This is a genomic window from Microbulbifer mixtoriginis (SeqCode), from assembly GCF_052467235.1.
In genome coordinates this window covers 2,797,501-2,854,340 of the sequence record NZ_CP174305.1, presented here as the reverse complement: position 1 = coordinate 2,854,340, position 56,840 = coordinate 2,797,501, and the positions used below count along the sequence as shown (strand labels likewise).

Genomic DNA, 56,840 nt, shown 5'->3' with positions numbered 1-56,840 from the left:
GGCACCACCCGCCATACCAGCAACATGCCGAGTACGGCCAGTACTGCTGTCAGCCAGAAAATGGCCGGCAGTCCGCCAACACCCGCGAGTGCCGGGCCCAGTATTACCGCCAACATAAAGGCCACACCGATCGAGGCCCCGATCACGGCCATGGCAATGCCGCGCTTCTCATCCCGGGTCAAATCAGCCACTAGTGCCATCACTGCGGCAGCGATCGCTCCACATCCCTGTAACACCCGGCCAACAATCAGCCCATATACGGAATCTGTCTGCGCAGCGACGATACTGCCTAGGGCGAATAGCGCCAGGCCGGTATAAATTACGGGTTTTCGGCCCCAGCGATCAGACAGAAGTCCCAGCGGAATCTGCAATAAGGCCTGACTCAAACCGTAGGCACCCATGGCCAACCCCAGCAGCATCGGAGTGCTATCACGATAGCCTTCACCGTACACCGTGAGCACCGGCAGCACCATAAACAGGCCGAGCATGCGAAACACATAAAGGGAAGCCAGCCCACCCAGGGCTCGGCGCTCAATAGAATTCATGCAGCTCCCGGAACAGCGTCAAGTGGGCGCGCATTGTACAGCGAGTGAGCGCCAGGCTGTAGTGGGAGCAGTACAACTTTCGCGGAGATCTAGCCTCGACCATAGTCGTCATCGAAACGGACTATATCGTCCTCGCCCAGGTAGCTGCCGGACTGCACCTCGATCAGCTCCAGAGGGATGGTGCCGGGATTTTCCAACCGGTGCGTAACCCCCAGGGGGATATAGGTGGATTGATTCTCGGTAACCAGCAGCTCTTCATCACCGCGGGTCACCCTTGCGGTGCCACGCACCACAATCCAGTGCTCCGCGCGGTGGTGGTGCATCTGCAGTGAAAGCTGCTGTCCAGGCTTAACCACGATGCGTTTTACCTGAAAACGCGGACCCGCATCGATAGAGTCGTAGTAGCCCCAAGGTCTATACACCTTGCGGTGTCGCTGGGCCTCGCTGCGGCCGGAGCGCTTGAGGCTCCCCACCAGTTTTTTCACCTCCTGAACCCGCTGTTTGTCAGCAATCAGCAGGGCGTCGTCGGTATCCACCACCACCAGGTCCTCTACACCGAGTAAACTGACCAAGCGACTCTCCGCACGCACCAGGCAACCGCTGCTGCCTTCCTGCAACACATCTCCTTGCAGCAGGTTGTCGTCGTCATCCCGCTCGGCCAGCTCCCACAAACCCAGCCAGGAGCCCACATCGCTCCAGCCAGCATCCATAGGCACTACAGCCGCCGACTCCGTAGGCTCCATAACCGCATAATCCACAGATTCATCGGCACAAGCGGCGAAGGCCTCTCTATCCACCCGGGTAAAGTCGAGATCTCGAGCGGCCTGCTCGTAGGCTGTGCGACAGGCACCGAGAATATCCTCTCGATGCTGGCCCAGTTCCTCCAGATAACGGGAAGCGCGGAATAGGAACATACCGCTATTCCAGGAATAACCGCCATCGGCCAGATAGGACTCAGCTGTCTCGGCATCAGGCTTTTCAACAAATTCTGCGACTGCCCAGGCACCAGCAGAAAGCCCTTCTCCGCGGCGGATATAACCGTAACCGGTCTCAGCTCTTGTCGGAACAATACCAAAAGTCACCAAATGTCCCTGCTCAGCCAAGGCCCGGGCAGGCTTGAGTGCCTCCTGAAAGGCCGCCACATCGGCCACCGCGTGGTCCGCCGGCAGTATCAGTAGCAGGGGGTCTTTACCAGATTCAAGCGCAGCTAGGGCCGCCAGAGCGATAGCGGGTGCCGTATTGCGCGCACAGGGCTCTAGCAAAATAGATTGGGCACCGTGACCAATCTCGCGCAACTGCTCCGCTGCAGCAAAGCGATGCTCCTCATTGCACACTAAAATCGGAGCCTGTAGCTGTGCCACGCCTTCCAACCGCCTCGCGGTGGCCTGCAACATGGTTTCTTCACCTGTTAGCGGCAAAAATTGCTTTGGGTAGGTTTCCCGGGACAGTGGCCACAGGCGCGAGCCAGTGCCGCCACAAAGAATTACAGGGATCATCAGCGCTTTCTGTTCATCGGTTGGTTTTTTGCGGTAGACGATTTTGGCACATTGGGTCGCGAGTTTATACTCGGCTGTTTTCCCGGCACCGCAGTTGTGATCGCCCCGTGCGGAGCAAGTCCGTGGCCCGGCCCAGTATTAGCAGCAATATAGGTAGAGCGTGGACACGATTTATGTGAGGGGTGCTCGCACCCACAACCTGAAAAATATCGATCTGGACATCCCCCGCGACAAGCTGATCGTGATAACCGGACTGTCTGGCTCCGGTAAATCCTCCCTGGCCTTTGACACCCTTTACGCTGAAGGCCAGCGCCGCTATGTGGAATCCCTGTCCACCTATGCACGGCAATTCCTATCGATGATGGAAAAGCCGGATGTGGATACTGTTGAGGGACTGTCGCCGGCCATCTCCATTGAGCAGAAGTCCACCTCCCACAACCCGCGCTCCACCGTAGGCACCATTACTGAGATTTACGACTACCTCAGACTGTTGTTCGCCCGTGTCGGCGAACCCCGCTGCCCGGAACACGACGAACCGCTACAGGCCCAGACCGTGAGCCAGATGGTGGATCAGGTACTGACCCTGTCGGAGGGCACTAAGCTGATGCTACTGGCACCCGTAGTACGCGACCGCAAGGGCGAGCACCAGCATGTATTTGAACAGCTGCGTCGTGACGGCTTCGTTCGAGCACGTATCGATGGCGTTATCTGTGATCTGGACGACACGCCCAAGCTGGACAAGCGACGCAAGCACACCGTAGAGGTTGTGGTAGACCGCTTTAAGGTGCGCGATGACCTGCAGTTACGCCTGGCGGAGTCCTTCGAAACTGCTTTGAATCTCACCGATGGCATCGCTTCCATCAGCTTTATGGATGGTGACCAGGAAGACCGACTTTTTTCCGCACGCCACGCCTGCCCTGTCTGTGACTATTCACTGGACGAACTGGAACCTCGCCTGTTTTCCTTCAACAACCCGGCCGGCGCCTGCCCCAGTTGCGACGGCCTGGGGGTTAAGCAGTTCTTTGACGAGGATAAGGTGATTCTCGACCCAGAGAGCAGCATCTCCGAAGGTGCTATTCGCGGTTGGGACAGACGCAACATCTACTACTATCACATGCTCGACTCTCTCGCCGAGCACTACGGCTTCGATCTGGACAAACCCTGGAAGAAACTACGCAAGGGGCACCGCAAGATCATTTTACAGGGCAGTGGCGATGAGGAAATCGACTTCAGCTATGTAAATGATCGCGGTGATGTTACCGTGCGGCAGCACACTTTCGAGGGCATTATTCCCAACTTCCAACGCCGTTATCGGGACACCGAATCCCAATCTGTACGCGAAGAACTGGCCAAATACCTGAGCACACAAAAATGCCCTGAGTGCCATGGCACCCGACTGCGTCGAGAGGCCCGTCATGTCTTTGTGGACAATCGTACCCTGGCACAGATTACCGAGCTGCCCGTCGGCGATGCTTTCAACTATTTTGATCACGAGCTGACCTTCAGAGGTGCCCAAAAAGAAATTGCCGATAAAATTCTTAAAGAGCTGCGCGATCGCTTTCGCTTCCTGGTAGATGTGGGGCTCAACTACCTAACTCTGAGTCGCAGCGCAGAAACTCTATCTGGCGGTGAGGCACAGCGGATTCGCCTGGCCAGCCAGATCGGGGCCGGCCTGGTGGGCGTAATGTATATCCTCGACGAGCCTTCTATTGGCTTACACCAACGGGACAACGAACGCCTACTTAACACTCTTACCCATCTACGCGATATCGGTAACACAGTCATTGTCGTTGAGCACGATGAGGACGCTATCCGCAGTGCCGACTTTATTGTCGATATAGGCCCCGGTGCCGGTGTTCACGGTGGCGAAGTCGTCGCGGCTGGTACCGCGGATAAAATCACCAAGTGTAAAAAATCTCTCACCGGACAGTACCTGTCCGGAAAAAAGAAAATTGCTGTACCGGAAGAGCGCTACATCCCCAACGAGGACTATATGCTGCGCCTCGAAGGTGCCAGCGGCAACAATTTGCAAAACGTAGACCTGGAAATCCCCGTAGGCCTCTTTACCTGTGTCACTGGTGTCTCGGGCTCTGGTAAATCTACCCTAATCAATACCACCCTCTACCCTCTTGCAGCCACAGCACTCAATAAAGCCACCACCTTGAAGGCCTCCCCATATGAGTCCGTTCATGGGTTAGAGCATTTCGATAAATGTGTGGATATCGATCAGAGCCCTATAGGCCGCACCCCAAGGTCTAATCCGGCCACCTACACAGGTATTTTTACCCCGATTCGAGAGCTATTTGCCGGTACCCAGGAAGCGCGCTCACGTGGCTACAAGCCAGGCCGTTTCAGCTTTAATGTAAAAGGCGGTCGCTGTGAGGCTTGTCAGGGCGACGGTGTGATCAAAGTCGAAATGCATTTTCTACCGGATATCTATGTGCCCTGCGACACCTGCCATGGTAAACGGTACAACCGCGAAACCCTGGAAGTACATTACAAAGGCAAAAATATCCACGAGGTATTGGAAATGACAGTGGAAGATGCGCGAGAGTTTTTTGACCCCGTGCCCGCAATTGCCAAGAAATTACAAACCTTGATGGATGTCGGTCTCTCCTATATCAAACTTGGCCAGGCGGCCACCACACTTTCCGGTGGCGAAGCGCAGCGAGTAAAACTCTCTCGTGAACTGTCCAAGCGCGACACCGGCCAAACCTTGTATATCCTTGACGAACCCACCACTGGCCTGCATTTTGCCGACATCCAATTATTACTGGATGTCTTACATCGCCTGCGCGATCACGGCAATACCATCGTGGTTATCGAACACAATCTGGACGTCATTAAAACTGCCGACTGGATTGTGGACCTGGGCCCGGAAGGCGGCTCCGGTGGAGGACAGATTATTGCAGCAGGGACTCCAGAGGATGTGGCAGAAATGAAAGTTTCCCATACCGGCCGCTTCCTAAAGCCGATGCTTGGGTAATCAATAGTACGGAGCTGGATCGCAATCTGGCTCCTATATCAATAAAACCACCGAATACATGCCGCGACGGAACGTGGGAAATGATAAAAAAATTGGATCAAGAAAAGTTAAACTTAATTATTGCACTATGCGCAATGATGGTTTCCCTTGCCTCCTTCTATGCAACTTATCTGCAGGCCGAAGCAGCAAATAAACAAGTCAAAATAATGACCATGCCTGTAATTCAATTTTCACAGAGCAATTACGACCTTGAGGATAACAAACCATCAATTTACTTTGAACTTCACAATGTGGGGGCAAGCCCAGCTCTGTTGAAGAGTTTCAGCATCAACTATGAGCAAACTACCTATCATACCGCCAGGGAATTTCTGAATGCTTGCTGCCAACAGGAATATCAGGAATTCACAAAAAAATTGACAGGTGATGACGACACCACCAGCCTAGATAAAGGAAATATACTCACCTCAACTTTATCCAACAGCTTAATCCCAGCGAACTCCAAGCGCCGAATATTTGCATTATTTTATGGTGAGCGATCTTACAACCTTTGGGAAAAGCTAGACAAAGAAAGAGGGAAAATATCAGTCGACTTCTGCTTCTGCTCACCCTTGGGTGGATGCTATCGTTCAGAGGACGAGGGAACCTCTATGGAGGTTGAAGCATGTACAACAAACCGCACTTAGTCAATTTTCATTAGATAGAATTCTAACAGAGTTTTCCCTAATCGTGAGCTGCGACGAATGAAAATCGATATCAACTGCGATCTAGGTGAAGGTAGCGATCTAAAAAGCTGTATTAGAGACACGCAAATCATGCCCTTTATTTCCCGCTGCAATATCGCCTGTGGCGCTCACGCAGGAAATCGGGACATTATGCGCCTTTCCATTTTCAACGCACAAAAACATCATTTAAAAATTGGAGCACACCCCGGCTACCCAGATCGGGAAAATTTTGGAAGAAAGTCTATCAAACTCCCAATAAATCTATTACTTGACTCATTGTTTCAACAGATCGAGCAGCTGCAATTCCTGACTACTGAAGCAGGTGTACTGCTGGATCACGTTAAACTACATGGCGCTTTATATAACGATGCCGAAGCAGATAGGTTACTCGCTAAAGAAATTATCTCACTCTTCGCCAAAGAGTATCCCTCTCTGAAAATTATCGGTTTAGCCAACGGTGCGATGGAGTCTGTAGCAATAGAGAAGCAGTGCACCTTTTATCGGGAGGGTTTTATAGATAGGCACTACTTAAACAAAGACAAATTAGCCCCACGTAATCTACCTGGCTCAGTGCTAAACAATATTGAAAACTGCCTAGAACGAGCTGTCGCATTGGCAAAGGGTACAGACTTCACAAGCTATTATGGCACACCGCTGAAATTCTCTGTGGATACGATTTGTTTACATGGTGACAATCCTGCCGCTCTAAAAATCGCAAAAGCACTAGTCAAGCACCTACAACATCATGGCCTGAACATACAATCGTGACATCCTCCAAACAAAGAAATCACTCGACTATGCTCGATTTTAGTGTTTACCCAAATGGAGATAGTGCGTTAGATATCCGTTTCAACTCAGAGCCAAGTGAAAACCTTAGCCGTTATATTATTGGGCTTAAAGAATATCTCCTTAATAAAAACCCCAATAACTTTATTGAATTAATTCCTGCCTATCAATGTCTGACTCTGATTTTTAACCCTGCTTTATTTGATAGCGAGATGCTCTCACAGAAAGTTCAACAATCAATTCAAGACTTCCTTAAAGCCCACAAAAACATCTCACGAAAACCCCGTACTATTCGCATTCCTGTGTGCTATGAATCAATTTTTGCTCCAGATATTTCAATATTGAGCAAACACACTGGCTTATCCAGCAAAGAAATTATTAAGCTGCATACAGCACCCTCTTATCTCGTACATATGTTGGGCTTTACTCCCGGATTTTTGTATCTCGGCGGTCTCAACCCTAGACTGGAATGTCCTCGCAAAAAAAATCCACGGGTGCGCATTCCTGCAGGAGCTGTTGGCATCGGCGGCAGCCAGACAGGAGTTTACCCACAGGCCACACCAGGAGGGTGGCAAATTATCGGCCAGACTCCCATTCAATTATTCCAACCCTACAGCAGCCATCCATTTATTGCAGATCCATTAGATATCATTAAGTTCTATTCGATCAATCAAGCAGAATTTGACGATATTCATCAGTCTATAATGTGAAACTGATCTAACTATGAGTATCTATTTTATTCGTCCAGGACTACAAACAAGCATTCAAGACTTTGGACGCCCAGGTCTAATGCACTGTGGAATTCCCCAGGGGGGCGCAGCCGACATCCTGTCCATGCAACTTGCCAATCTGCTATTGGGTAACTGCCTTAACAACCCTGTATTGGAATTAACGTTAACTGGTCCAGTTATTAGGTTCGAATGTGATATCTCAATAGCTATCACAGGAGCACAATTCAATGTTCTGTTAAATAAAATAACTGTAGAAAATTACAAGGTCATCAAAGTTAAGCGGGGAGATATTTTAGAGTTTGGTCGACTACTAAGTGGCACCAGAGCATATATTGGCTTATCCGCCAAAATTTCTACCCCCCAGGCTTTCAACAGCGTATCAACACACTTAATCAGTCACTTTGGAGGCAACAAAGGAAAGGCTATCAGTTACGAAGAACGCTTTAATTTGAAAAATATTCGCATCGCAAAATCCGCTCACATAGATCGAAGCCTACAACCCTGCTATCAATCTCGACCACTTTTGAGAGTCATCTACGGACCAGAAAAAAAGCGATTTACAGAGTTAACATTAAATAATTTTTTTAGAAAAACCTTTCAAGTATCCGCCCAGAGCAATCGTATGGGGATTCGCCTATCCCCATCAATCATTGTAGACTCTAAAGCTATTACGGACAGTTCGGATGAAATGATTTCCTCCGGACTTTACCCAGGCAGTATTCAGATACCTAACAATGGCGAACCCATTATTTCTTTTATTGAGGGGCAAACTATCGGCGGATATCCTCGTATTGCCCATATCATTCGAGCCGACCTGCATAGATTAGGACAACTCAAGGCTCAGGATAAAATTAATTTTCAACTAGTCAATCAAGCACAGGCAAGAGAGATACTATTAAAAAAAATGAAGTATCTTGAGAACCTTAAAAATTATCTAGCACCAGAAAATAATGAGTCTTTCATCCTCTAAAGCAAGGCTTAGGTTAACGTTTTTCACTTTATGTAAGAAAAACAATTAAACTACGAAAGTCGCCCCCTTATGTAGCAGCCTGGTCACACATTGTGACTAAGCAATATTTATCCAAACCAACCAACGCGCACTCCAAAAACCATCGACACTCCCAACTTAATAAAATATTTTTCACGAAATCTGTCAGACCAATTGGTCCAGCATGACTTAGTAGTTTTAATTAGTCTTTAGCTAGACCAAAAGTCCATTATTAACTAGTCTTCTTGGGTTTTACCTAAAGCGCGATTTGGACGAGTGTCCTACTTAGCTAACTGCAAGCGTTGAAGTGACGTTATTTTCTACAACTTGTGTTCGCGATGCGGCCTGGTCCAGAGAGAAAACACCAATTACCGGAAGGGGATTAATAATGATAAAAATTCTCCGTGGTTTAACTATGGCATTTATTGCCAGCTCACTCCTTATCACCTCATATGCACAAGCAGAACCAGGTGATTACAATTTTTGGAAAACCCTCAAACACCTCTTTGACCCTCCCAACGCTGATGCACCGGTCTCTACCCAGCAAGCTCAGGGGATGTATCCTCTGACCATGCACGACCCAAGCTTTAACGATGACTTCGAGCCTAAAGATTTTAATACTTGGCAAAAAGTAGATGTTCCTGCCAGTACCGGCGCCATGTGTGGCAATGGCTCCCCCTATAAATTTTTTGTTTATCGGGTGCCCGATACCAGCAATACCATTTTTTATTTTGAAGGTGGCGGTGCCTGTTGGGACTACGAAAGCTGCTCCGGCCAGGCTGGTATTCGCGGGGCACGCAACCCTAATGGCATCCCTGATGACTATCTCAGTAATGTACACCTCCTAGATTTCACAAATTTCGATAATCTCACTACCGCAGGTGTTTCACCCCTTATTTATACTCACCATCCTTACAACCAGTATAAAACTGGCGAGTGGAACATGGTTTACGTTCCATACTGTACTGGTGATATTTATGTTGGTGATAAGACAGAGATATATAAGGATAAGACTGGACAGAATTCGGATCTAATTTGGCATCATAATGGCCTGCGCAATGTGCAGGCAGTAACCTCATGGGTAAAGAATAATTTGCAGAAACCCAAGCAAATGCTTGCCGCTGGTTGCAGTGCAGGCAGCGTAGGGGCTCTGTTAAATTACACGAAGCTTCGTGAGGATATGGATGTCGAATACGGCTATCTGATAGATGATTCCGGCCCGCTTTACAAAGCGCCTCTGGACAGTGAAAACAACACTCAATACCCATCCTTACCGTTACACAACGAAGTGCTTCATTCCTGGACTACTTATACAACTGATGGGGATCCCAATGAAGAGAACCCTATTAATGCGATAAAATCTTTTACTCCAGGATTTGACAGCAATCAGTTGGCTTCGATATACCGCGCACTGTCAGATAAATTCCCTACAGATCGCCTGGGTATCACGCACTTCCTGGCGGATGGTAACTTTTCTTCATACTCCTATGAGCGCTTCTACGAAGATATTTACAACGACCCAGATGCCAACTCTCGTTTAGATAAACTACGCCAGCGCTGGCAAAAGGACACCCATGAAAATCTAATACCACTCTTGGATCAAACCAGTAATTGGGGCTACTACTTCCCAATGTTTCGCAACCTAAATGAGAGCCACTGCACCACTATTATTGACCTCAAGTACGGTGAAATTGCTGAGCATGGATTGGAGTTAGAGGACTTCCTAAACAACATCGTGAACCACAACGGTGGTGGAATGATTCGCGCCTATGAGACAGATAAAGTATCTGACTTTGATAACAACAGTAATTGGTTCTATGACTTGATTGGCTTATTTATGTAAGAGAGCTAAGCGGAAGACAGTGCTGCTGACTAACAGCAGCACTGTTATTTGATTAGCTACCGTACACTGTTTCCCGAGCTTCCTGTAAGCGTTGTCGCAAATATTCTTGCTTATTCATTCCATTGGGAAAAGATGTCATTTGCTGAACCTCTTCAACAATAGAGCGCTCTAGATCTTTATAGGTAGAGAAGCCTGGCACTTGAGTATGTGGGTCATAGCGGCTAATCACTGACTGAGCCTTTTCTCGATAAATATTAAAAAGTTCTTCGGCGCGCTGCTTGAAATCGGCTTCGTTAAGGCTATTTTTTTCTAACCAGGCTAGTTTCATCGACAGTGCTTCATAACCCGTTACTCGTTTCTCACTCTCCACCTGCTCAATTGCGTCCCAGGCCTCAGCACTGGATAAGTTCCCAAGGTCGGCAAAGTAATCTTTTAACTCCTGCTTTAACTTCTCACGATCGAGATAGGCCTTCACCCTAGGATGGTCCAGTAGTTCCACCATCTCCGTTGTATCCAGCTCTGACCAAGGTATTTTTTCAGAGATATCCTGTGCCAACCCATTATTTTCCTTTAATGGCTGCACAAACTGTTGCACTCTCGCCACACTTTCTTTGACATTAATATCGTAATGATCAATGCCGACAACAGCTAGGCTTACTGCACCGGCAAGCAATATCAGTTTTTTCATATCCAATTACCGAGCAAATTTAAATTTATATTTCGTTATGTCGGTAACTATATAAGCAGAGAAAAGCGGGGGGATGAATGGGAAGGGCGTCCCAGCTGAAGAGATATGCGCCAATATCTATTAAACAGCTGGAAAGTAAGTAAATCAGCTAAAGCGACTTATACCCAGCTCAAAGGTTGTTCATCACCTTTTTTAGCAGAACAGGGGTCTTTGGAGGTCTTTGGTGCGACATAGCCTAGCTGCTGCTCTTTAGGCAGATTTTGGGCCTCCCAGCTGGCAACCGCCTCTGCACAGAGAATACGTTGCTCTGCAGTAATCACAACACCACTGGGCCATTTGCCCAACTCAATTGCTCGCCGCAGGCTGGCAACAATTTGCGGGTTCAAATTATTTAACAACTGCTCAAAAGACATACAAAATTCTCCTGTATATACAAAAAAGGCCGGTCTATGACCGGCCTTCCGTAGCAAAATTGCTAGTGCAACTTATGCTTCAGCAGCTTCGTCTTCAACTTGTGGACGATCCACCAGTTCTACGTAAGCCATCGGTGCTTTGTCACCAGCGCGGAAACCACACTTCAGGATACGGATATATCCACCTGGACGGGCTTCGTAACGAGGACCCAGCTCATCGAACAACTTGCGCACAGCATCCTTATCACGGATACGAGCGAAAGCCAGACGACGGTTGGCAACACTGTCTTTCTTAGCCAGGGTAATCAGCGGCTCGGCGACGCGACGCAGCTCCTTGGCTTTTGGCAGTGTAGTTTTGATCAGTTCGTGCTCTACCAGAGAAGCGGTCATGTTCTTGAACATGGCCTTGCGGTGAGCGCTGGTACGGCTGAATTTACGGCCACTATAGCGATGACGCATGACTCAATTCCTTACGACCACAGTTGCTGTCTCAGCAGGTCGTTCTGGAGCGGTGTCGCGCTAAGCTGTGGCACCGCTCGGGTTCTTTCTACTAGTCGCGACATCGCCGCGACTACCAAATGCTTACAGGGGGCTTAATTTGCTATCGCCTTTAAGGCTGGCCGGTGGCCAGTTTTCCAGACGCATACCCAGTGACAAACCACGGGAAGCCAGTACATCCTTGATTTCAGTCAGAGACTTCTTGCCAAGGTTCGGAGTCTTCAGCAGCTCTACTTCAGTGCGCTGAATCAGGTCACCGATGTAGTAGATGTTTTCCGCTTTCAGACAGTTAGCCGAACGTACGGTGAGTTCCAGGTCGTCAACCGGGCGCAGCAATACTGGGTCAACTTCGGGCTCTTCCGCCTTCGGTTGCGCATCTTTCTCGCCTTCCAGGTCCACAAATACTGCCAGCTGTTGCTGCAGAATAGTGGCTGCACGACGAATAGCTTCTTCTGGGTCCAGGGTACCATTGGTCTCCAGGTCCAAAACCAGCTTATCCAGATCGGTACGCTGCTCTACACGCGCGCTTTCCACGCTGTAAGATACACGGCGAACCGGGCTGTAAGATGCGTCCAGTTGCAGACGGCCAATCGCGCGGCTTTCCTCTTCCTCATCACGGCGAGCGTCGGCGGGCTGATAACCACGCCCACGCGCAACAGTGAGTCGCAGGTTGAGTTCTACATCACCTGTGATATTGGCAATCACGTGTTCAGGATTCACAATCTCGATATCGTGATCTACCTGGATATCTCCAGCGGTCACTGCACCCGGGCCCTTCTTGCTCAGGCTTAATACCGCCTGATCTTTGCCGTGCATAACAACCGCGATTTCTTTCAGGTTGAGCAAGATTTCAATAACATCTTCTTGCACACCTTCAATCGCGCTGTACTCGTGCTCGACACCGTCGATTTCTACTTCGGTGACGGCGCAGCCCGGCATGGAGGACAGCAGGATGCGACGCAGCGCATTGCCAAGAGTGTGGCCGAAACCACGCTCCAGGGGCTCCAGAACCACTTTGGCGTGATTCGGATTGTACTCGGTGACGTCAATACGACGCGGTGTCAAAAACTCGTTGACAGCAGTCTGCATAGCCATACCTGTTTACAGTTGCATTCCTTAAAGTGGACTAATTGTTACTTGGAGTACAGTTCCACAATAAGGTTTTCGTTGATCTCTGCCGGCAGATCGACACGATCCGGAGTGCGCTTAAAAGTGCCTTCCAGTTTGCTCGCGTTTACGTCTACCCACTCGACATCGCCACGCTGGGCAGCGAGGGAAACGGAATTCTGGATACGCAGCTGCTTCTTGGCTTTCTCACGTACAGCGATAACGTCGCCTTCTTTAACTTGGAAAGAAGGAATGTTAACGGTAGTGCCGTTTACAAGAATTGCTTTGTGGGAAACCAGCTGACGCGCTTCAGAGCGAGTTGAGCCGAAGCCCATGCGGTAAACCACGTTGTCCAGACGCTGCTCGAGAAGTTGCAGCAGGTTTTCACCTGTAGCGCCCTTCAGACGTGCTGCTTCCTTATAGTAGTTACGGAACTGCTTTTCCAGTACGCCGTAGATACGACGAACTTTTTGCTTTTCACGCAGCTGGATGCCGTAGTCGGACAGACGGCCGCGACCAGCGCCATGCTGGCCGGGCTTAGATTCTGCGCGACACTTGGAGTCGTGCGGACGTACACCACTCTTCAGCTGCAGGTCAGTCCCTTCACGACGGGACAGTTTACATTTTGGTCCAATATAACGTGCCATTCTATCAGCCCCCTCTTACACGCGACGTTTCTTGGGCGGACGACATCCGTTATGCGGGATAGGCGTCACGTCGGTGATGTTGGTGATTTTGTAGCCGCAGTTGTTCAGTGCGCGAACAGCGGATTCGCGACCGGGGCCAGGGCCCTTCACTTCTACGTCGAGGTTTTTCAGGCCGTATTCCTGAGCTGCAGTACCTGCGCGCTCAGCGGCAACCTGGGCTGCAAACGGGGTGCTCTTACGTGAGCCACGGAAGCCAGATCCACCTGCGGTGGCCCAGCTGAGGGTATTACCCTGGCGATCAGTGATCGTCACGATCGTGTTGTTGAACGATGCGTGGATGTGGGCAATACCGTCGACAACGGTCTTTTTGACCTTTTTGCGAACAGTAGTTTTTGGCTTAGCCATACCAGTATCCTAAATCCTGTATCAAATCCCCGCGGCGATTAGCCGGCCGGGGCATCTTGAACCGCGATTTCGCGCCTTAGTTAAGGCTTACTTGCGAATCGGCTTGCGCGGACCCTTACGGGTACGAGCATTGGTCTTGGTGCGCTGACCACGCAGCGGCAAGCTGCGACGGTGACGCAGACCGCGATAGCAACCCAGGTCCATCAAACGCTTGATGTTCATGGATACTTCACGGCGCAGGTCGCCTTCTACGGTAAGCTTTGCAACTTCACCGCGGATGGTTTCGATCTGCTCTTCAGACAGGTCGCGGATTTTGGTGGATTCAGCGATACCAACCGCTGCCAAAATAGACTTAGCCGTAGTAAGACCTACCCCATAAATGTGGGTCAGGGAGATCACGGCGTGCTTGTGGTCTGGTACATTGACACCAGCAATACGTGCCATAGAGGCGTACTCCACGTATTGGGAGCCACTGCTTTATATTAAGTATGTGACTCTACTTTGATTTCGGCGCTGACAGCGACTAAAAAACCGACGGCGCCACCAAAAAGGCGCGCAAGAATAGCTTTTCAGACACCAAATTGCAATAGCCCACGGCCACCACGGCCTCCCGCAGCGGATGTGGACGACAGTCAACGCCCCCTAGCGGAGGTCCAACCTTTAGGCTGACCTCCCACCACAAAGAAATTCTTTATGGTGTTGCCATTCATTACGGGGCTGTAACAAATAGCGAATTTTTCCAGCTTTTACAGAGGCGCCCAACGGACGCTCTCTGTAAGGGGCTGGCCCCTATTAGCCTTGACGCTGCTTGTGACGTGGCTCAGCGCTGCAGATTACCCGCAGAACGCCCTTGCGACGCACGATTTTGCAGTTACGGCAGATCTTTTTTACAGAAGCGCGTACTTTCATGACCTTACCTCAATTCAATCAAACTGCGAGCAGGTGACGCACTAGCGACGACCGTAGCCTTGCAGGTTCGCTTTTTTCATCAAGCCCTCGTACTGGTGTGACAACAGATGCGATTGTACCTGTGCCATAAAGTCCATCACTACTACTACAACGATCAGCAGTGAGGTACCCCCCAGATAGAAGGGAACGTTAAACCCAACCACCAGGAACTGCGGCAGCAGGGATACCAGTGCGATATACACAGCACCTACCAGAGTGAGTCGGGTCAACACACTATCGATATAGCGGGCTGTCTGCTCACCTGGACGAATACCAGGTACATAGGCACCAGACTTTTTCAGGTTATCTGCAACTTCATTCGGGTTGAACATCAACGCCGTATAGAAGAAACAGAAGAAACCAATCAGCAGTGCGAACAGAATAATGTTCAGCGGCTGCCCTGGCCCCAGCTGCAATGCCATCCACTGCAGAATTTGGGCACCGACACCTTCACCACCCTGTCCAAACCACTGTGCCAGCGTCGCTGGGAACAGCAGGATACTGCTGGCGAAGATCACCGGAATAACACCGGCCATATTCACCTTCAGAGGCAGGTGGCTCGCCTGCGCAGCTGGTGCTGCGGAGTAGCGACCGGCTTGTCGCCTAGCGTGGTTGATCGTAATTCGGCGCTGACCGCGCTCCATTACTACAACAAAGAACACCACAGCTAAAGCGATAACACCGATGATAAGCAGCATAAGAATATGCAACTCACCCTGTCGGGCCTGCTCGAACGCCTGTCCGATAGCGCCGGGTAACCCAGCAACGATACCGGCAAAAATCAGCATGGAAATGCCGTTGCCCACACCGCGCTCAGTGATCTGCTCACCGAGCCACATCATGAATACGGCACCGGTCACCAGCGACGTTACCGCCACAAAGTAAAAACCAAACGCAGGCTCAGATGAGTAAGCCAGATTTTGCCCTGCCAACCCAAAGGTCATGCCGATACCCTGAATCAGGGCCAACACCACCGTCAGATAACGGGTGTACTGGTTGATCTTACGCCTTCCGGCCTCCCCTTCTTTCTTCAATGCTTCCAGAGAGGGAGTCACCGCACTCATCAACTGCATAATGATGGATGCGGAGATGTAGGGCATGATGCCCAGAGCCAGAATACTCATCCTTTCCAGGGCGCCGCCTGAAAACATGTTAAACAGACCAAGGATGGTTCCCTGATTCTGATTAAACAGATTTGACAGCTTTTCCGGATCAATGCCGGGCACCGGAATATGTGTTCCCAAGCGATAAACAAGTATCGCTAGAAACAGAAAACGAAGGCGAGCCCAGAGCTCGCCCAATCCCTTGCTGTTGCCCAGGGGATTTCCACCGGATCCTGGTCGTGCCATTGGCGCCTCGATTAGTCTTCTATTTTACCGCCAGCAGCTTCGATAGCCGCCTTTGCACCTTTGGTCACTCCCAGCCCCTTTACGGTTACAGCTTTAGTCAGCTCACCTGAGAGAAACACTTTGGCGCGTTTAATATGGCTGCCGATGATATCGGCATTCTTCAGCGCTGCCAAATCGATTACGTCACTTTCTACCTTGGCCAGCTCTGCCAGACGTACTTCTGCGGTGAAGCGAGAAACACGAGCGGTGAAACCGTACTTAGGCAGACGCTTCTGCAAAGGCATCTGACCGCCTTCGAAGCCCGGACGAACGCTGCCGCCGGAGCGCGCTTTTTGACCTTTGTGGCCGCGGCCACCGGTCTTACCTAAACCACTACCAATACCACGGCCAACGCGCTTGGCGCTGTGCTTGTGGCCTTGTGCGGGAGACAGGTCATTCAAACGCATGTTATTCCCCCTCAACCTTAACCAGGTAGTTTACTTTGTTGATCATGCCGCGCACGGAAGGAGTATCTTCCACTTCCACTGTGTGGCCGATGCGGCGCAGGCCCAGACCCGCAACGCACGCCTGATGACTTTTCAGGCGTCCGTTGATGCTTTTGGTCTGGGTGACTTTAATGGTCTTCTTAGCCATGGTCTTAACCCACCAATAACCTTAAATCTGGGCTGTGATTAGCCCAGAATCTCTTCGACTGATTTACCGCGCTTGGCAGCTACATCTTCCGGGCTCTGCATTTGATCCAGAGCTTTGAAAGTTGCACGTACTACGTTCACCGGATTGGTAGAGCCGTAGCACTTAGCCAGTACGTTGTGTACACCAGCCATTTCCAGTACGGAGCGCATGGCACCGCCGGCAATTACACCGGTACCCTGGGAGGCGGGCTGCATGTAAACCTTGGAACCGCCGTGGCGACCATTGGTAGCGTACTGGATGGTGTCACCATTCAGCTCTACCTGGATCATATTGCGGCGTGCAGCTTCCATCGCTTTCTGGATCGCAACAGGCACTTCACGCGCCTTGCCACGTCCGAAACCGACACGACCATTGCCGTCGCCAACTACGGTCAGTGCGGTAAAGGCGAAGATACGACCACCTTTAACAGTCTTGGCAACGCGGTTGACCTGGACCAGCTTCTCCTGCAGGCCTTCGTCGTTGCTTTTCTCTTTCTCTCTAGCCATAACTCAACCCTTAGAATTTCAGACCGGCTTCGCGGGCAGCGTCAGCCAGAGCCTTTACACGGCCATGGAACTTGAAGCCACTACGATCGAAGGCAACTTCTTCAACACCAGCGGCTTTCGCGCGCTCAGCGATCAGTTTGCCAACCGCGGAAGCGGCGTCGACGTTACCGGTTTTACCTTCGCGCAGGTCCTTGTCCAGGGTAGAGGCGGAAGCCAATACCGCATTGCCTTCGGCAGACAGGATCTGTGCGTAAATGTGACGCGGTGTGCGGTTCACGGTGAGGCGAACGGCGCCCAGCTCACGGATCTTGGCGCGGGCACGACGTGCACGACGCAAGCGAGATGCTTTCTTAACGTTCATATCTATGCCCTATTTACTTCTTCTTGGCCTCTTTGCGATACACGCGTTCATCGGCATAACGGACACCCTTACCTTTGTAGGGCTCCGGCGGACGGAACGCACGGATCTCAGCGGCCACTTGGCCCAGCAGCTGTTTATTGCTGCTCTTAAGTACGATTTCAGTCTGGGATGGCGTTTCCGCAGTCACACCTTCCGGCAACTGATAATCGATCGGATGGGAGAAGCCCAGGGTCAGGTTAACCGCTTTACCGGCGGCTTTCGCACGATAACCAACACCCAGCAACTGCAGCTTCTTCTCGAAGCCCTTGCTTACGCCTATCACCATGTTATTGACCAGAGCACGGGTAGTACCCGCCAGCGCTTTGGCCTGTTTGGAGTTATTGCGCGCGGCAAAAGTCAGCTGGCTTTCAGCCTGGCTTACTTCTACATCACCGTGAATAACCATATCCAGGTTACCGCTACCGCCTTTAACAGCGATGTTCTGACCTTTCAGGTCTACGGTAACACCTGCGGGGAGAACTACCGGACTATTTGCTACTCGAGACATTGCAACCCCCGCTTAGAATACGGTGCAAAGCACTTCGCCACCGACACCAGCCTGGCGTGCAGCGCGATCAGTCATCACACCATTAGAGGTGGAAACGATCGCGATACCCAGGCCACCGCGTACGGTAGGCAGAGCTTTTTTACCAGTGTAAGCGCGCAGGCCCGGACGGGAAACGCGATTCAGCTCGGCAATAACCGGCTTGCCCTGGAAGTATTTCAGAGCAATGGTCAGTTCCGGCTTTGCGCCTTCGCTTACATTTAAATCAGTAACGTAACCTTCGTCTTTCAGGACTTTGGCCACTGCTACTTTCAGTTTGGATGATGGCAGGGTGACTTCCGCCTTTCCGCGTGCCAGGGCATTGCGGATGCGAGTCAGCATATCTGCCAACGGATCTTGCATACTCATCTTATGAGACTCCTCAAATCTGCCTTAAACCAGCTGGTAATTACCAGCTGGACTTCACGAGGCCAGGAACATCACCACGCATCGCAGCTTCGCGAAGCTTGTTACGGCACAGGCCGAACTTGCGGTATACAGCGTGGGGGCGACCAGTAATACGACAGCGGCGTTGCTGACGTACCGGGCTTGCATCGCGCGGCATTTTCTGCAGCTTGAGTTGAGCCTCCCACTGCTCCTCTTCGGAAGCAGTGGAACTGGCGATGATCGCCTTCAGCTCTTGACGCTTTTCGGCGTACTTAGCTGCGGTTCGAGCGCGCTTGTTTTCGCGCGCAATCATGGATTTCTTCGCCATGGAATCCTCTTAACCCTTAAAAGGGAAGTTGAACGCTTTCAGCAGCGCACGACCTTGATCGTCGTTTGCGGCTGTAGTGGTAATACAAATATCCAGACCGCGGAGCTTGTCTACTTTGTCGTAGTCAATTTCCGGGAAGATGATTTGTTCAGTCACGCCCATAGAGAAGTTACCGCGGCCGTCGAACTGCTTCGGGCTAATGCCACGGAAGTCGCGGATACGCGGAATCGCGATATCAACCAAACGCTCCAGGAACTCATACATGCGCTCACCGCGCAGAGTTACCTTGCAGCCGATCGGCCAACCGTCGCGAATCTTAAAGCCCGCAATAGACTTGCGCGCTTTAGTAACGATGGGCTTTTGACCAGTAATTGCTGTCATATCGTTGACAGCGTGCTCCAGCACCTTCTTATCACCAATCGCTTCACCAACACCCATGTTGATGGTGATCTTGGTGATGCGCGGCACTGCCATCACATTCTCGAGACCAAGCTCTTCTTTTAGCTTGGCCACGAGGTCCTTAGTGTAGAGCTCTTTAAGCTTTGCCATGATCTACCAACCTGCTTTTGCGTCAAGAGCCTTAGATGGCTTCGCCGCTGGATTTGAAGACGCGAATCTTAGTGCCGTCTTCCAGTACTTTAAAGCCCACCCGGTCAGCCTTCTGGGTGTTAGGGTTGAAGATGGCTACGTTGGAAGCTTGGATAGCAGCTTCTTTCTCAACGATGCCACCAGCAATACCCATCTGTGGGTTTGGCTTTTGGTGCTTTTTGATCATCTGTATGCCGGAGACAATCAGGCGGCCGTCGTTCAGTACTTTACGTACTGAACCACGTTTGCCCTTGTCACGACCGGCGATAACGATCACTTCGTCGTCACGCTTGATCTTGCGCATAACTCTTCTCCGCTCGAGGCCTAGATAACTTCGGGAGCGAGGGAGATGATCTTCATGAACTTCTCACCGCGCAATTCGCGAGTTACCGGACCAAAAATACGGGTGCCAACCGGCGCCAGTTGCTGGTTCAGCAGCACCGCTGCGTTATCGTCAAATTTAATCAGGGAACCGTCCGCGCGACGCACACCTTTTTTGGTGCGAACCACAACGGCGTTCATTACCTGACCTTTCTTCACTTTACCGCGGGGAATGGCTTCCTTAACGGTTACCTTAATAATGTCGCCCACGCCGGCATAACGACGATGGGAGCCGCCCAGCACCTTGATGCACATGACGCGGCGAGCCCCACTGTTGTCAGCTACTTCTAAGTAGGATTCCGCTTGAATCATTGTCTCTCTCCGAAACCTTTCAATTCGGCAGTCAATGCGCTAGGGGTTATACCTTCGCCGCACGCTCTACAATTTTCTGCAAAGCCCAAGATTTGCTCTTGGACAGCGGACGAGATTCCTCGATGGTTACAACATCGCCGATGCTGCAATCATTGTTCTCGTCATGTGCCTTAAGCTTTGTGGACTTGTTTACAATTTTGCCGTAGATCGGGTGCTTAACACGGCGCTCGATCAAAACGGTGATGGTTTTATCCATCTTGTCACTCACGACCTTACCGGTCAGAGTACGCTTCAGTTTTGCTTCAGCCATGATTAGTTACCTGCCTTCTCGGTCAACACAGTCTTTATGCGAGCAATGTCGCGACGAGTCTGCTTCAGCAGATGAGTCTGAGCCAGCTGACCGGTGGACTTTTGCATACGAAGCTTGAATTGAGCTTCGAGCTGGTTCAGCAGTTCCTGGTTCAGCTCTTCAACTGACTTTTCGCGTAGATCTGCAGTCTTCATTACATCACCGAACGCTTAACGAAAGTTGTTTTTACAGGCAGCTTGGCCGCAGCAAGTGCGAAAGCCTCACGAGCCAGCTCTTCGGACACACCCTCCATCTCATAGAGGACTTTGCCCGGCTGGATCTGAGCTACCCAGTATTCAACGCCACCTTTACCTTTACCCATACGGACTTCGAGGGGCTTATTGGTAATTGGCTTGTCCGGAAACACGCGAATCCAGATTTTGCCGCCACGTTTAACGTGACGAGTCATTGCGCGACGAGCCGCTTCGATCTGGCGCGCAGTAATGCGACCGCGACCGATGGCCTTGAGGCCAAACTCGCCAAAGCTCACTTTAGAGCCGCGCTGAGAAAGACCGCGGTTGCGACCCTTCTGTACCTTGCGAAATTTTGTACGCTTTGGTTGCAGCATCTGCGTACCCCTTATTTAGCAGCTTTCTTGCGGGTCTTAGCCGGCTTCTCATCGGGCATTTCGTCACCGATGACTTCGCCTTTAAAGATCCACACCTTGATACCGATGATGCCGTAGGTAGTCATCGCTTCAGCAGTGGCGTAGTCGATGTTGGCACGCAGGGTGTGCAGAGGCACACGACCTTCGCGGTACCATTCGGTACGTGCGATTTCCGCACCACCGAGACGACCACTTACCTGAATTTTGATACCTTCAGCGCCCTGACGCATAGCGTTCTGTACGGCACGCTTCATCGCGCGACGGAACATTACGCGGCGTTCCAGCTGCTGGGCAACGTTCTGGCCAACCAGAGCGGCGTCCATATCAGGCTTGCGCACTTCTTCGATGTCGATGTGCACAGGTACGCCCATCTGCGCACTTACGTCGTTGCGCAGACGTTCTACGTCTTCACCTTTTTTACCGATCACGATACCCGGACGCGCAGTGTGAATAGTCACACGAGCGGTGTTCGCCGGACGTTCGATCTCGATACGGCTCACAGAAGCGTGGGCCAGTTTTTTGCGAATAAATTCGCGAACTTTCAGATCCGTGTACAGCTTGTCTGCGTACTCGTCGCTGCCGGCATACCAAACAGAGGTATGCTTTTTAACGATACCCAGACGAATGCCGGTAGGATGTACTTTTTGTCCCATGGTTTTCTCGCCTGCTCTCTTATTTCTCGGCCACTTTCACAGTGATGTGACAAGTACGCTTAAGAATGCGATCTGCACGACCTTTCGCACGCGGTTTAATGCGCTTCATGGTCATACCTTCGTCCACAAAAATTGTGGAAACCTTCAGCTCGTCAACGTCAGCACCTTCGTTGTGCTCAGCGTTGGCAATGGCCGATTCCAGTACTTTCTTGACGATCGCCGCACCCTTTTTATTGCTAAATGCAAGAATATCCAGGGCTTCTTCAACGCCTTTGCCGCGAACCTGATCAGCTACCAGTCGCGCCTTTTGCGCCGATAGACGTGCGCCGCGTAATTTTGCTGCTACTTCCATCTTTTTAACCTCGGCTTAGCGCTTCTTCGCTTTCTTGTCCGCAGCGTGACCGCGGTAAGTGCGGGTAGCAGCGAACTCGCCCAGTTTATGGCCAACCATTTCTTCGTTAACCAAAACGGGCACGTGTTGACGACCGTTGTGAACGGCAATCGTCAGTCCAACCATTTCCGGCATAATCATGGAACGGCGGGACCAGGTTTTAATCGGTCGACGATCGTTTGCTTCAATCGCCGCCTCCACCTTCTTGATCAAGTGCAGATCAATAAAGGGACCTTTTTTTAATGAGCGTGGCACTGTCGATTCCTCTCTAGCTGCTCAGACATCGCGCGGCTTACTTGCCGCGACGACGTACAATCATCTTATCGGTGCGCTTGTTCTTGCGCGTTTTCTTACCCTTGGTCGGAACGCCCCACGGAGTAACAGGGTGACGGCCACCAGAGGTACGACCTTCACCACCACCGTGCGGGTGATCTACCGGGTTCATCGCCACACCGCGAACGGTAGGACGAACACCACGCCAGCGTGCAGCACCAGCTTTACCCAGCTTGCGCAGGCTGTGCTCGGAGTTGCTCACTTCACCCAGGGTTGCGCGGCACTCAGCGAGAACCTTGCGCATTTCGCCGGAACGCAGACGAATAGTCGCGTACTGGCCTTCACGGGCTACCAGCTGTACAGAAGCACCCGCAGAACGGGCCAACTGAGCGCCTTTACCAGGCTTCAGCTCGATACCGTGAATTACAGAACCCACCGGAACGTTGCGCAGAGGCAGGGTGTTGCCCACAGCAATCGGTGCGGCATCGCCGGACTGAATGGTGGCGCCAGCCTTGAGGCCTTTCGGTGCGATAATGTAACGACGCTCACCATCCGCGTAACAAACCAGAGCGATATGTGCGCTGCGGTTGGGATCGTACTCCAGACGCTCAACTTTAGCCGGGATACCGTCTTTGTTGCGCTTGAAGTCGATTACGCGGTAGTGCTGCTTGTGACCACCGCCGATATGACGAGTGGTGATACGACCGTTGTTGTTACGGCCACCGCTTTTACTCTTGCTCTCTAAAAGAGGAGCGTAAGGAGCACCCTTGTGCAGGTCGGGGTTAACAACCTTAACCAGGTGTCGACGGCCGGCGGAGGTCGGTTTTGTTTTTACAATTGCCATTGTAACAGTCCCCTTTACTCAGCAGCTTCAAAGTTGATGTCGCTGCCTTCGGCCAGGCGAACGTAGGCTTTTTTCCAATCGCTGCGACGGCCCATGCCGTAGCGGGTACGCTTGGTTTTACCTTTAACGTTCACGGTGCGAACCTGCTCAACAGAAACGTTAAACAGCTTTTCAACCGCGGCCTTGATCTCAGCTTTTTCGGCATCGGTGGAAACCTTGAAAACTACCTGGTTGGCGCTATCGGCCAGCACAGCAGCTTTTTCGGAAATTACCGGGCCCAGCAGTACTTTGTAGAGTCGCTCTTGGTTCATCCCAGCACCTCTTCAATTTTCTTGAGCGCAGAAACGGTAACCACGACCTTATCAAAGCGAATCAGGCTTACTGGATCGATCGCCTGCACATCACGAACATCGATTTTGTGCAAGTTGCGAGCGGCCAGGTACAGGTTTTCGCTAACCTCTTCAGTCACGATCAGCGCATCGGACAGGTCAAACTGAGCCAGTTTGCTAACCAGTTGCTTGGTCTTGGGCGCGTCCACATCGAAGGACTCAACCACTATCAAGCGCTCCTGACGAGCCAGCTCAGACAGGATGCAGCGCAGTGCAGCGCGGTACATCTTTTTGTTCAGCTTAACGCTGTGATCACGCGGGTCAGCGGCGAAAGTTACACCACCGGAGCGCCACAGCGGGCTGCGGATAGTACCGGCACGTGCGCGGCCAGTACCTTTTTGGCGCCAGGGCTTTTTACCACCACCGGAAACATCAGAACGGTTCTTCTGCGCCTTGGTACCCTGACGAGCGCCAGCCATGTAGGCGACAACTGCCTGGTGTACCAGATCTTGGTTGAACTCACGTCCGAAAGTCACTTCAGAGACAGCTACTGTGCCTTTAGCGCCTTCGGGAGTAGCGATATTCAGTTCCATATCTAATTCCCCTCAGACTTAGGCTTTTACTGCCGGACGAACGATAACGTTGCCACCGGGAGCACCGGGAACAGCGCCTTTAACCAGCAGCAGGTTGCGTTCGGCATCGACACGAACTACTTCCAGGTTCTGCACGGTTACACGCTCAGCACCCATGTGTCCGGCCATTTTCTTGCCTTTCCATACGCGGCCAGGAGTCTGGCACTGACCGATAGAACCGGGAGCGCGGTGAGACAGAGAGTTACCGTGGGTTGCGTCCTGAGTACGGAAGTTCCAGCGCTTAACGCCACCCTGGAAGCCTTTACCCTTGGAAGTGCCGGTTACGTCGATCTTCTGGCCAGCTTCAAAGCTGCTTACAGTGATTTCAGAACCGATTTCGAAAGTCTCTTCGGAAGCGTCAGTACGCAGTTCGAAAAGATTAGTGCCAGCCTCTACATTGGCTTTGGCGAAGTGGCCCGCTTCGGGCTTGGAGACACGGGAAGCCTTACGGTTACCCACTGCTACTTGAACAGCGGCATAGCCATCGGTTTCCACAGTTTTCACCTGGGTGACGCGATTCGGAGCAACCTCAACAACGGTTACCGGAATGGATACGCCATCTTCAGTGAAGACGCGAGTCATGCCGCTCTTGCGGCCGACAATACCTATAGTCATCTTATTAACCTCTCAGTGCACGGGGCTTTAACCCACTGCGGCCGCCCAATTTCAGAGCGTTACACTACCCAGACCTTTTTCGCCTGGGGTTCGGTAGTTAGTTAAAAGTGTTTAGCCGAGACTAATTTGGACCTCAACACCGGCCGCCAGATCGAGCTTCATCAGCGCGTCGACGGTTTTCTCGGTAGGCTCAACGATGTCCAGCAAACGCTTGTGAGTACGGATCTCATACTGGTCGCGAGCGTCTTTATTAACGTGCGGGGAAATCAGTACGGTGTACTTCTCTTTGCGAGTCGGCAGCGGGATAGGACCGCGAACTTGTGCGCCAGTGCGCTTAGCCGTCTCTACGATCTCCTGAGTAGACGCGTCGATCAGCTTGTGATCGAAGGCCTTCAGGCGAATTCGGATACGTTGACCCTGCATGGAATCAAACTCCAACTTATGAACTAAAGAACGTCCTTTCTCGCAACCCCGAGGGCGGGCGAAAAGGAGCGCGAATTCTACGGGGCGTACAAGAGGCTGTCAACTGTACAGCATGATCAAATTTCAATCGGCTCAAACTACAATGGAGTACCTTAGGTAAATCGAGGGTAACGACATGACTATTGCTGCGAGATTGAGTCAATACTTGAATGACCAGTCAGTTGACTACCACCTAATACAGCATCCCCACACTCGCACCAGTCGAGAAAGCGCCCACGCTGCTCATGTGCGCGAAGACCAGGTAGCCAAGGCAATCCTGTTGCGCGATAAGGAGGGGTTCGTGATGGCGGTAATACCCGCCAGCAGCAGCCTGGATCTACGCGCAGTGCACACTGAAACTGGCCGCAACGACCTGGAGATGGTCGCAGAAAATGAGCTGGGATCGGTCTTCCCAGACTGCGAGCTGGGCGCCCTACCCCCTGTCGGCCAGGCTTATGGCATTACTACTCTGATAGACAGCGGGCTCAGCCGCTGTGAGACGATCTTTTTTGAGGCGGGTGACCACGAAGAACTGGTAGAAATGAATGGACCACAATTCAATAAACTGTTTGCCGGGTGTCGAAGCGCTGATCTTAGTAAGGACTGGCCATAAGCAACCCTAGAAGCAGAAGGATTTGAAATATCAGCCTGAATAAGGCGCCACAAAGAAATGTAATCCTGTGGTGCTGCTCAAGCCAGAGCCACAGGATTCTGACCAGCAAACACTGCCTTCCACCAACCTATCCAATTAGATAAGCACCCCACCAGCTACCAGGCTAGACCAGCAAATCGCTGGGCACAGGGATATTTGTTTTAACTACCACAAACATCTCTGCAAAACACAAAACAAATACATACCCTGAAGAGGTTTTAGCTTGTAAAGCAGGACACCTACGCTACTTAAAGCCCTGCAGAGCCACAATGAGAACACAGCAAATGCTAACGCTCAAAAAGCTATACACAAGATAAAACAACCCCCAATTTAACTCTCTCCAATACGCTATCGCGAATAAATATCCCTCAAATAAAGCCTTTATAAATCTTTATCAAATTGCACAACTACAGCTACGCTCATCATAAATTACGAGGCTAAACTTGAACCTCTCCGACAACCTTTTTTACGGTTTTTCTTTGCAAGCACTTGCCCACAAAACTCTCCCGAGCAGCCAATTCAAATAAACACTTAACAGGCTGCATTGGCGAGAAAAAACAAAAAAATATCGGCAAAAAAAAACCGCAGCGCGTCCGCTGCGGTTTTTTATTTAGATCAAAAGTAACTATTACTCAATGATCTTGGCAACAACGCCCGCACCTACGGTACGACCACCTTCGCGGATAGCGAAGCGCAGGCCGTCTTCCATGGCGATCGGAGCGATCAGGGTAACAACCATTTGAATGTTGTCGCCCGGCATTACCATTTCAGTGCCTTCCGGCAGCTCAACCGCACCAGTTACGTCGGTAGTACGGAAGTAGAACTGAGGACGGTAGCCTTTAAAGAACGGGGTGTGACGACCACCTTCGTCCTTGGACAGGATGTACACTTCCGCTTCAAACTTGGTGTGCGGAGTGATGGAGCCCGGCTTAGCCAGTACCTGACCACGCTCTACTTCGTCACGCTTGGTGCCACGCAGCAGCGCACCGATGTTCTCACCAGCACGACCTTCGTCGAGCAGCTTGCGGAACATTTCAACACCAGTACAGGTAGTGGTGGTGGTTTCTTTAATACCAACGATCTCAACTTCGTCGCCAGTGTTGATTACACCACGCTCTACACGACCGGTTACTACGGTACCACGACCAGAGATGGAGAATACGTCTTCGATCGGCATCAGGAACGGCTGATCTACTGCACGCTCCGGCTCAGGGATGTACTCGTCCAGAGTTTCTACCAGCTTCTTAACAGCGGTAGTACCCATTTCGTTGTCGTCTTCGCCGTTCAGGGCCATCAGAGCGGAACCAACGATGATCGGAGTGTCGTCACCTGGGAACTCGTACTGGTCCAGAAGTTCGCGAACTTCCATTTCTACCAGCTCGAGCAGCTCTTCGTCGTCTACCATGTCCGCTTTGTTCAGGAATACAACGATGTAAGGTACACCTACCTGACGGGACAGCAGGATGTGCTCACGAGTCTGCGGCATGGGGCCGTCAGCAGCGGAACATACCAGGATAGCGCCGTCCATCTGAGCAGCACCGGTGATCATGTTCTTAACGTAGTCGGCGTGTCCCGGGCAGTCTACGTGCGCGTAGTGGCGAGTCGGGGACTCGTACTCAACGTGAGAAGTAGCGATGGTGATACCGCGCTCACGCTCTTCCGGAGCATTGTCGATACCGTCAAAAGCAACAGCGTCACCGCCCCATACTTCCGCACATACGCGGGTCAGAGCAGCGGTCAGGGTGGTTTTACCGTGGTCAACGTGACCGATGGTGCCCACGTTCACGTGGGGCTTGGAACGTTCAAACTTTTCTTTTGCCATCTTTAGATGTCCTCTAGCTAAAAGTTTGCCAAAGGGGCCCCAGCTGTTGGCCCGGCCCCCTTTGAGCAGAAGTTAATTAGGCTTTGTTCTTGGCGATGATCTCATCGGCAACGTTTTTCGGCGCTTCGGAGTACTTCAGGAATTCCATGGTGTAGGTAGCACGGCCCTGAGTAGCAGAACGCAGGTCGGTTGCGTAACCGAACATCTCTGCCAGAGGCACTTCTGCGTTTACCACCTTACCAGCGGGGTTGTCTTCCATACCCTGGATAAGGCCGCGACGACGGTTGAGGTCGCCAACTACGTCACCCATGTTCTCTTCTGGAGTTACTACTTCCACCTTCATCATCGGCTCAAGCAATACCGCGCCACCCACAGAGGAGAGCTTCTTGGTCGCCATAGAACCGGCGATTTTAAACGCCATTTCACTGGAGTCCACATCGTGGTAGGAACCGTCATACAGAGTCGCTTTCAGGCCTAGCAGCGGGTAGCCAGCCAGAACACCGTTTTGCATCTGCTCTTCGATACCTTTTGATACCGCAGGGATATATTCCTTAGGTACTGCACCGCCCACGATTTCGTTAACGAATTCCAGGCCTTCTGCGGACTCATCCTCAGCGGGCTCGAATTTCACCCAAACGTGTCCGAACTGACCGCGACCACCGGACTGACGAACGAACTTACCTTCGATCTCAGAGGTGTTACGGATCGCTTCGCGGTAGGCCACCTGAGGCTTACCGATGTTCGCTTCAACATTGAACTCGCGACGCATACGGTCGACGATGATGTCCAGGTGCAGCTCACCCATACCAGAGATAATGGTCTGGCCAGTTTCTTCGTCGGTCTTCACGCGGAAAGACGGGTCTTCCTGGGCCAGCTTGCCGAGGGCAATACCCATTTTTTCCTGGTCCGGCTTGGACTTGGGCTCAACCGCTACGGAGATTACCGGCTCTGGGAATTCCATGCGCTCCAGAACAATTTTGTTGCTCTCGGCACACAGGGTGTCACCAGTGGTCACGTCTTTCAGACCAATCGCAGCTGCGATGTCACCCGCCAGTACTTCTTTAATCTCTTTACGATCGTTGGAGTGCATCTGCACCATACGACCAACGCGCTCTTTCTTCATTTTTACGGAGTTGTATACCGCAGTACCGCTCTCCAGCTTACCGGAGTAAACGCGGAAGAAAGTCAGGGTACCAACGAAGGGGTCGGTAGCAATTTTGAACGCCAGAGCGGCGAACGGAGCATCATCGTCGGCTTCGCGAGTCTCAACGGTTTCGCCGTCTTCCAGCGTACCTTCGATCGCCTTTACTTCAGTCGGCGCCGGCAGGTATTCGATAACCGCGTCCAGCATGGCCTGCACGCCCTTGTTCTTGAACGCAGAGCCGCCCAGAACCGGTACGATTTCATTGGCCAGGGTACGCTGACGGATAGCTGCCTTGATCTCTTCTTCGGTCAGCTCACCCTCTTCCAGGTACTTTTCCATCAGTTCTTCGCTGGCTTCAGCGGCCGCTTCTACCAGGTACTCGCGCATTTCGTCGCACTCGTCCTGCAGCTCAGCGGGGATGTCAGCGTAGTCGAAGGTCATGCCCTGATCGGCTTCATTCCACAGAATGGCCTTCATTTTCACCAGGTCAACAACACCCTTAAACTCGTCCTCAGCACCGATGGTCATTTGCAGCGGTACGGCGTTCGCGTTCAAACGATCTTTCAGCTGGTCCACAACGTTGCGGAAGTTCGCACCGGCGCGGTCCATTTTGTTCACGAATACCATACGCGGCACGTGGTATTTGTTGGCCTGGCGCCAAACGGTTTCAGTTTGCGGCTGAACACCAGAGGAACCACACAGTACAACAACCGCGCCGTCGAGTACGCGCAAGGAGCGCTCTACTTCAATGGTAAAGTCAACGTGTCCTGGGGTGTCGATGATGTTTACGCGGTGCTGATCGAACTGCTGCTGCATGCCAGCCCAGAAACAGGTGGTTGCAGCGGAGGTGATAGTAATACCACGCTCCTGCTCCTGCTCCATCCAGTCCATGGTTGCGGCGCCTTCGTGCACCTCACCAATTTTGTGGGACAGACCAGTGTAGAAAAGTACGCGCTCAGTAGTGGTGGTTTTACCGGCGTCTACGTGGGCACAGATACCGATGTTACGGTAGCGTGCGATAGGCGTTTTACGTGCCACAGTTGTATCCTCGATATAACGGCAAAAGGCAGCCTGGAAATTTCCGTGCTGCCTTTCGGTATTAATTTCCGATGTTGGTAATCATCAGACTTAGAAGCGGTAGTGAGAGAACGCCTTGTTGGCTTCCGCCATGCGGTGTACATCTTCACGCTTCTTGACCGCGCCGCCCTTGTTCTGAGCTGCATCGATCATTTCATTGGCCAGGCGCTGAGCCATAGACTTCTCGCCGCGTTTGCGGGAGAACTCTACCAGCCAACGCATTGCCAGAGCCGTACGGCGCGAGGGGCGCACTTCTACAGGCACCTGATAGGTCGCACCACCAACACGGCGGGATTTAACTTCCACCATAGGCGCGATGTTTTCCAAAGACTCTTCAAACACTTCGATCGGGTCTTTGTTCAATTTTTCAGAAATAGTATCAAGGGCACCGTATACAATGCGCTCTGCTACTGATTTCTTGCCGCTGATCATGACGTGGTTCATGAACTTGGCTAGGGTGACGTTCCCGAACTTGGGGTCGGGCAGTACTTCGCGCTTAGCGACTACTCGTCTTCTCGGCATGGGAATTGCCTCTCTTCAGGGTTATTCTGAGACGCCGCCGTAAAACCTTACAATCCGGCGAGCTCAGCCTTACTCCGGTTGGAAACCGAAACGCAAATCGTTAAAGGCGATTAACCTTTAGGACGCTTGGCGCCGTATTTAGAACGGCCCTGCTTGCGATCGTTTACGCCGGCACAGTCAAGTGCACCGCGTACAGTGTGGTAGCGCACACCCGGCAGGTCTTTTACACGACCGCCGCGAATCAGTACCACGCTGTGCTCCTGCAGGTTGTGGCCTTCACCACCGATGTACGAAGTTACTTCGTAACCGTTGGTCAGACGCACACGGCAAACTTTGCGCAGTGCGGAGTTCGGCTTTTTCGGTGTAGTGGTGTACACGCGAGTGCAAACTCCACGACGCTGCGGGCTAGCCTGCAGAGCGGGAACGTCGCTTTTTTCGACTTTGCGTTTTCTCGGCTTACGAACCAACTGGTTGATCGTTGCCATTAAAAATCACTCCAAAAATAAAATGCCCCCACCTCTAAAAGTGAGGGCCTGTCGTCTGTGTGTAGCGCCGACCCAGAGGTCGAACGAAACACCCCACATCAGCGGGGGCCGCATTCTATAAGCGACAACCCGCCTAGTCAATCGGCGACAGAAGTAAGTGCTTACATCACAGACAGTCGCCAATATCAGATTGAGCACCGAAGTGCCCCGACCTACCCCACTCCATCATCGGATGGAGTGGAATACGCCTTATTCGCCAGAGGACTTGAGGGCCTCGGTCAGTGCCGCTTCTACCTCTGCTGCAGAAGGACCTTCGCCGAAGGTTTCTTCCAGCTGCAGGTTGCGCTTGCGCTTGCGTTCTGCGTGGTAGGCCAGACCGGTACCGGCCGGAATCAAGCGGCCCACAACCACGTTCTCTTTCAAACCGCGCAGGCTATCTTCTTTACCGGTTACCGCCGCCTCGGTCAGAACGCGGGTAGTCTCCTGGAACGAAGCCGCAGACAGGAAGGACTCAGTGGCCAGAGACGCTTTGGTAATACCCAGCAACAGGCGCTCGAACTGAGCGGGCTGTTTGCCTTCGGCGCGCAACTGCTCGTTCTCTTCGATCACGCGCTGGTATTCCACCTGGTCGCCCTTAATTAAGCTGGAATCGCCCATCTCGAGGATTTCCACCTTGCGCAGCATCTGGCGCACAATAGTCTCGATGTGCTTATCGTTAATACCTACACCCTGGAGACGGTAAACTTCCTGGATCTCGTTAGTGATGTAGCGCGCTAGTTCTTCAACGCCTTTCAGACGCAGAATATCGTGCGGGTTGGACGGGCCATCAGAGATAACCTCACCCTTTTCTACAGTTTCACCCTCGAACACAGTCAGCTGACGGTGCTTCGGAATCAGAACCTCGTAGTGGTCCTTACCGTTGGCCAGCGGCTTGCCATCACGCGGGGTGATCTGCAGACGCACCTTGCCTTTGGTCTCTTTACCGAAGGAAACGGTACCGGAGATCTCCGCCAGGATGGACGGTTCTTTCGGTTTACGCGCTTCAAACAAGTCGGCAACACGGGGCAGACCACCGGTGATGTCCTTGGTACCGCCAGATTCCTGCGGGATACGTGCGATTACGTCACCCACGTTCACCTTGTCACCATTCTTCAGGCTGAGAATTGCACGTGCCGGCAGTGCGTAGTGCGCGGGGGCATTACTGTTGGCCAGAGTCAGTTCTTCACCGTTCTCATCCAACAGAGTTACCGCTGGACGCAGGTCTTTACCTGCCGCCGGACGCTCGGCTGGATCGATAATTTCGATCGAGGACAGACCGGTAATTTCATCGGTCTGCTTGCGGATGGAGAGACCCTCTTCCATACCGGACAGTTTCACCCAACCGGCAACTTCGGTGATGATCGGGTGGGTGTGCGGATCCCACTTGGCCACAATCTGGCCACCATCAACCTCAGCACCCTCATAGACACTGATTACAGCACCGTAAGGCAGCTTGTAGCGCTCGCGCTCGCGCCCAGCGCTATCGGCAATTGCCAACTCACCGGAGCGGGAAACCGCTACCAAGTTGCCAGCTTCGGTCTTAACGGTCTTCACATTGTGCAGACGGACGGTACCGCCCAGCTTCACCTGGATACTGTCTGCGGCAGAAGCGCGGCTCGCAGCACCACCGATGTGGAAGGTACGCATGGTCAGCTGGGTGCCCGGCTCACCGATGGACTGTGCGGCAACAACGCCCACAGATTCACCCGGGTTGGCGCGGTGGCCTCGGGCCAGGTCGCGGCCGTAACACTGGGCACAGATACCGTGTGCAGTAGTACAGGTGATCGGGGAGCGAACCAGAACCTCATCGATACCCATGGCTTCGATGCGCTCTACCCACTTCTCGTCGATCATGGTGCCGGCGGAAACGGCGATTTCATCGCTGCCGGGCTTCAATACATCGCGAGCCACAACACGACCTAGGATACGGTCACCGAGAGATTCGATAACGTCACCACCCTCGATTACCGGCGCCATGGTCAGGCCGTCGTCAGTGCCACAATCCAGTTCGGTAATTACCACGTCCTGAGCAACGTCCACCAGGCGACGGGTCAGATAACCAGAGTTCGCGGTTTTCAGTGCGGTATCCGCCAGACCTTTACGAGCACCGTGTGTCGAGATGAAGTACTGCTGTACGGTCAGACCTTCACGGAAGTTCGCGGTAATGGCGTTCTCGATAATGGAGCCGTCTGGACGGGCCATCAGACCACGCATACCAGCGAGCTGACGAATCTGTGCTTCGGAGCCCCGTGCACCGGAGTCTGCATACATGAAAACAGAGTTGAAAGAGTCCTGCTGGGTCTCTTTGCCCTCTCGGTCAATCACCCTCTCTTTCTTAATGCCCGCCATCATCGCCTGGGTCACCTTATCGTTGGTACGGGACCAAACATCGATGACCTTGTTGTATTTTTCACCCTGGGTTACCAGACCAGAGGCAAACTGGCTTTCAATTTCCTTCACTTCCGCTTCCGCGGATTCGATCAACTGAGCTTTCTCGGCCGGGATTTCGAAGTCGTTCACACCAATGGAGGAACCGGACTTGGTAGAGAAATCAAAACCGGTGTACATCAGCTGGTCGGCGAAGATAACGGTCGCCTTCAGGCCCACCTTACGGTAGCACTCGTTCAATACACGGGAAATAGACTTCTTCTTCATCGGCTGGTTAACCAGCTCGAAGGGCAGGCCTTCCGGGACAATATTCCACAGCAGCGCGCGGCCTACAGTGGTGTCCTGTACAGAGATGGTTTCGTGTTTCTCACCATCTTCACCCACAATATTTTCGCGGATACGCACTTTAACCTTCGCCTGTAAGCCAACCTGCTTGGCATAAAAGGCACGGCTCACCTCTTTGATATCGGAGAAGGACATACCCTCGCCTTTATCGTTGACGCGCTCGCGGGTCATCCAGTACAGGCCCAGTACCACGTCCTGGGACGGTACGATGATCGGCTCACCATTGGCGGGCGACAGGATGTTGTTGGTGGACATCATCAGCGCGCGGGATTCCAGCTGCGCTTCGATGGTCAAAGGTACGTGTACCGCCATCTGGTCGCCGTCGAAGTCGGCGTTATAGGCAGCACAAACCAGCGGATGTAGCTGGATCGCTTTACCTTCAATCAGTACCGGCTCGAACGCCTGAATACCCAGACGGTGCAGGGTCGGTGCTCGGTTGAGCAGTACCGGGTGCTCGCGGATCACCTCGTCGAGGATATCCCAAACGATGGCCTCTTCGCGCTCCACCATTTTCTTGGCGGCTTTGATGGTAGTGGCCAGACCGCGAGTTTCGAGCTTGCCGAAAATAAACGGTTTGAACAGCTCCAGAGCCATTTTCTTGGGCAGACCACACTGGTGCAGGCGCAGGGTCGGGCCAACCACGATCACGGAACGACCGGAGTAGTCCACACGCTTACCCAGCAGGTTCTGACGGAAGCGGCCCTGTTTACCTTTAATCATGTCAGCCAGGGACTTCAGCGGGCGCTTGTTGGAGCCGGTGATAGCGCGGCCGCGACGGCCGTTATCCAACAGTGCATCGACAGATTCCTGCAACATACGCTTTTCGTTACGCACGATAATATCCGGCGCATTCAACTCGAGCAGACGCTTCAGACGGTTGTTACGGTTGATCACACGACGGTAGAGATCGTTCAGATCGGAGGTCGCAAAGCGGCCACCATCCAGCGGTACCAGCGGACGCAGATCCGGTGGCAGAACCGGCAGAGCCTTCATCACCATCCACTCCGGGTTGTTACCGGATTTGTAGAAGGCTTCCAGCAGCTTCAGGCGCTTGGACAGTTTCTTGATCTTGGTTTCGGAATTGGTCGCTGGGATCTCTTCCCGCAGGCGCTGGATCTCAACCGGCAGCTCAATATCTGCCATCAACTCCTGGATTGCCTCGGCACCCATTTTCGCTTCAAACTCATCGGCGAACTCTTCCATCGCCTCAAAGTACTGCTCATCGTTCAGCAGCTGGCCGCGCTCCAGGGTAGTCATGCCGGGCTCGGTTACCACGTAGGATTCGAAGTACAGCACGCGCTCAATATCGCGCAGGGTCATATCCAGCAACAGGCCGATACGGGACGGCAGGGATTTCAGGAACCAGATGTGCGCAACCGGGCTGGCCAGTTCAATGTGGCCCATACGCTCACGGCGCACCTTGGCTTTGGTGACCTCAACGCCGCACTTCTCACAGATAATACCGCGGTGCTTCATGCGCTTGTACTTACCGCACAAGCACTCGTAGTCTTTTACCGGGCCGAAGATCTTGGCGCAGAACAAGCCTTCACGCTCAGGCTTGAAGGTACGGTAGTTGATGGTCTCCGGCTTCTTCACTTCGCCGTAGGACCAGGAGCGGATCATGTCCGGCGAGGCCAGACCGATACGAATCGCATCAAACTCTTCCAGGTGCTCCTGGGACTTCACCAGATTTAATAAATCTTTCAAGGCCTTTCCTCCACTAGGGGGTAGTCAACCCGGCCGTTACGCCGGGCCGGGCGGGCCGGCAACCCCACTGCTTCCAGGGTGCCGGCGCTTGTCTCAATTCACCTGCGAACAGGCTTTTGCACCAATCGGTCTTACTCGTGCTCGAGCTCGAAGTTCATACCGAGAGAGCGGATTTCCTTAACCAGTACGTTGAAGGACTCCGGCATGCCAGGCTCCATACGGTGGTCGGAATCCACGATGTTTTTGTACATCTTGGTCCGCCCTTCCACGTCGTCTGATTTGACCGTGAGCATTTCCTGCAGGGTGTATGCGGCGCCGTAGGCTTCCAGCGCCCACACTTCCATCTCCCCGAAACGCTGACCACCGAACTGTGCCTTACCACCCAGCGGCTGCTGAGTAACCAGGCTGTAGGAGCCAGTGGAACGCGCGTGCATCTTGTCGTCCACCAGGTGGTTCAGCTTCAGCATGTACATGTAGCCCACGGTAACCGGACGCTCGAAAGCATCACCGGTACGACCGTCGTGCAGAGTGATCTGGCCGGAATCAGGGATATCGGCGAGGCGCAGCAATTGCTTGATCTCGCTCTCATCGGCACCGTCGAATACCGGGGTCGCCATGGGTACACCGCGACGCAGGTTTTGCGCCATGGTCATGACTTCCTGATCGGAGAACTGATCCAGTTCTTCCTTGCGACCGCCTGTGGAGTTGTAGACCTCTTCCAGGAATCCGCGCACCTTGGCGACTTCCTGCTGCTCCTTGATCATCTTGTCGATTTTGACGCCAAGACCTTTAGCAGCCATACCCAGGTGCATTTCCAGAACCTGACCAACGTTCATCCGCGAGGGAACACCCAGTGGGTTCAGAACGATGTCTACCGGCTCACCGTTTTGGTCGTAAGGCATGTCTTCAACGGGCTTGATTACGGAGATCACACCCTTGTTACCGTGGCGACCGGCCATCTTGTCGCCCGGCTGGATGCGGCGTTTGATCGCTAGGTAGACCTTGACGATTTTCAATACGCCCGGAGCCAGGTCATCGCCGGACTCCAGTTTTTTCTTCTTGTCTTCAAAGGCTTCGTCGAGCAGCTTGCGACGCTCTTTCAGCTGTACTTCTGCCTTCTCCAGCTGCTCGTTGAGACCCTCGTCTTCCATGCGCAGCTTGAACCAGTCTTCACGCGGCAGAGTGGCGAGTACTTCAGTAGTGAGCTCCTGGCCCTTGCTGATACCTTTACCACCGGCAGCCTTCTGGCCCAGCAGTGCTTGCTGCAGACGCTCAAAGGTAGCGCCTTCGACAATGCGGTATTCCTCATTCAGGTCCTTGCGAACCTCATCCAGCTGCGCCTTCTCAATATCGATGGAACGCTGATCTTTCTGCAGGCCGTCACGGGTGAACACCTGAACGTCAATCACGGTACCACGGGTGCCACTGGGCGCGCGCAGGGAAGTGTCTTTAACGTCGGAAGCTTTTTCACCGAAGATTGCACGCAGCAGCTTCTCTTCTGGGGTCAGCTGTGCTTCGCCTTTAGGAGTAACCTTACCGACCAGGATATCGCCGGCACCTACTTCCGCACCGATATATACAATGCCGGACTCGTCCAACTTATTCAGCGCAGACTCGCCCACATTGGGGATATCCGCAGTGATCTCCTCACTACCCAGTTTGGTATCTCTGGCAATACAGGTCAGTTCCTGGATGTGAATAGTGGTGAAGCGGTCTTCCTGTACAACGCGCTCACTAATGAGGATGGAGTCCTCAAAGTTGTAACCATTCCAGGGCATAAAGGCGATGCGCATATTCTGGCCTAGAGCCAGCTCACCCAGGTCAACAGAAGGACCATCGGCAAGGATATCGCCGCGGGTTACGCGATCACCAGTGTTAACAATCGGACGCTGATTGATACAGGTATTCTGGTTGGAGCGGATGTATTTGGTCAGGTTATAAATATCTACACCTGCATCACCGGCTTCCACCTCAGCGTCCGCCACGCGGACTACCACACGGCTGGAATCAACACGCTCAATCACACCGCCACGCTTGGCTACCACACATACCCCGGAGTCGCGCGCTACTGTGCGCTCCATACCGGTGCCTACTAGCGGCTTTTCAGCACGCAGGGTCGGTACCGCCTGACGCTGCATGTTCGAGCCCATCAATGCACGGTTGGCGTCATCGTGCTCAAGGAACGGGATCATCGCCGCAGCGACAGAAACCACCTGCTTGGCGGAAACATCCATATACTGGATTTCACCCGGTGCTTTCAGGGTAAATTCGCCATGGTGACGCACGCTGATCAGGTCATCAATGAAGTTGCCGTTGTCATCTACTTCCGCAGACGCCTGGGCAATAATGTAATTTGCTTCATTGATCGCTGACAGGTAAGCGATTTCGTCGGTTACCTTGCCATCAACCACTTTGCGATAAGCACTCTCGAGGAAACCGTAGTGGTTAGCGCGAGCGTAAGTGGCCAGGGAGTTGATCAGACCGATGTTCGGTCCTTCCGGCGTCTCAATCGGACATACGCGGCCGTAGTGCGTCGGGTGCACGTCGCGCACCTCAAAGCCAGCGCGCTCACGGGTCAAACCACCTGGGCCCAGTGCGGAAACACGACGCTTGTGAGTCACTTCCGACAGCGGGTTGTTCTGGTCCATAAACTGGGACAGCTGCGAGGAACCGAAGAATTCCTTCACGGCAGCGGCAACCGGCTTGGCATTGATCAGGTCCTGCGGCATCAGGCCTTCGGACTCCGCCATGGACAGGCGCTCTTTGACCGCGCGCTCCACACGTACCAGACCAACGCGGAACTGGTTCTCGGCCATCTCACCAACGGAGCGCACGCGGCGGTTCCCCAGGTGATCGATATCGTCCACCATGCCCTGACCGTTACGGATATCGATCAAGGTCTTCAGTACATCGACGATATCTTCTTTGCTCAGGGTACCTTCGCCAGTCTCGTCTTCACGGCCCAGGCGACGATTGAACTTCATGCGACCAACGGCGGACAGATCGTAGCGCTCGTCGGTGAAGAACAGGTTTTCAAACAGGGATTCCGCAGATTCCTTGGTGGGCGGCTCGCCTGGGCGCATCATGCGGTAGATCTCTACCAGCGCTTCCAGCTGAGTGCGGGAAGGCTCTGCACGCAGGGTATCGGAGATAAACGGTCCACGGTCTAGATCATTGGTGTACAGCGTTTCGAAAGTCTTAATATTGAGCGTGCGTAACTGGGCGATTACTTCAGCGGTAATCTCAGCATTACACTCAACTGCAATTTCACCAGTAGACTCATCGACAATATCGTGAGCCAGAATACGGCCAAACAGGTATTCCAGTGGCGCGTCCAGCTTTTCTACGCCGGCTTTCTCCAGCTGGCGAATATGACGCGGGGTGATACGACGCCCCTCTTCCACAATCACCTTGCCCTGGCCATCTTTAATATCAAAAGAGGCCACGTCACCGCGCAAGCGGGAGGGAATCAGTTCCAGGCTAACGCGGTCTTCCTGCAGTTCAAACTTGCTGGTCTCGAAGAACATCTCCAGCATTTCCTGGGAGCTATATCCCAGTGCACGCAACAGAATTGTCGCAGGCAGTTTGCGGCGGCGGTCGATACGAACGAATACCAAGTCCTTTGGATCGAATTCGAAGTCCAGCCAGGAGCCACGATAAGGAATTACACGCGCGGCGTACAGCAGCTTACCGGAGGAATGGGTCTTGCCTTTGTCGTGATCGAAAAATACACCTGGGGAACGGTGTAGCTGGGATACGATAACACGCTCAGTACCATTAATTACAAAGGTACCGTTGTCGGTCATGAGCGGGATTTCGCCCATGTAAACTTCCTGCTCTTTGATGTCCTTAATGGACTTATTCGCAGACTCTTTATCGTAAATAATCAGGCGCACACGTACACGCAGCGGACAGGCGTAGGTCACGCCGCGCAGAGTACATTCCTTAACATCGAAAGCGGGCTTACCCAGTGTGTAGCTCACGTACTCCAGAGCGGCATTGCCTGAATAGCTGACAATCGGAAATACGGATTTAAACGCCGCCTGCAGGCCGACATCTAAGCGATCGTCGGGGCGCTTGTCGGCCTGTGTAAAATTGCGATATGAATCCAGCTGTATCGCAAGCAGGAAGGGCACATCCATGACCTTAGGCAGTTTGCCAAAATCCTTGCGGATACGTTTTTTCTCAGTATATGAGTAAGCCATTCAAATTCCCCAGCTTGATCAGTGACAAGACTTCGTGGGACTCCATTCGGGAGCCCCTCCGGGCGAGAAGCCTCTGAACAACACAGATTGCCTGCGCTGTTCAGAAACCTCTCCGCTTGCTTTCGGGCAGCGCAACTGCGCTATGGTTAAATGAGGTTTGCCACGGTTTTATACCGCCGGCACCGCTAAAACCTCAGTACCGCAAACGGCAAAAAGGCCGGCGGACAAAAGTCCACCAGCCTTACCGCTATGTGTCGTTTTAGGCGACCAATAGCGGGAATCGCAACAACCGAATTACTTCAGTTCTACAGTTGCGCCAGCTTCTTCCAGCTCTTTCTTAGCGGCTTCAGCTTCGTCTTTGGTTGCGCCTTCTTTCAGCGGGCTTGGAGCGCCGTCAACCAGTGCCTTGGCTTCTTTCAAGCCCAGGCCGGTGATGCCGCGAACAACCTTGATCACGTTCACTTTCTTGTCGCCTGCAGAAGTCAGAACTACGTCGAAAGAGTCTTTCTCTTCAGCGGCAGCTTCGCCACCAGCCGGGCCGGCTACAACTGCTGCTGCAGCAGTTACACCGAACTTCTCTTCCATTGCTTCGATCAGCTCAACAACGTCTTTAACAGACATTTCGGCAACAGCGTTGATGATATCTTCTTTAGTCAGAGACATGAGTCATTACCTGAATTGGTTTGAGCAGTAGCTGCTCGTATTTCGTTTTGAAACCGCGATTCGCTAAAGCGAATACAATTACGCAGCTTCCTGCTCTTTTTGGTCGCGAACGGCCGCAATAGTGCGGACCAGCTTGCCAGCAGATGCTTCTTTCAACACGCTCATCAGCTTGGCGATCGCCTCGTCGTAAGTCGGCAGGCTTGCCAACAATGCGACGTCGGTGATCGCGCCTTCGAAGGCAGCACCTTTCAGTTCCAGCTTGTCATTGCCCTTGGCGAACTGGCTCAGGATGCGCGCGCCGGCACCTGGGTGTTCGTTAGAGAATGCAATGATGCTAGGACCTACGAATTTGTCAGTCAGACATTCGTAATCGGTTCCTGCCAGAGCGCGACGCGCCAGAGTATTGCGGACGACTTTCAACCAAACGCCGTTCTCGCGAGCCTCTTTGCGCAGGGCAGTCATGTCATTTACGGTAACGCCGCGGGAATCCGCAACTACCGCAGACAGAGCACCCTCAGCAGCTTGCTGGACATCTGCGACAATCGCTTTCTTGTCTTCGAGTCCAATAGCCATAGTGTCACTCCTGGATTTGAAAAAAACCGGGCTCAAAGCCCGATCCGTTCCGGTGCATAAAGCTCAAATCCAGTAAAAATACTGGTTTGGGCGACACCGTCTGCGTAGGCTCAAACCTCTCAACGACCAACCTGGCCGAGATTTGGATTAAGCCGGACACGTTAAACCTCAACGCATCTGGCACCTACGGTCTTTGACGGCCCACATTTCTGCCTAAGCATCAAGTGGACCCCAAAGTTCGATTTACCATACGCCAACAGTGTCAGCGCACAGCTTCAATTAGATGTTCAGGGAAGACTGGTCGATAACCAGACCTGGGCCCATAGTGGTGCTCAGGGTGATCTTCTTCAGGTACACACCTTTTGCAGAAGCCGGCTTGGCCTTCTTCAGGTCTGCTACCAGAGCTTCCAGGTTCTCTTTCAGCAAGTTCGCATCGAAAGCAACTTTGCCGATACCACCGTGGATGATGCCGCCTTTGTCAGCGCGGAAACGCACCTGACCAGCTTTGGCATTTTTAACTGCGGTAGCAACGTCTGGAGTTACAGTGCCAGTCTTCGGGTTCGGCATCAGGCCGCGCGGGCCGAGGATTTGACCCAGCTGACCTACAACGCGCATCGCATCGGGAGAAGCGATTACTACGTCGAAGTCCATCTTGCCCGCTTTAACGTCGGCAGCCAGCTCGTCCATACCGATCAGGTCAGCGCCCGCTTCTTTAGCGGCATCAGCGTTTGCACCCTGGGTGAAAACAGCTACGCGAACTTCTTTACCAGTACCGTGCGGCAGAGTGGTCGCACCGCGAACAGCCTGGTCGGATTTACGCGGATCGATACCCAGGTTTACAGAAGCGTCTACAGTCTCTGCAAACTTAACGTTGGACAGCTCTTTCAGCAGAGCTACGGCTTCTTCGATGCCGTATGCTTTACCAGCTTCAACTTTCTCAGCGATTACGCGCTGACGCTTGCTCAATTTAGCCACTTAGAGACCCTCCACTTCGATACCGGCACTGCGTGCGGAACCGGCGATGGTGCGCACGGCCGCGTCCATATCGGATGCAGTCAGGTCAGCCTTTTTCATTTCTACGATCTCTTCGATCTGAGCGCGGGTAACCTTACCGACCTTGTCGGTATTCGGGCGACCGGAACCACTCTTGATCTTGGCGGCCTTGCGCAGCAGTACTGCGGCGGGCGGAGATTTCATGATGAAGGTGAAGGAGCGATCGCTGTATACAGAGATCACAACCGGCACCGGCAGACCCGGCTCAAGGCTTTGAGTCTGGGCGTTGAACGCCTTACAGAATTCCATGATGTTCACGCCGTGCTGACCCAGTGCAGGACCAACGGGCGGACTTGGGTTGGCCTGACCGGCCTTAACTTGCAGCTTGATATAAGCTTCTACTTTCTTAGCCATTACAGCTCTCCTCTAGATGGGTGGTAACGCCAGCCACAACTTACCTCTCGGCAGAGAGCTGGCTCCCCGCCCCAAAAAACAAAATATATTTTCCGGGGACGCGAAAACCCCCTTCCACCTTGCGGCGAAAGAGGGCAAAAAATTTACACTGGAATCAGGTCTTTTCTACCTGACTAAACTCCAGTTCAACGGGGGTGGAGCGCCCGAAGATCAATACGGCCACGCGCAGGCGGCTCTTCTCGTAGTTGACCTCTTCGACCACACCGTTGAAATCATTAAACGGACCATCGATAACCCGAACCATTTCACCTGGCTCAAATAGGGTCTTGGGCTTGGGCTTATCGGCGGAATCGTCGATTCGATTCAGGATAGCCTGCGCTTCGCGGTCAGTGATCGGGGCCGGCCTATCCGCCTTGCCTCCGATAAAACCGAGCACTCGAGGAGTTTCTTTTACCAAGTGCCAAGTATCGTCATTCAGTTCCATTTCCACCAGGACATAACCGGGGAAGAACTTGCGCTCACTCTTGCGCTTTTGCCCTGCTCGCATCTCCACCACTTCTTCGGTGGGAACCAGCACTTCACCAAACAGGTGATCCATTTCGTGCAGCTCAATTCGCTCCTTGAGAGAGCTAGCTACACGCTTCTCATAGCCCGAGTAAGCCTGGACCACATACCAATGCTTTGACATGTATCAACCTTTAGCCGATGAGTTTGGATGCCGCCCAACCTAAAGCGGAGTCCAGCGCCCAGAGAATTAGCGCCATAATCAACACAAAAACCACCACAATCACAGTCGTCTGGGTGGCCTCTTGACGAGTCGGCCAAACCACGCGCCTGACTTCCGTTTGCGCTTCGCGCAACAGTTGCCAGAGTGCATTACCCTTCGCAGTATTCACCGCGACAACCAGGGCAGCCAGGCAGATTGCAGTCACTGCCAGCACGCGGTAAATCAGGGGGAATTCGGCATAATAAGAATTGCCCGCTACAGCACCACCAACCAGCAGTACTATTAGCAGCCATTTCAGGCCGTCAAGACGAAAGGTTTTCGCTTCTGCTTTAGCATTCATATATGAAGCCCTTAGCGCACTACAGATAAGCCCTTAGTGCTCAAAAACACAAAAGCCCCACTGACAAGTAGGGTCTTGCGACACCCCTAAACTTATTTCAAGTGGAGTGTTTAAAATGGCAGGCCAGGAGGGACTCGAACCCCCAACACCCGGTTTTGGAGACCGGTGCTCTACCAATTGAACTACTGGCCTGTACAGCTTGGATGCCTTAGCACCCGAAGATAAAGAGGGCTACAGACCACCCTCTCATCTACTGCGCCACCAGGGAACCCTGGCGACACGAAGATCAAAGATTACTCAATGATCTTAGCAACAACGCCCGCACCTACGGTACGACCACCTTCGCGGATAGCGAAGCGCAGGCCGTCTTCCATGGCGATCGGAGCGATCAGGGTAACAACCATTTGAATGTTGTCGCCCGGCATTACCATTTCAGTGCCTTCCGGCAGCTCAACCGCACCAGTTACGTCGGTAGTACGGAAGTAGAACTGAGGACGGTAGCCTTTAAAGAACGGGGTGTGACGACCACCTTCGTCCTTGGACAGGATGTACACTTCCGCTTCGAACTTGGTGTGCGGAGTGATGGAGCCCGGCTTAGCCAGTACCTGACCACGCTCTACTTCGTCACGCTTGGTGCCACGCAGCAGCGCGCCAATGTTCTCACCAGCACGACCTTCGTCGAGCAGCTTGCGGAACATTTCAACACCAGTACAGGTAGTGGTGGTGGTTTCTTTAATACCAACGATCTCAACTTCGTCGCCAGTGTTGATTACACCACGCTCTACACGACCGGTTACTACGGTACCACGACCAGAGATGGAGAATACGTCTTCGATCGGCATCAGGAACGGCTGATCTACTGCACGCTCCGGCTCAGGGATGTACTCGTCCAGAGTTTCTACCAGCTTCTTAACAGCGGTAGTACCCATTTCGTTGTCGTCTTCGCCGTTCAGGGCCATCAGAGCGGAACCAACGATGATCGGAGTGTCGTCACCTGGGAACTCGTACTGGTCCAGAAGTTCGCGAACTTCCATTTCTACCAGCTCGAGCAGCTCTTCGTCGTCTACCATGTCCGCCTTGTTCAGGAATACAACGATGTAAGGTACACCTACCTGACGGGACAGCAGGATGTGCTCACGAGTCTGCGGCATGGGGCCGTCAGCAGCGGAACATACCAGGATAGCGCCGTCCATCTGAGCAGCACCGGTGATCATGTTCTTAACGTAGTCGGCGTGTCCCGGGCAGTCTACGTGCGCGTAGTGGCGAGTCGGGGACTCGTACTCAACGTGAGAAGTAGCGATGGTGATACCGCGCTCACGCTCTTCCGGAGCATTGTCGATACCGTCAAAAGCAACAGCGTCACCGCCCCATACTTCCGCACATACGCGGGTCAGAGCAGCGGTCAGGGTGGTTTTACCGTGGTCAACGTGACCGATGGTGCCCACGTTCACGTGGGGCTTGGAACGTTCAAACTTTTCTTTTGCCATTGCAGCCTCCTAATATAGATGAGCCGCTAACGGCACCACCCACGTACAGAACATGCGCATCCGACCCGGAAAAGCCCGACCCCGGACACAAACAACCGCAAGAGCTTTCACCCTTGCGGCTATTGAAAAATGGAGCTCATGGGCGGATTTGAACCGCCGACCTCACCCTTACCAAGGGTGTGCTCTACCCCTGAGCTACATGAGCAAATCAACGCCTTCCTAGGCGACCACAAGGCTTGCCATTTTGGAGAGCATTCCAGCCGAACCCATAGTTGGAGCGGGCAGCGGGAATCGAACCCGCATCATCAGCTTGGAAGGCTGAGGTTCTACCATTGAACTATGCCCGCTTGCGGGAGCCTCCAGACAAAACTACCTGTCTTGCCGGCAACACCTTACGGTGTAAAAAATGGTGCAGGGGGGTGGATTCGAACCACCGAAGCTTTCGCGTCAGATTTACAGTCTGATCCCTTTGGCCACTCGGGAACCCCTGCCTCAATGCGGGTGCATTTTCTACACCTTCCGCCGCGCTGTCAACATTTTTTTCTTTAAATTTCACAGACTTAGCTGAAAAATCTAATGTCGAGCAGCGCCGGGATAAAAATGGAGCTGGCGAGAGGAGTCGAACCCCCGACCGGCTGATTACAAGTCAGCTGCTCTACCAACTGAGCTACGCCAGCCCTATCCCGTCCATTGCCGAAGTTGAATAGTCACCCTCGTCAATGGAGGCGGGATTCTATGGGAAGTTATCCCGACACGCAACACCCTTTTTGCAGAAAAATCAGAATTTTTATGTCGCCTGTTGCCACGTATAGAAAAATACGGTGAACCTTGTTTCACGGCTGGGGACCTAGACCTCTAGCCCAACCCCATCAACCGGACACTTCTGCACAAAGATTACGGCGACGATCCAGCTCGGGATGCTCTTGCTGCAACTGCAACCAAAAATCCGGGGCTAAACTATCTGAGGCACCTGGCGCCAATACGATCCAGTGTTCGGCGTGGGTCTGAGGCTCCTCGCGGAATTGAGCCCGTATGCCTTTCTCAATCAACTCACCTGTCAGAGATTCAGCGCGCGAACGCTCGCTGAAAATGCCAAAGGAAATACCATCAGCCAACGCACCTTTGGGGATCACATAACTATCTATTCCCTGTGCCTGCAATTCTCGTAAACGGTTGTAGGCTTCTCGCCTGGAATTCAATGGTGGCAGAAAAACCCAGTAACGCATCTGCCCTTGCATTTCCACATCTCGCAATACGGCAGAAACCTGCAGGGACTTTAAGCGCTGTACTATCGCCTCTCCAAGTGACTCCTCCGCAAATGGGCCAAGCAAAGTGCAGAGCTGCTCAGTAGAGCTTGCCTTTGCGGGCGACATGGGAGCCACCGGCAGAGGAGACAGCTCCTGCGGAGATATTTCATTGACCAGGGCAATACTCTGGACCTGTACCTCCGCCCTTTTATCGGCAACCCTTATTCTCTCTTTATCAGAGGTTGAAGTACCAACAAACCAAGCAAAGACGCCGAAATTTAACAGTATTAAGAAAAGAGCTATCCAGCGCATAGGGTGTTATTTATTTCAAGGATTACTTAACGCCAAGCCATCCATTACCAGCTCAGGAACCAAATGGTGCTCCCGCTGATAAAGAGCTGACAGCACTGGGGCATCGCCGCCTGTCAACCACAACAGCGGTTCTTCAGCACAGTATCCACGCAACTCTTCCAGTGCACGATCGATGGCACCAAGCACCATAAGCAGGAGGCCGCGGTTTATGGCTTCATCGGTACTGCGGCCTGCACCGAGGGACTCCGTTAGAGCAATATCCTGCGCACTTTTAGCCGCATGAGTATCCAGATACAAAGAACGTTGCATAAGGCCGACACCAGGGACAATGTAGCCCCCCAAGTGACACCCGCTATTGTCGACCAAATCCAGAGTGACCGCGCTGCCGCAGTCGACAATTAGGGCCGCCCGCCGCTCTCGATCATAGGCAGCCAGCATAGCCAGCCAGCGATCAGTGCCGAGCAGGCGGTGATTATCATAGCCACAGGCTACTCCAGCACATTCCAGCAGTACCTGGGAAAACTCCACCTCAAGTGAAAACAACTCCTGAATATGCCCGCTCAGCGTCTCCGCAACTTGCGGTCCCGCCACATTGACCACGCGTACTCTCCGCGGGTCCAACAGATCCCACCCATCGGGCAAATGCCCATCGCGCAGATCAGCAGTCATAAAGCTACCCCTGGCGCTCACCTGTAATTCATCTAACAGGCGCCACTTGCCCCGGGTATTACCGATATCCAGTTCGAGAATCAAACCTGCCCCCGTAAAGAAATCTCACCACCATGGAAGTGTTGCACTTGCCCGTCCATATTTAACTTCAAAGCACCCTTTTCACTAACGCCAACTGCAACTCCGCGCCAGGTTTGACTACCTGCCTGCAGAGTAACCTTTTGCCCAGCAAACTGATCCAGCTTCATCCAGGCTTCACGGTAAGCAACAAAACCTTGTTCGGTATAGCTGTATAAAAGCGGTAGCAGCTCAGTCAGAATCGCTGCCACCAATTGATTGCGAGATATTCCGGGCTTCACTTGTTGCAAGTCTGCCCATGGCTGATCTATTGCCGTGGCAATCTCACTTCGCAGGCCACTATTTAAGCCAATACCAATCACCACAGCACAGCGATCCGTAAGATCGCCTTTAAGCTCCAGTAAAACACCAGATAACTTTCGACCGCGACACCAAACATCATTTGGCCATTTGAGGCGAACATCTGGCACCGAAAAGCGCTCCAATGCCCGGGCAATAGCCACCCCAACGGCGAGGCTCAACCCTTCGAGGCATTGCACCCCCCCATTGAACTCCCACCCAATGGATAGGCTGATGCCCGTCCCATAGGGGCTAACCCATTGCCGACCACGACGACCGCGGCCGGCACTCTGCCGCTCGGAGAGCAGTGCAACCCCGTGCCCTCTTCCCTCCTCCATGAGTGATAGCAACTGGGTATTGGTCGAGTCCACCTCATCAAATAGCATCAACTCTCGCAATAGCGCCCCGGCTTGCTCACCCAATGTGCTGTAAATTTTTTCTGAGGACAGGAGCTCCAAACCACCAGGCAAGCGATAGCCTTGCCCCTTAATGGACTCCAAAGCCAATCCGTACTGCTCTAGCTTCTGTAACTGCTTCCAAACCGCAGCCCGGCTTACTCCTAGAGCCAATCCGAGCGCCTCGCCAGAGTGCGTCTCGCCATCAGCCAATAATTCCAATACTGGGCGCAATGGTTCCAGTGGACTTTTCTTAATAGTGTCTAGCAAGGTAATTAACTTTTTAAATAGCGACGGAAATAGCGGTGCCCTAAGCTGGTCAGCACTTCATAACCTATGGTGCCAGCGTATTCAGCCACCTCATCTACGGTCAGGTCTTTATTCAGTATCTCAATTGATAGGAGGGATTCCCGCTCCTCTTGAGAGAGAGCAGAAATATCAAAAGTTGTGGAATCCATGGAAATCCGGCCAATTATCGGCAGTTGGCGGCCATAGGCCCAGCCACAACCGCGCCCTCCCTGAGCCCGGATTATCCCATCGGCATATCCACCACGGGCTACCGCCAACCAGCTGCCCGCTGCTATTTGTTGGGTAGCTCCATAGCCTACCCATTGTTCACGACTGACAAATCGCTTTTGCACGATAGGCAGACTGAGTGCCACAGCTGAGCGCATAGGGTTTGTGGTCCCGGGTATTGGATTGACGCCATAAAGCGCAGAGCCCGGCCGCGCAATATCAAAGTGATACTCTTCACCTAGGAAAATACCCGATGAATTGGCGAGACTCAGCTGAACCTCAGGGCACAGGGCCCTCAATCTTTCCCCAGCCGCTTTAAAGCTACGCAACTGAATATTGTTTTGTGGATGCTGAGGTTCATCCGCACAGGCAAGGTGGCTCAGCAAAATACGAATATCCGCCGAGCGCAACAACTGACTATCTCTTAGCAGTAGGTCAAACTCTTCGGGAGACATACCCAGGCGAGTCATACCCGAATCTATCTTTACCGCACAAGGCGCCTTAATCCCCTCGCTAACGGAAATATCCACCCAGTTGCGCAACTGCTCTAGTGTGAAAAGTGTCGGCATTAATCCTGCACGTGCACATTCCAGCTCTGCCCCGGTGCGCACCCCAGTCAAGATAACAATGCGAACGCTATTACCCAGCTCTTTACGCAGGCGCTCCCCTTCCGTTTGCGTTGCCACAAAAAAGTCTCGGCAACCCTGTCTATACAGAACCGGCACTACCTGATTCATACCAAGGCCATAGGCATCCGCTTTGACTACTGCGCCACAGCGAGTACCCGCTGCCAGTCGCTTAGTCAGATCCAGGTAGTTGTCAGCAATGGACTGCAAATTGATACTCAGCAGACCCTCGCGAAAATCGTTCATGCCATTACAACTCTCAGTTCACCAGCTAGGTTGCCCCAAGTAAGCTTTCACGCCGTAAAGCACGGGCACCTACTAATATACACAGCCCGACCAAAGAAAGGGTGACCAGGGAACCAGCTATCACCAGGGAGACAGAAACGGACTCCCCAGCCATTAATGCACTCAACCACTGCTGCTGCCCGATAAGTGGAGTCAACTGCCACAAGGGCGAGTCCAGTTCAATATTGGACAATTTCAATACAATTAACAGTGTGACAGGTAGAGCCTGTAAAATACTCAGCTGAATCTGGGCATCTTTAAAAGAACGGGAACGCAGAGATAGCAGAATCTGCAATACCGCAACCAGAAGTGCTAAGGGCAGTAAAATAAGACTTATCCCCATCAGTTCATTGATGCCAGCTGAAAAGTGGACACCAATCTCAGCCAAGGGAAGCAAGCTCAGTGATACAGTTAAAACTGCCAGAGAAAGAAGTGCACCAAACCAACCGATACTGGTAACGGCTACAGCTTTCGCCACCACAAGTTGCCAGCTGTTTATAGGCTGCTGTAATAATACCTCGATGGTCATGCGCTCACGCTCCCCAGCAGAAGTATCAATAGAAGGGGCCGCACTACACACTAGCAGTGCCATTATCAGTAACAAGGGAACCATCAGTCCCCAAATTGCCAATCCTCGACTGGACGGCGTACTGACATCCCGCACCTCAAGCTGCCACGGTGCTAAAACCTGAGTTGCTAAACCTCTGGCCGCTAAACGCTGCCGCACAATCACCTGCTGAAATAGCGCCAACTGCTGCTGCACCAGCTGCCCAGCACGCCCCGCAGACTGATCTGCACTATTTACATACAGATAAATCTTGGGAGACAACAGGCTTCGATAATCTTCAGTAAAGTTTTGCTCTATTCGCAAAACCACATCATATGTATCTGCTAAAAGCGCTTGAGGAGCCCCATCTTGTAAGCGCTCAATTCGCAAGTCCCCTGTCTGTAACTGCTCCTCCAACAGCGGCGCATACTCAGCCCCAATAATAGCTACATCAAAGGAGGTATCAGACATTACTTTCAAAGATAAAGCGCCACTACTAATGATCAACACAGGGAACAATAAGGTGAAACCTAGCGTGATCATTAGGGCGCGTCGATCACGCCAAACTTCGCGTAACTCTTTAAGAAGTAATGCTCGCATCTGCAGAGAAAATAGATTTTTAAAAATCATCCTACCGGCTCACCGCATTTGTCTTTTTCTAACAAATTCCCATAGGCAAGCTCCACAAAGCTATCCTCAAGGCTTGCGGAGCCAGTCTGTTGTATAAGTTCATCCGGGGTCCCGTTCCCCACTATCGAACCTCCCGCCATAACTAGAACTCTGTCGGATAGCTCGAGCACTTCAGCCATAATATGGCTGGAAAATAAAACAGCAGTTCCCTCTGCCCTCAAGCGCAAAATCGTCTTACGTAACAGGCGAGCAGCAAGTATATCCAACCCCCGGGTTGGCTCATCGAGCACCAAGTGACTCGGACGATGCACCAATGCTCTAGCGAGAGAAACTTTCATCCGCTCTCCCTGAGAAAACCCCTTGGTTCGGCGATTCCACAGGTTCGATAGCTCTAATTCTTCCTTAACCGATTGCAGTGCAAATTCTAATTCTGACCCAGTCAGCCCTTGAGCACAGGCAAAAAAGGATAAATATTCTGCAACAGTGAGCCGCTCATAAAGCCCCTCCCTATCACCTACAATACCAAGCTGCCTACGAGCACCTTTTGGATTTTTACAAGGGTCTATATCACCAACAAAAACTTTACCGTTATCTGCCTTCAAAAGACCGGCAATAATTCTCAGGCACGTGGTCTTCCCTGCACCGTTAGCACCAAGCAAGGCCGTTATCTGGCTATTCGGCACAGAAAAGCTAAGATTGCGCAGTATAGAAACCCCAGAAAATTGCTTATTTACCCCCTCAACCTTAATCACGGTGCATTCTCCCCAAGCTTTCCGCTCGCAGTTGTAGTCGTTACACCCTGCATTATCTCTGGCCCATAAATTCCACTCACAAACGGTGGCCTGTGAATTTCATCAACACAGGTCGTTGCCAACTCTTCCCCTGAAGAGTCCAGGAACTCTTCGATTAATCGCGGTACACAACCTCTCATGGAATTAATATGACCACCGCTAGTAATGATTAAATGCTGTTTATTGGTCAAGTAGCCAAGTTGTTTTTCGGCATACCTGGGAGGTGTTATTGGATCGGCTTCCCCGGAAATTAGTAACACTGGGTGCTCTCGATGTTGTGGTTTAGCATAGGAGCGATCGGCTACAGGCCAAACTTCACAACCACGTTCAAATATCTCAAGAAAAGCATTTCCCGCAAAAGACCCATTAGTATCAGCTAAAATCTCCTCCTCACTGATACGGGATAATTCTTCCGCACAAGCAATAGAAAGCGTTAAGCCAAGGGACATACCTAACGCTGACTCGGGAAATAAACCAGTAATACCCGCAAGCGGATAATGATTCCCCAAGCCAGCCTGCTGAATAGCAAAGGGTAATTGCGCAGCAGCTTCTGGAGAGTAAAGGGCGGCACGTATGGTATTTTGTAGCACCCAACGAGACATTGAGTGCTTCATTGGCTTTCCTGTCACAGGATCAGGGAAATCCATGGATTTAGACTCATCCCATTGACTTAATAATTTATCCAATACCTCCCTCCAGTTTCCAAACTTAGAGCAGCTAAACTCTAAGCTGCAATCACGCATCAGTATTTGAATAGCGTCTTCCGCAGCTGCCGCACTCAGAAAGACTTTAGTATCGATAGGTGCAACCGCATCGAGCACCAATGTTTTCAAACTGTTCGGATGCCACTGTTGATAAAGAAGCGCTGTTCGGGTCCCCCAAGATCCCCCCCAAAGAGATATTTGCTTGTGATTAAAATACTTTCGTACCTTTTCCAGGTCCTCAACCGCTTGTCGACTACTCAATGAATTAGCAAAATTAGCCTGCTGTAGATAACACTGCTCCAATTCTTTGGAAATCAGTGATAAATCCATTGGTGTATGCCGATCTATACCACAACCAAATGACCGAGAGTGCCCGGTTCCCCTCCGATCAACCATGACTATTGCCCGCTTCTGATTAATTTTTCGGAATGTGTGCAATAGCGGAATCAAACCACTCGCGGCCTGACCTGGACCACCAGCGAGAAGATATAAAGGCTCTCGCTGCGTCTCATCTAGAGCCGGTGACACAAATACTACTAAATTTACCTTGCTATCTCCGTGCCCCACTAAAATTCGCTCGCACCTTAATGGGTGCCGCCAACCATCCAAATAGCATTCCTGCGTATTAGATAATTCCTTTGCAGTTATTACCGGCGCTAATAACAAGACGCTTAATATGGCGACAGCAGTTCGAAGACTGTTTACCCCTAACACGTTATTATTCTCCTTAACCTATGGTGCCAAGCATCGCAGTGTATCCAACTTCCAACATCTCTGTCCTTAGCCACTCAATCTCGAAGAATTGCATTAGCACCCATCTGCTCTGAGTGGTAAGGTTTCAGTTTTAGCTTGCCCATGACTGCACCCATGAGCTTTTCAGACCGTGAAAAACACTTAATTCGAGCCGCTTTTGCCTGGGGCCAGATCACCCAGCAGGAGGGCTATACACTTTCTGACCTTGAAATTGAGAAGTCTGTACTTTTCCGTCGCTTACTTGGTGGCCGACCAGCACTGGCTTTTCCTCCCCCTCTGCGCCACGGTTTTCCCTGGTATGAAGTTATTGAGGGGCGTGCTGAGCATATCGTCAGTGCTTCTGAAGCATCTCCCGAGTGCAGCATCATCGCGCCAGGATGTAAAATTGGTGAAACTTGCATACTGATTGATGGCGCTTTTTGGCGAGTGGTTGAAACCATTTCTGAGCGGGAAGAATATATCGTTGAGTGGGGACAATACCCCATGCAATGGCGATTAAAAAAACACTGGGAAGTCAATTATGAGATGACCCAACAACTACACAGCTTCCGCAGAGACAACCCCACCGCCAAAGTCTCCTTTGACAATTACCTTAGCCAAAGAGACTATCGAGAATTCCGTATTGATGACGATCAAACTGTCTGGTTGTGTGAGTGGCAGCTTAGCCGTATAAGCCTCCCTGGCTGGGTTTGGGTAGGTACCTTACTATCCCCAACCGACACAGATTTTGCTCCTGTTGACGAAGACTCTCTCGGCCCTATAGTCTTTGGAGAACCTGGAAAGGAAGCCGGTATTGCCTGGCTCCGTATAGAAGAAGCTGGCGCCGAAGCTCGTTTTGTCAGGCTCAATGGCACACATGATTACCAATCCCTCTCCAATGCCAGTGCAACCCACCTGAAGGGCTTGTTACATAGTCTGCAGGAGACACAGGAAGATATTGAGATAATAGACTGCCAGGCAGGTACAGTTATTCGGCACTTTACTCTTCCCTCAGCTCTTGTTCCTCTCGATGAATTACGCTTGAAAGAAATGCAGTATGATCTAGTTCCGGACAATGCCTATGAGCAGGTCAATTAATTCAAGTTTTAAGTACTTTCAGAAGCCCCTCTCTAGGGGCTTTTTATTACTCCCCTTTTACACACAGCCAAATATCCTTCCAAGTTACCCACAACAGCAAGGCATATTTCTGTTTCCTGCTGATGACCATTCCATTAACAGGCTGTTACTAACAGAATCCATGGATAGAGCTGTGTATAACTCAGGGATATCCACGCTCAGGCCCCTGTTTCCGCGAGGGCCTTTTCAACGGGTAAAAAAACACCAGCCATTTATCCACTTTCCACCGCTTGGCGTTATTAACAGAAAGCCTGGATAGACTTGTGCATAACTGCGGTATATCCGCGCCAGGCCCCGTGGTTGCACAGGTTCATTAAAACGTGCAAAAAATCACCGGTACTTTTATTGGTATTTCTGCGCCGTTTTTTTCAACGCAATAATTTTTCTAGGCTAAAGAGCACTTTTTAATTTCAGGTGTTTTTGTGGTGGTGCTTGGGGTGCAGATTAAATAAAGCGCGTTATTTTTTGTATTTCCATTTTTTCCTTACAGAAAAAATCTAAGAAAGCGCTTTATTTATAGGAGGGAAGGCTCCTCAGAACTTTTTAGAGCCTGCGCTTGTTTAATTGGCTTTTACCGAGTTGGATTTTTCGGCGGGAGTGTTGCGAGTAAAAATTCGATTCGGCTTTTTATTTTTTCTGTATTTTGAATTTATTTTTTTATTCTCTGTTTTTATTTTTTGATGCATTCAATATTTTTTTTGCCCATAAAAAAAAGGGCCACCCTATTGGGTGGCCCTTTCGGATTAGAAGCCTGACGATGACCTACTCTCACATGGGGAAGCCCCACACTACCATCGGCGATGTTGCGTTTCACTTCTGAGTTCGGCAAGGGATCAGGTGGTTCCACAACTCTATTGTCGTCAGGCAAACTGGCTTGGGTTGGCGTTGGTCTTATAAGCAATCTGCTTGGCCTGCCGTGTTATCGCTGTTTGCCTCGGTCTGTTGACCGGCGATAACCCCAAATAAGTCGGTAAAACAATCTGTAGTAATACACCGCAAGCGATCATTGTGTGTCTTTCATTCCACAATCCGCTAGCTTAGCTAGTCGTTAGTAACCATCTCTGTTGTATGGTCAAGCCGCACGGGCAATTAGTACTGGTTAGCTCAACGCCTCACAACGCTTCCACACCCAGCCTATCAACGTGGTAGTCTTCCACGGCCCTTTAGGACTCTCAAGGAGTCAGGGAAATCTAATCTTGAAGGAGGCTTCCCGCTTAGATGCTTTCAGCGGTTATCCCGTCCGAACATAGCTACCGGGCAATGCCACTGGCGTGACAACCCGAACACCAGAGGTTCGTTCACTCCGGTCCTCTCGTACTAGGAGCAACTCTTCTCAAATTTCCAACGCCCACGGCAGATAGGGACCGAACTGTCTCACGACGTTCTAAACCCAGCTCGCGTACCACTTTAAATGGCGAACAGCCATACCCTTGGGACCGGCTTCAGCCCCAGGATGTGATGAGCCGACATCGAGGTGCCAAACACCGCCGTCGATGTGAACTCTTGGGCGGTATCAGCCTGTTATCCCCGGAGTACCTTTTATCCGTTGAGCGATGGCCCTTCCATACAGAACCACCGGATCACTATGACCTACTTTCGTACCTGCTCGACATGTCTGTCTCGCAGTCAAGCGCACTTATACCATTATGCTCATTGCATGATTTCCGACCATGCTGAGTGCACCTTCGTACTCCTCCGTTACTCTTTGGGAGGAGACCGCCCCAGTCAAACTACCCACCATACACTGTCCTCGATCCGGATAACGGACCAGAGTTAGAACCTCAAACATACCAGGGTGGTATTTCAAGGACGGCTCCACAGTAACTAGCGTTACTGCTTCAAAGCCTCCCACCTATCCTACACAAGTAGGCTCAAAGTTCAGTGCAAAGCTGTAGTAAAGGTTCACGGGGTCTTTCCGTCTAGCCGCGGGTACACTGCATCTTAACAGCGATTTCAATTTCACTGAGTCTCTGGTGGAGACAGCGTGGCCATCGTTACGCCATTCGTGCAGGTCGGAACTTACCCGACAAGGAATTTCGCTACCTTAGGACCGTTATAGTTACGGCCGCCGTTTACCGGGGCTTCGATCAAGAGCTTCGCCGAAGCTAACCCCATCAATTAACCTTCCGGCACCGGGCAGGCGTCACACCCTATACGTCCTCTTACGAGTTTGCAGAGTGCTATGTTTTTAATAAACAGTCGCAGCCACCTGGTCACTTCGACCGGCCTCAGCTTAGGGAGCAAGTCCCATCACCAAAACCGGCGTACCTTCTCCCGAAGTTACGGTACCATTTTGCCTAGTTCCTTCACCAGAGTTCTCTCAAGCGCCTTGGTATTCTCTACCTGACCACCTGTGTCGGTTTAGAGTACGATTCACTATTGCCTGAAGCTTAGAAGTTTTTCCTGGAAGCAGGGCATCAACCACTTCACCCACTAAGTGGGCTTCGTCATCAGTTCTCAGCCTTAGGGACCCGGATTTGCCTAAGTCCCCAGCCTACAACCTTAAACATGGACAACCAATCGCCATGCTGGCCTAGCCTTCTCCGTCACTCCGTCGCAGCAATAGCGAGTACAGGAATATTAACCTGTTTCCCATCGACTACGGCTTTCGCCCTCGCCTTAGGGGTCGACTAACCCTGTCCCGATTAGCGTTGGACAGGAACCCTTGGTCTTCCGGCGGGGAGGTTTTTCACCTCCCTTGTCGTTACTCATGTCAGCATTCGCACTTGTGATACCTCCAGCAGACCTCCCGATCCACCTTCGACGGCTTACACAACGCTCCTCTACCATGCTCCTAAGAGCATCCGCAGCTTCGGTTACCAGT

At 52.1% G+C, this 56,840-nt stretch carries 60 protein-coding genes, 5 tRNA genes and 2 rRNA genes (2 of these 67 only partly in view); 8 read left to right on the top strand and 59 right to left on the bottom strand.

Annotated features, from left to right (window positions below; all coding sequences use genetic code 11):
- Both ACJJIO_RS12590 and ACJJIO_RS12585 read right to left on the bottom strand, forming a co-directional pair.
- On the bottom strand, positions 1 to 545 hold the 5' end (the start) of the coding sequence (locus ACJJIO_RS12590; protein WP_444887961.1) for an MFS transporter. 637 nt of this gene lie to the left of the window's left edge; 545 of the gene's 1,182 nt are visible here — the first part of the coding sequence; it begins with the start codon at positions 543 to 545; its stop codon lies beyond the left edge, outside the window.
- 89 nt (positions 546 to 634) lie between these two features.
- Positions 635 to 2,041, bottom strand: a complete 1,407-nt coding sequence (locus ACJJIO_RS12585; RefSeq protein WP_444908652.1) for a mannose-1-phosphate guanylyltransferase/mannose-6-phosphate isomerase — start codon at positions 2,039 to 2,041, stop codon at positions 635 to 637.
- A gap of 160 nt (positions 2,042 to 2,201) precedes the next feature.
- On the opposite strand from ACJJIO_RS12585, the gene uvrA reads away from it, so the two are divergent.
- The 6 genes from uvrA (at position 2,202) to ACJJIO_RS12555 (ending at position 10,097) form a co-directional block, all read left to right on the top strand.
- Positions 2,202 to 5,027 (top strand): excinuclease ABC subunit UvrA, encoded by a 2,826-nt coding sequence (gene uvrA, locus ACJJIO_RS12580; protein ID WP_444908651.1) that lies wholly within the window; start codon positions 2,202 to 2,204, stop codon positions 5,025 to 5,027.
- Positions 5,028 to 5,107: 80 nt separating this feature from the next.
- Positions 5,108 to 5,710, top strand: a complete 603-nt coding sequence (locus ACJJIO_RS12575; RefSeq protein WP_444908650.1) for a hypothetical protein — start codon at positions 5,108 to 5,110, stop codon at positions 5,708 to 5,710.
- A 57-nt stretch (positions 5,711 to 5,767) separates the two neighbouring features.
- Positions 5,768 to 6,517 (top strand): 5-oxoprolinase subunit PxpA, encoded by a 750-nt coding sequence (pxpA, locus tag ACJJIO_RS12570; RefSeq protein WP_444908649.1) that lies wholly within the window; start codon positions 5,768 to 5,770, stop codon positions 6,515 to 6,517.
- A 29-nt stretch (positions 6,518 to 6,546) separates the two neighbouring features.
- Positions 6,547 to 7,245, top strand: coding sequence for a 5-oxoprolinase subunit PxpB (gene pxpB / locus ACJJIO_RS12565; protein ID WP_444908648.1), 699 nt, complete (start codon positions 6,547 to 6,549; stop codon positions 7,243 to 7,245).
- A 13-nt stretch (positions 7,246 to 7,258) separates the two neighbouring features.
- A complete protein-coding gene (locus tag ACJJIO_RS12560; RefSeq protein ID WP_444908647.1) occupies positions 7,259 to 8,236 on the top strand; it encodes a 5-oxoprolinase subunit C family protein in 978 nt (325 codons plus the stop codon).
- Between the two features lie 406 nt (positions 8,237 to 8,642).
- Positions 8,643 to 10,097 (top strand): pectin acetylesterase-family hydrolase, encoded by a 1,455-nt coding sequence (locus ACJJIO_RS12555; protein ID WP_444887955.1) that lies wholly within the window; start codon positions 8,643 to 8,645, stop codon positions 10,095 to 10,097.
- A gap of 52 nt (positions 10,098 to 10,149) precedes the next feature.
- Here the strand turns inward: ACJJIO_RS12555 and ACJJIO_RS12550 are convergent, their stop codons facing one another.
- The 30 genes from ACJJIO_RS12550 to rpsJ form a co-directional block, all read right to left on the bottom strand.
- The gene (locus ACJJIO_RS12550; protein ID WP_444887954.1) at positions 10,150 to 10,785 is read right to left on the bottom strand and encodes a hypothetical protein; all 636 of its coding nucleotides are present in this window, start codon (positions 10,783 to 10,785) and stop codon (positions 10,150 to 10,152) included.
- A 158-nt stretch (positions 10,786 to 10,943) separates the two neighbouring features.
- Positions 10,944 to 11,198 carry a YeaC family protein gene (locus tag ACJJIO_RS12545; protein ID WP_444908646.1) on the bottom strand — a complete coding sequence of 85 codons (255 nt, stop codon included), beginning with the start codon at positions 11,196 to 11,198 and terminating at the stop codon, positions 10,944 to 10,946.
- A 72-nt stretch (positions 11,199 to 11,270) separates the two neighbouring features.
- Positions 11,271 to 11,657, bottom strand: a complete 387-nt coding sequence (gene rplQ, locus ACJJIO_RS12540) for a 50S ribosomal protein L17 (RefSeq protein ID WP_152451171.1) — start codon at positions 11,655 to 11,657, stop codon at positions 11,271 to 11,273.
- A 123-nt stretch (positions 11,658 to 11,780) separates the two neighbouring features.
- The gene (locus tag ACJJIO_RS12535; RefSeq protein ID WP_252084420.1) at positions 11,781 to 12,785 is read right to left on the bottom strand and encodes a DNA-directed RNA polymerase subunit alpha; all 1,005 of its coding nucleotides are present in this window, start codon (positions 12,783 to 12,785) and stop codon (positions 11,781 to 11,783) included.
- A gap of 44 nt (positions 12,786 to 12,829) precedes the next feature.
- Entirely contained in the window at positions 12,830 to 13,450 is a 621-nt protein-coding gene (gene rpsD, locus ACJJIO_RS12530; protein ID WP_108731669.1) for a 30S ribosomal protein S4, read from the bottom strand.
- 15 nt (positions 13,451 to 13,465) lie between these two features.
- Positions 13,466 to 13,855, bottom strand: coding sequence for a 30S ribosomal protein S11 (gene rpsK, locus ACJJIO_RS12525; protein WP_020411406.1), 390 nt, complete (start codon positions 13,853 to 13,855; stop codon positions 13,466 to 13,468).
- An 87-nt stretch (positions 13,856 to 13,942) separates the two neighbouring features.
- The gene (rpsM, locus tag ACJJIO_RS12520; RefSeq protein ID WP_152451165.1) at positions 13,943 to 14,299 is read right to left on the bottom strand and encodes a 30S ribosomal protein S13; all 357 of its coding nucleotides are present in this window, start codon (positions 14,297 to 14,299) and stop codon (positions 13,943 to 13,945) included.
- 348 nt (positions 14,300 to 14,647) lie between these two features.
- Complete coding sequence (gene rpmJ, locus ACJJIO_RS12515; protein ID WP_010133825.1) at positions 14,648 to 14,764, bottom strand: 50S ribosomal protein L36; 117 nt, start codon at positions 14,762 to 14,764, stop codon at positions 14,648 to 14,650.
- A 41-nt stretch (positions 14,765 to 14,805) separates the two neighbouring features.
- Positions 14,806 to 16,152, bottom strand: coding sequence for a preprotein translocase subunit SecY (secY, locus tag ACJJIO_RS12510; RefSeq protein WP_444883684.1), 1,347 nt, complete (start codon positions 16,150 to 16,152; stop codon positions 14,806 to 14,808).
- An 11-nt stretch (positions 16,153 to 16,163) separates the two neighbouring features.
- On the bottom strand, positions 16,164 to 16,598 hold the full coding sequence (gene rplO / locus ACJJIO_RS12505; RefSeq protein WP_020411403.1) for a 50S ribosomal protein L15: 435 nt from the start codon (positions 16,596 to 16,598) through the stop codon (positions 16,164 to 16,166).
- Position 16,599: 1 nt separating this feature from the next.
- On the bottom strand, positions 16,600 to 16,785 hold the full coding sequence (rpmD, locus tag ACJJIO_RS12500) for a 50S ribosomal protein L30 (RefSeq protein WP_020411402.1): 186 nt from the start codon (positions 16,783 to 16,785) through the stop codon (positions 16,600 to 16,602).
- Between the two features lie 38 nt (positions 16,786 to 16,823).
- Positions 16,824 to 17,330, bottom strand: a complete 507-nt coding sequence (rpsE, locus tag ACJJIO_RS12495; RefSeq protein ID WP_444908645.1) for a 30S ribosomal protein S5 — start codon at positions 17,328 to 17,330, stop codon at positions 16,824 to 16,826.
- Positions 17,331 to 17,340: 10 nt separating this feature from the next.
- Positions 17,341 to 17,691 carry a 50S ribosomal protein L18 gene (gene rplR, locus ACJJIO_RS12490; RefSeq protein WP_252084417.1) on the bottom strand — a complete coding sequence of 117 codons (351 nt, stop codon included), beginning with the start codon at positions 17,689 to 17,691 and terminating at the stop codon, positions 17,341 to 17,343.
- Between the two features lie 13 nt (positions 17,692 to 17,704).
- Positions 17,705 to 18,238 (bottom strand): 50S ribosomal protein L6, encoded by a 534-nt coding sequence (gene rplF, locus ACJJIO_RS12485; protein ID WP_444908644.1) that lies wholly within the window; start codon positions 18,236 to 18,238, stop codon positions 17,705 to 17,707.
- Positions 18,239 to 18,250: 12 nt separating this feature from the next.
- Entirely contained in the window at positions 18,251 to 18,643 is a 393-nt protein-coding gene (gene rpsH / locus ACJJIO_RS12480; protein ID WP_252084415.1) for a 30S ribosomal protein S8, read from the bottom strand.
- Between the two features lie 40 nt (positions 18,644 to 18,683).
- Entirely contained in the window at positions 18,684 to 18,989 is a 306-nt protein-coding gene (rpsN, locus tag ACJJIO_RS12475; protein ID WP_020411397.1) for a 30S ribosomal protein S14, read from the bottom strand.
- Between the two features lie 9 nt (positions 18,990 to 18,998).
- Complete coding sequence (rplE, locus tag ACJJIO_RS12470) at positions 18,999 to 19,538, bottom strand: 50S ribosomal protein L5 (RefSeq protein ID WP_020411396.1); 540 nt, start codon at positions 19,536 to 19,538, stop codon at positions 18,999 to 19,001.
- Positions 19,539 to 19,569: 31 nt separating this feature from the next.
- Positions 19,570 to 19,881, bottom strand: a complete 312-nt coding sequence (rplX, locus tag ACJJIO_RS12465) for a 50S ribosomal protein L24 (protein ID WP_108731661.1) — start codon at positions 19,879 to 19,881, stop codon at positions 19,570 to 19,572.
- A 20-nt stretch (positions 19,882 to 19,901) separates the two neighbouring features.
- Positions 19,902 to 20,270, bottom strand: a complete 369-nt coding sequence (gene rplN / locus ACJJIO_RS12460; protein WP_067151032.1) for a 50S ribosomal protein L14 — start codon at positions 20,268 to 20,270, stop codon at positions 19,902 to 19,904.
- 46 nt (positions 20,271 to 20,316) lie between these two features.
- Positions 20,317 to 20,580, bottom strand: a complete 264-nt coding sequence (gene rpsQ / locus ACJJIO_RS12455) for a 30S ribosomal protein S17 (protein ID WP_108731660.1) — start codon at positions 20,578 to 20,580, stop codon at positions 20,317 to 20,319.
- A 2-nt stretch (positions 20,581 to 20,582) separates the two neighbouring features.
- Positions 20,583 to 20,774 carry a 50S ribosomal protein L29 gene (rpmC, locus tag ACJJIO_RS12450; RefSeq protein WP_020411392.1) on the bottom strand — a complete coding sequence of 64 codons (192 nt, stop codon included), beginning with the start codon at positions 20,772 to 20,774 and terminating at the stop codon, positions 20,583 to 20,585.
- Positions 20,774 to 21,187, bottom strand: a complete 414-nt coding sequence (gene rplP, locus ACJJIO_RS12445) for a 50S ribosomal protein L16 (protein WP_020411391.1) — start codon at positions 21,185 to 21,187, stop codon at positions 20,774 to 20,776. The genes rpmC and rplP overlap by 1 nt, the downstream gene beginning before the upstream one ends.
- Before the next feature lie 11 nt (positions 21,188 to 21,198).
- Entirely contained in the window at positions 21,199 to 21,879 is a 681-nt protein-coding gene (rpsC, locus tag ACJJIO_RS12440) for a 30S ribosomal protein S3 (protein ID WP_444887952.1), read from the bottom strand.
- Positions 21,880 to 21,898: 19 nt separating this feature from the next.
- Positions 21,899 to 22,231 carry a 50S ribosomal protein L22 gene (gene rplV, locus ACJJIO_RS12435; protein WP_020411389.1) on the bottom strand — a complete coding sequence of 111 codons (333 nt, stop codon included), beginning with the start codon at positions 22,229 to 22,231 and terminating at the stop codon, positions 21,899 to 21,901.
- 15 nt (positions 22,232 to 22,246) lie between these two features.
- On the bottom strand, positions 22,247 to 22,525 hold the full coding sequence (gene rpsS, locus ACJJIO_RS12430) for a 30S ribosomal protein S19 (protein WP_020411388.1): 279 nt from the start codon (positions 22,523 to 22,525) through the stop codon (positions 22,247 to 22,249).
- Between the two features lie 37 nt (positions 22,526 to 22,562).
- Positions 22,563 to 23,387, bottom strand: a complete 825-nt coding sequence (rplB, locus tag ACJJIO_RS12425; RefSeq protein ID WP_020411387.1) for a 50S ribosomal protein L2 — start codon at positions 23,385 to 23,387, stop codon at positions 22,563 to 22,565.
- A gap of 14 nt (positions 23,388 to 23,401) precedes the next feature.
- Positions 23,402 to 23,698 (bottom strand): 50S ribosomal protein L23, encoded by a 297-nt coding sequence (rplW, locus tag ACJJIO_RS12420; protein ID WP_152451143.1) that lies wholly within the window; start codon positions 23,696 to 23,698, stop codon positions 23,402 to 23,404.
- Positions 23,695 to 24,309, bottom strand: a complete 615-nt coding sequence (rplD, locus tag ACJJIO_RS12415) for a 50S ribosomal protein L4 (RefSeq protein WP_252084413.1) — start codon at positions 24,307 to 24,309, stop codon at positions 23,695 to 23,697. Before rplD ends, rplW begins: the two co-directional genes overlap by 4 nt.
- Before the next feature lie 18 nt (positions 24,310 to 24,327).
- Positions 24,328 to 24,963 (bottom strand): 50S ribosomal protein L3, encoded by a 636-nt coding sequence (gene rplC, locus ACJJIO_RS12410; RefSeq protein ID WP_252084412.1) that lies wholly within the window; start codon positions 24,961 to 24,963, stop codon positions 24,328 to 24,330.
- Between the two features lie 111 nt (positions 24,964 to 25,074).
- On the bottom strand, positions 25,075 to 25,386 hold the full coding sequence (gene rpsJ / locus ACJJIO_RS12405; protein WP_010133849.1) for a 30S ribosomal protein S10: 312 nt from the start codon (positions 25,384 to 25,386) through the stop codon (positions 25,075 to 25,077).
- Positions 25,387 to 25,561: 175 nt separating this feature from the next.
- Here rpsJ and ACJJIO_RS12400 point away from each other — a divergent pair, with 175 nt between their 5' ends.
- The gene (locus tag ACJJIO_RS12400) at positions 25,562 to 26,038 is read left to right on the top strand and encodes an aminoacyl-tRNA deacylase (protein ID WP_444883681.1); all 477 of its coding nucleotides are present in this window, start codon (positions 25,562 to 25,564) and stop codon (positions 26,036 to 26,038) included.
- A gap of 667 nt (positions 26,039 to 26,705) precedes the next feature.
- On the opposite strand, the gene tuf (ACJJIO_RS12395) is transcribed toward ACJJIO_RS12400, so the two are convergent.
- From tuf (ACJJIO_RS12395) to ACJJIO_RS12275, 25 genes are all read right to left on the bottom strand, one after another.
- Entirely contained in the window at positions 26,706 to 27,899 is a 1,194-nt protein-coding gene (gene tuf / locus ACJJIO_RS12395; protein WP_252084404.1) for an elongation factor Tu, read from the bottom strand.
- Between the two features lie 76 nt (positions 27,900 to 27,975).
- Positions 27,976 to 30,081, bottom strand: a complete 2,106-nt coding sequence (fusA, locus tag ACJJIO_RS12390) for an elongation factor G (RefSeq protein WP_252084410.1) — start codon at positions 30,079 to 30,081, stop codon at positions 27,976 to 27,978.
- A gap of 90 nt (positions 30,082 to 30,171) precedes the next feature.
- A complete protein-coding gene (gene rpsG, locus ACJJIO_RS12385; protein ID WP_143729448.1) occupies positions 30,172 to 30,642 on the bottom strand; it encodes a 30S ribosomal protein S7 in 471 nt (156 codons plus the stop codon).
- A 110-nt stretch (positions 30,643 to 30,752) separates the two neighbouring features.
- Entirely contained in the window at positions 30,753 to 31,127 is a 375-nt protein-coding gene (gene rpsL / locus ACJJIO_RS12380) for a 30S ribosomal protein S12 (RefSeq protein ID WP_067150990.1), read from the bottom strand.
- A 249-nt stretch (positions 31,128 to 31,376) separates the two neighbouring features.
- The gene (rpoC, locus tag ACJJIO_RS12375; protein ID WP_444891418.1) at positions 31,377 to 35,606 is read right to left on the bottom strand and encodes a DNA-directed RNA polymerase subunit beta'; all 4,230 of its coding nucleotides are present in this window, start codon (positions 35,604 to 35,606) and stop codon (positions 31,377 to 31,379) included.
- A 131-nt stretch (positions 35,607 to 35,737) separates the two neighbouring features.
- Positions 35,738 to 39,811, bottom strand: coding sequence for a DNA-directed RNA polymerase subunit beta (gene rpoB / locus ACJJIO_RS12370; protein WP_444887950.1), 4,074 nt, complete (start codon positions 39,809 to 39,811; stop codon positions 35,738 to 35,740).
- A 294-nt stretch (positions 39,812 to 40,105) separates the two neighbouring features.
- A complete protein-coding gene (gene rplL, locus ACJJIO_RS12365) occupies positions 40,106 to 40,474 on the bottom strand; it encodes a 50S ribosomal protein L7/L12 (RefSeq protein ID WP_252084407.1) in 369 nt (122 codons plus the stop codon).
- Between the two features lie 78 nt (positions 40,475 to 40,552).
- Positions 40,553 to 41,047 carry a 50S ribosomal protein L10 gene (gene rplJ, locus ACJJIO_RS12360; protein WP_020411124.1) on the bottom strand — a complete coding sequence of 165 codons (495 nt, stop codon included), beginning with the start codon at positions 41,045 to 41,047 and terminating at the stop codon, positions 40,553 to 40,555.
- Positions 41,048 to 41,326: 279 nt separating this feature from the next.
- Complete coding sequence (gene rplA, locus ACJJIO_RS12355; protein WP_152451120.1) at positions 41,327 to 42,022, bottom strand: 50S ribosomal protein L1; 696 nt, start codon at positions 42,020 to 42,022, stop codon at positions 41,327 to 41,329.
- Positions 42,023 to 42,454 carry a 50S ribosomal protein L11 gene (gene rplK / locus ACJJIO_RS12350; protein WP_152451118.1) on the bottom strand — a complete coding sequence of 144 codons (432 nt, stop codon included), beginning with the start codon at positions 42,452 to 42,454 and terminating at the stop codon, positions 42,023 to 42,025.
- 154 nt (positions 42,455 to 42,608) lie between these two features.
- Positions 42,609 to 43,142: a transcription termination/antitermination protein NusG gene (gene nusG, locus ACJJIO_RS12345; RefSeq protein ID WP_252084405.1), complete on the bottom strand. Its 534-nt coding sequence runs from the start codon at positions 43,140 to 43,142 to the stop codon at positions 42,609 to 42,611.
- Between the two features lie 10 nt (positions 43,143 to 43,152).
- Positions 43,153 to 43,521: a preprotein translocase subunit SecE gene (gene secE, locus ACJJIO_RS12340; protein WP_152451114.1), complete on the bottom strand. Its 369-nt coding sequence runs from the start codon at positions 43,519 to 43,521 to the stop codon at positions 43,153 to 43,155.
- A gap of 116 nt (positions 43,522 to 43,637) precedes the next feature.
- A tRNA-Trp gene (locus ACJJIO_RS12335) sits at positions 43,638 to 43,713 on the bottom strand.
- A 101-nt stretch (positions 43,714 to 43,814) separates the two neighbouring features.
- Entirely contained in the window at positions 43,815 to 45,008 is a 1,194-nt protein-coding gene (gene tuf, locus ACJJIO_RS12330; RefSeq protein WP_252084404.1) for an elongation factor Tu, read from the bottom strand.
- A gap of 130 nt (positions 45,009 to 45,138) precedes the next feature.
- Positions 45,139 to 45,213 (bottom strand) — tRNA-Thr (locus tag ACJJIO_RS12325).
- A gap of 68 nt (positions 45,214 to 45,281) precedes the next feature.
- Positions 45,282 to 45,355: transfer RNA gene (locus tag ACJJIO_RS12320), tRNA-Gly, on the bottom strand.
- Between the two features lie 60 nt (positions 45,356 to 45,415).
- A tRNA-Tyr gene (locus ACJJIO_RS12315) sits at positions 45,416 to 45,499 on the bottom strand.
- A gap of 110 nt (positions 45,500 to 45,609) precedes the next feature.
- Positions 45,610 to 45,685 (bottom strand) — tRNA-Thr (locus ACJJIO_RS12310).
- A 192-nt stretch (positions 45,686 to 45,877) separates the two neighbouring features.
- Positions 45,878 to 46,567: an SPOR domain-containing protein gene (locus tag ACJJIO_RS12305; RefSeq protein ID WP_444908643.1), complete on the bottom strand. Its 690-nt coding sequence runs from the start codon at positions 46,565 to 46,567 to the stop codon at positions 45,878 to 45,880.
- 15 nt (positions 46,568 to 46,582) lie between these two features.
- On the bottom strand, positions 46,583 to 47,320 hold the full coding sequence (locus ACJJIO_RS12300) for a type III pantothenate kinase (RefSeq protein WP_444908642.1): 738 nt from the start codon (positions 47,318 to 47,320) through the stop codon (positions 46,583 to 46,585).
- The gene (gene birA / locus ACJJIO_RS12295; protein WP_444908641.1) at positions 47,317 to 48,318 is read right to left on the bottom strand and encodes a bifunctional biotin--[acetyl-CoA-carboxylase] ligase/biotin operon repressor BirA; all 1,002 of its coding nucleotides are present in this window, start codon (positions 48,316 to 48,318) and stop codon (positions 47,317 to 47,319) included. Before birA ends, ACJJIO_RS12300 begins: the two co-directional genes overlap by 4 nt.
- 5 nt (positions 48,319 to 48,323) lie before the next feature.
- Positions 48,324 to 49,436, bottom strand: coding sequence for an alanine racemase (gene alr, locus ACJJIO_RS12290; protein WP_444908640.1), 1,113 nt, complete (start codon positions 49,434 to 49,436; stop codon positions 48,324 to 48,326).
- A 25-nt stretch (positions 49,437 to 49,461) separates the two neighbouring features.
- Positions 49,462 to 50,652: an ABC transporter permease gene (locus ACJJIO_RS12285; RefSeq protein ID WP_444908639.1), complete on the bottom strand. Its 1,191-nt coding sequence runs from the start codon at positions 50,650 to 50,652 to the stop codon at positions 49,462 to 49,464.
- Positions 50,649 to 51,404: an ABC transporter ATP-binding protein gene (locus ACJJIO_RS12280; protein WP_444908638.1), complete on the bottom strand. Its 756-nt coding sequence runs from the start codon at positions 51,402 to 51,404 to the stop codon at positions 50,649 to 50,651. The genes ACJJIO_RS12285 and ACJJIO_RS12280 overlap by 4 nt, the downstream gene beginning before the upstream one ends.
- Positions 51,401 to 52,675 (bottom strand): alpha/beta hydrolase, encoded by a 1,275-nt coding sequence (locus tag ACJJIO_RS12275; protein ID WP_444908637.1) that lies wholly within the window; start codon positions 52,673 to 52,675, stop codon positions 51,401 to 51,403. The genes ACJJIO_RS12280 and ACJJIO_RS12275 overlap by 4 nt, the downstream gene beginning before the upstream one ends.
- Positions 52,676 to 53,014: 339 nt before the next feature.
- Between ACJJIO_RS12275 and ACJJIO_RS12270 the strand changes: the two genes are divergently transcribed.
- Positions 53,015 to 53,977 carry a hypothetical protein gene (locus tag ACJJIO_RS12270; RefSeq protein ID WP_252084396.1) on the top strand — a complete coding sequence of 321 codons (963 nt, stop codon included), beginning with the start codon at positions 53,015 to 53,017 and terminating at the stop codon, positions 53,975 to 53,977.
- Positions 53,978 to 54,765: 788 nt separating this feature from the next.
- Here the strand turns inward: ACJJIO_RS12270 and rrf are convergent.
- Positions 54,766 to 54,881 (bottom strand): 5S ribosomal RNA (gene rrf, locus ACJJIO_RS12265).
- 203 nt (positions 54,882 to 55,084) lie between these two features.
- Positions 55,085 to 56,840 (bottom strand): 23S ribosomal RNA (locus ACJJIO_RS12260) (it continues 1,126 nt past the right edge of the window).

Coding starts and splice junctions, on each gene's coding strand:
- ACJJIO_RS12585 (WP_444908652.1), bottom strand. CDS start 2,041: ATGATCCCTGTAATTCTTTGTGGCGGCACTGGCTCGCGCCTGTGGCCA.
- ACJJIO_RS12575 (WP_444908650.1), top strand. CDS start 5,108: ATGATAAAAAAATTGGATCAAGAAAAGTTAAACTTAATTATTGCACTA.
- pxpA (WP_444908649.1), top strand. CDS start 5,768: ATGAAAATCGATATCAACTGCGATCTAGGTGAAGGTAGCGATCTAAAA.
- pxpB (WP_444908648.1), top strand. CDS start 6,547: ATGCTCGATTTTAGTGTTTACCCAAATGGAGATAGTGCGTTAGATATC.
- ACJJIO_RS12560 (WP_444908647.1), top strand. CDS start 7,259: ATGAGTATCTATTTTATTCGTCCAGGACTACAAACAAGCATTCAAGAC.
- ACJJIO_RS12555 (WP_444887955.1), top strand. CDS start 8,643: ATGATAAAAATTCTCCGTGGTTTAACTATGGCATTTATTGCCAGCTCA.
- ACJJIO_RS12550 (WP_444887954.1), bottom strand. CDS start 10,785: ATGAAAAAACTGATATTGCTTGCCGGTGCAGTAAGCCTAGCTGTTGTC.
- ACJJIO_RS12545 (WP_444908646.1), bottom strand. CDS start 11,198: ATGTCTTTTGAGCAGTTGTTAAATAATTTGAACCCGCAAATTGTTGCC.
- rplQ (WP_152451171.1), bottom strand. CDS start 11,657: ATGCGTCATCGCTATAGTGGCCGTAAATTCAGCCGTACCAGCGCTCAC.
- ACJJIO_RS12535 (WP_252084420.1), bottom strand. CDS start 12,785: ATGCAGACTGCTGTCAACGAGTTTTTGACACCGCGTCGTATTGACGTC.
- rpsD (WP_108731669.1), bottom strand. CDS start 13,450: ATGGCACGTTATATTGGACCAAAATGTAAACTGTCCCGTCGTGAAGGG.
- rpsK (WP_020411406.1), bottom strand. CDS start 13,855: ATGGCTAAGCCAAAAACTACTGTTCGCAAAAAGGTCAAAAAGACCGTT.
- rpsM (WP_152451165.1), bottom strand. CDS start 14,299: ATGGCACGTATTGCTGGTGTCAATGTACCAGACCACAAGCACGCCGTG.
- rpmJ (WP_010133825.1), bottom strand. CDS start 14,764: ATGAAAGTACGCGCTTCTGTAAAAAAGATCTGCCGTAACTGCAAAATC.
- secY (WP_444883684.1), bottom strand. CDS start 16,152: ATGGCACGACCAGGATCCGGTGGAAATCCCCTGGGCAACAGCAAGGGA.
- rplO (WP_020411403.1), bottom strand. CDS start 16,598: ATGCGTTTGAATGACCTGTCTCCCGCACAAGGCCACAAGCACAGCGCC.
- rpmD (WP_020411402.1), bottom strand. CDS start 16,785: ATGGCTAAGAAGACCATTAAAGTCACCCAGACCAAAAGCATCAACGGA.
- rpsE (WP_444908645.1), bottom strand. CDS start 17,330: ATGGCTAGAGAGAAAGAGAAAAGCAACGACGAAGGCCTGCAGGAGAAG.
- rplR (WP_252084417.1), bottom strand. CDS start 17,691: ATGAACGTTAAGAAAGCATCTCGCTTGCGTCGTGCACGTCGTGCCCGC.
- rplF (WP_444908644.1), bottom strand. CDS start 18,238: ATGTCTCGAGTAGCAAATAGTCCGGTAGTTCTCCCCGCAGGTGTTACC.
- rpsH (WP_252084415.1), bottom strand. CDS start 18,643: ATGAGTATGCAAGATCCGTTGGCAGATATGCTGACTCGCATCCGCAAT.
- rpsN (WP_020411397.1), bottom strand. CDS start 18,989: ATGGCGAAGAAATCCATGATTGCGCGCGAAAACAAGCGCGCTCGAACC.
- rplE (WP_020411396.1), bottom strand. CDS start 19,538: ATGGCAAAGCTTAAAGAGCTCTACACTAAGGACCTCGTGGCCAAGCTA.
- rplX (WP_108731661.1), bottom strand. CDS start 19,881: ATGCGCAAGATCAAGCGTGACGACGAAGTGATCGTTATCGCCGGTCGT.
- rplN (WP_067151032.1), bottom strand. CDS start 20,270: ATGATTCAAGCGGAATCCTACTTAGAAGTAGCTGACAACAGTGGGGCT.
- rpsQ (WP_108731660.1), bottom strand. CDS start 20,580: ATGGCTGAAGCAAAACTGAAGCGTACTCTGACCGGTAAGGTCGTGAGT.
- rpmC (WP_020411392.1), bottom strand. CDS start 20,774: ATGAAGACTGCAGATCTACGCGAAAAGTCAGTTGAAGAGCTGAACCAG.
- rplP (WP_020411391.1), bottom strand. CDS start 21,187: ATGCTGCAACCAAAGCGTACAAAATTTCGCAAGGTACAGAAGGGTCGC.
- rpsC (WP_444887952.1), bottom strand. CDS start 21,879: ATGGGACAAAAAGTACATCCTACCGGCATTCGTCTGGGTATCGTTAAA.
- rplV (WP_020411389.1), bottom strand. CDS start 22,231: ATGGAAGTAGCAGCAAAATTACGCGGCGCACGTCTATCGGCGCAAAAG.
- rplB (WP_020411387.1), bottom strand. CDS start 23,387: ATGGCAATTGTAAAAACAAAACCGACCTCCGCCGGCCGTCGACACCTG.
- rplW (WP_152451143.1), bottom strand. CDS start 23,698: ATGAACCAAGAGCGACTCTACAAAGTACTGCTGGGCCCGGTAATTTCC.
- rplD (WP_252084413.1), bottom strand. CDS start 24,309: ATGGAACTGAATATCGCTACTCCCGAAGGCGCTAAAGGCACAGTAGCT.
- rplC (WP_252084412.1), bottom strand. CDS start 24,963: ATGACTATAGGTATTGTCGGCCGCAAGAGCGGCATGACTCGCGTCTTC.
- rpsJ (WP_010133849.1), bottom strand. CDS start 25,386: ATGCAGGGTCAACGTATCCGAATTCGCCTGAAGGCCTTCGATCACAAG.
- ACJJIO_RS12400 (WP_444883681.1), top strand. CDS start 25,562: ATGACTATTGCTGCGAGATTGAGTCAATACTTGAATGACCAGTCAGTT.
- tuf (WP_252084404.1), bottom strand. CDS start 27,899: ATGGCAAAAGAAAAGTTTGAACGTTCCAAGCCCCACGTGAACGTGGGC.
- rpsG (WP_143729448.1), bottom strand. CDS start 30,642: ATGCCGAGAAGACGAGTAGTCGCTAAGCGCGAAGTACTGCCCGACCCC.
- rpsL (WP_067150990.1), bottom strand. CDS start 31,127: ATGGCAACGATCAACCAGTTGGTTCGTAAGCCGAGAAAACGCAAAGTC.
- rpoB (WP_444887950.1), bottom strand. CDS start 39,811: ATGGCTTACTCATATACTGAGAAAAAACGTATCCGCAAGGATTTTGGC.
- rplL (WP_252084407.1), bottom strand. CDS start 40,474: ATGTCTCTGACTAAAGAAGATATCATCAACGCTGTTGCCGAAATGTCT.
- rplJ (WP_020411124.1), bottom strand. CDS start 41,047: ATGGCTATTGGACTCGAAGACAAGAAAGCGATTGTCGCAGATGTCCAG.
- rplK (WP_152451118.1), bottom strand. CDS start 42,454: ATGGCTAAGAAAGTAGAAGCTTATATCAAGCTGCAAGTTAAGGCCGGT.
- nusG (WP_252084405.1), bottom strand. CDS start 43,142: ATGTCAAAGCATTGGTATGTGGTCCAGGCTTACTCGGGCTATGAGAAG.
- secE (WP_152451114.1), bottom strand. CDS start 43,521: ATGAATGCTAAAGCAGAAGCGAAAACCTTTCGTCTTGACGGCCTGAAA.
- tuf (WP_252084404.1), bottom strand. CDS start 45,008: ATGGCAAAAGAAAAGTTTGAACGTTCCAAGCCCCACGTGAACGTGGGC.
- ACJJIO_RS12305 (WP_444908643.1), bottom strand. CDS start 46,567: ATGCGCTGGATAGCTCTTTTCTTAATACTGTTAAATTTCGGCGTCTTT.
- alr (WP_444908640.1), bottom strand. CDS start 49,436: ATGAACGATTTTCGCGAGGGTCTGCTGAGTATCAATTTGCAGTCCATT.
- ACJJIO_RS12285 (WP_444908639.1), bottom strand. CDS start 50,652: ATGATTTTTAAAAATCTATTTTCTCTGCAGATGCGAGCATTACTTCTT.
- ACJJIO_RS12270 (WP_252084396.1), top strand. CDS start 53,015: ATGAGCTTTTCAGACCGTGAAAAACACTTAATTCGAGCCGCTTTTGCC.